Below are 57671 nucleotides of genomic sequence, written 5' to 3' on the forward strand. Positions count from 1 at the left end.
GCCGACGGCACCAGGATCGCGCGCTGGTAACCCGGCTTGCCGTAATCCCCCACCGCCGACTGTGCTTCGTAGCCGCCGGCGCCCCAGCTGTTGCCGGAAGTATCGCGGAAATTGAAGCCGGTCTTCAGGCGCGTCAGGAACGGCACTTCGCCGGGCAGCGAGTACGTCAGGTCCAGCTTCGCGGTGCGTTCGCTGGTGTCGCTGATCTTCGGCGTGAACGTGATCTGCGGTGCCTGCGACTGCAAGGGCTGCTGGTCGATCGTATAGGCCGGCACGCCATTGAAGACATTGCCGGCCGCCTTCACCTCGGTCAGGGGCGCTGCCGCCGGGCGCACGGTGGCATATTGCGCCGGCGTGGCCGCGGACGGGTTGCCTTGCGGGAAAGCGTAGGTCCACAGGCCGTTGGGCAGTACCGACAGCGTCGCGGGCCCGTAGTTGTAGGTGAAGGTGGTGCGCTTGTCGCCCTTGGTGAAATCGGACCTGGCATCGCCCGCCATGAACTCGGCCAGCAGCCCGCCCCGGCGGAAGGTGCCGCCCAGCTGCAGGTAGCGGCTGCTGGTTTCCATGATGTTGTGGATCTGGTCCGTGCTCATGTTGCCGTCGGCGATCGTGAACCCGGTCACATGGTGGTTGGCGTCGACCGTGACGGAGCGGGGATCGACGTTGACCACCGCGTTCGTCCATGGAAAGTTCTCGCGGCGCCAGGTCGGCGTGTCGTAGCTGTGGTAGCCGGAACCGGCCACCGGCAAGAGCGTGCCGGCCGCCTTGTCTTCGGTATAGGCGGCGCCGCTGTAGGTGGGGCTGGCCGTCGATGTGGGATTGACGGACAGGCCGCCCAGGCCGTAGGTCAGGAAATTGTCGTCCACGCGGCGGCGCTGGTAGCTGCCCTTGCCGAACACGGTCAGTTCGTCGGTCAGCTTGAAGTCCAGCCGCAGGTCGAACGAACGGCGCTTGTCGATCTGCCGCTTCTGCACGTAGCGCAGCTGCAGGGGCGTGTAATCGTTCCACTGGTTCAGGCACGTCAGCAGTTCATTGCCGCGCTGGTTGATCGCGCCGGTGCGCGTGTTGCCTTCCTTGATCGAATTGACCTCGGCCGGCGTCAGGTTGGGGAACGCCGCGTAGCAGTCCGCCTTGCTTTGTGCCGCCGCCGAGCGCTGGATCAGTTCGAGCGGCGAGGCGGCGTTGAAGAACCCGCTCCCCGCGGCCAGTTGGCTCTGCAGGAATGGCCGGGTGGCGCTGGCGTTGTCGAGGTCGACGGTAGACGGATTGAATGCGAACGTCTTCTCCGGCGAGTTGTCGAAGTCGATGGCGCGGGCATAGCCGGCGTTGTTGCTGGTCACTTGCGCCGAGTGCCCTTCGTTGCGCAACTGCGAAGCGGAACCGTTGAACACCACGCCGAGGCGGCCGTTCAGGAACTGGTTCGCCAGCACTAGGTTGCCGTCGGGCGTCCAGTCCTTGTTCAGCGAATTCTGCGACCCGGCCAGGCGCAGCGAATAGAACGGCTTCTTGAAGTCCAGGCCGGTGCGGGTCTTGATGATGACGCCGCCGCCCAGCGAGCCTTCCGTCATGTCGGCGGTGGCACCCTTGACGATGTCCACGCTCTTGATCAGGTCGGCCGAGATCTCGCGCAGCTCCACGCCTCGGCCACTGCCGCCGCCATTCAGGTCGGTGCCGCCGCCGGCCTGCACGCCCTGGCCGTCGATCTCCACGCGGGTAACGTCCGGCGAATTGCCGCGCACGGCCACGCTGGTGCCTTCGCCAAAGTCGCCGCGCTCCACGGCGATGCCGGCGATGCGCGAAATCGCTTCGGCCACGTTGCGATCGGGGAAGGCCCCCACGTCTTCCGCGACGATCGAGTCCATCGCGGTGGCGGCGTTCTTCTTGCGCTCGATGCCCGACTGCTGCGATGCGCGGGTGGCCACCACCTGCACTTTCTGGATCGGCTCGGCCGACGCCCCGGCCGCGCCCTGCTGCGCCAGGGCCGGTGCGCTGCCCGCCATCGACGCCAGCGCCAGCGAGACGGCCGCGCTCAGCGTGCTGAGCCGGATTGGCTTGTTGGTGAAACTATGCATTCGCTACTCCACTTTTTTAATTGAATTCTTGCTCTTGATTACGTGGGTATATTTAAGCGGCTTATTGCAGCGTTACATTGGCCGCCCGGCCATCACTCAGCAAGTTGATCAAATTAAAAAGTTGCGAACGCAGCATAAGAATGGCTTCGATTCACTGGCAGGCGGGATAATGGGAAACTGGAATCGTTATCAGTCGGCGAAATGCGCAGTATTGTGCGCTATCGCTCAGCAAGGTGATCGAAGTGACGGTATTTTGCAGTGCACCATTGCGCAATCGACCGCCAGTTGGTCACCGTTGTATAAAACCAAATACGCATATCCAAGTTGGTGGCGTAAAACGGCGGAGGTATTCCAGACCGCCAAAAACCTATAGCGTTTGAATATAGCGAGCCAAAACAAAAAGCCGGCGGTGGTCGACCACGCCGGCTTCATATAACCTCGGAGTATCTTATTTTTCTATCTGGATATTATTTTCCGCGCCCCGCATTGATCAGGTAATTCTGGATCGGCGCCTCGGCCACCGAGGCCCACTGGTTCTGGTCCTGGCGGAATCTTTTCCACGGGTCGTAGATCTTGCGGAACTTGGCGTTCTTCGAGGCTTCCTCTTCCATCACGGCGGTGGAAGTCTTGAAACAGGCATCCATCACATCGCGCGGATAGGTACGCAGCTTGACGCCGTTCTTCAGCAGCCGGGCCAGCGCGGTGGGGTTCTTCACGTCGTATTCGGCCTGCATCGACACATGCGCCTCGTAGCTGGCCACCTCGATGGCGGCCTGGTACTCCTTGGGCAGTTTTTCCCATTCCTTGATGTTCACGTAGAACGTGAACGAGGCCGACGGCTCCCACCAGCCGGGCGCATAGTAGAACGGCGCCACCTTGAAGAAGCCCAGCTTTTCATCGTCGTACGGGCCGACCCATTCGGCCGCATCGATCGTGCCTTTTTCCAGCGCCGGGTAGATGTCGCCGCCGGCCAGCTGCTGCGGCACCACGCCCAGCCGTTCCAGCACCTTGCCGGCAAAGCCGGCCACGCGCATCTTGGTGCCCTTCAGGTCGGCCACCGACTTGATCTCCTTGCGGAACCAGCCGCCCATCTGCGTGCCGGAATTCCCGCCCAGGAAATTGATGATGTTGTAGTCCTTGAAGAACGCGCGCATCAGTTCGCGGCCGCCACCCTGGTCGTACCAGGCGGTGTGCTGGCGCGACGTGAGGCCGAACGGCACCGCGCAATCGAAGGAAAACGTGGAATCCTTGCCGAAGTAGTAGTACGAGGCGCTGTGGCCGCACTCCACGGTGCCGGCCTGTACGGCATCGAGCACCTGCAGGCCCGGCACGATTTCTCCGGCCGCGAACGAGCGGATGGTGAACTTGCCGTTGGTGAGCTGGGAAATGCGCTTGGTAAAGGTATCCGAAGCGCCGAAGATCGTGTCCAGCGACTTGGGGAAGCTGGAGGCGAGGCGCCAGGAAATGGTGGGCTGGGACTGCGCCAGGGCGGGAGCGGCGATGATGCCCGCACCTGCGCCCGCGGCAGCCTTCGCAATGAAGCGTCGACGTTCCATACGGTCTCCTGAGTTTTTTATAGCGTAGGAAAAACGTTACTGCTCAGGACAGTGTAGGGAAACGCCGATGGCGTGGCAACTGTTCAGTTGCCGGCGACGACCATCTTTTCGATCAGGATGGAACCCGTCTGTTTGGTGCCACGGATCAGCACGTCGTTGCCGATGCCGACGATCTGGCGGAACATTTCCTTCATGTTGCCGGCGATGGTGATTTCCTCGACCGGATACTGGATGATGCCGTTCTCGACCCAGAAACCGGAGGCGCCGCGCGAGTAATCGCCCGTCACGTAGTTGGTGCCCTGCCCCATCAGTTCGGTGACCAGCAGGCCGGTGCCCATTTTCTTCAGCATGCCGGCGAAGTCGTCTTCCGGCCGGGTGAGATTCGACGTGAGCGACAGGTTGTGCGAGCCGCCGGCGTTGCCGGTGGTCTGCATGCCCAGCTTGCGGGCCGTGTAGGTGGACAGGAAATAGCCCTGCAGCACGCCATCCTTGACGACATCGCGGTATTGCGTGCGCACGCCTTCCTCATCGAACGGCGCCGAACCGATGCCGCCCGGTACGTGCGGATCTTCGCTGACCTGCACGTGTTCCGGGAATACCTGCTGGCCCAGCGTATCGAGCAGGAAGGTGGACTTGCGGTACAGCGCGCCGCCCGACGTGGCTTGCACGAATGCGCCCAGCAGGCCGGCGGCCAGCGGTGCCTCGAACAGCACCGGGCAGGTGCGCGTGGTGATCTGGCGCGCGTTCAGCCGCGCCAGCGCCCGCTCGGCGGCATAGCGGCCGATGGCTTCCGGCGTGGCCAGCTTCTTCGGATCGCGCACCGAGCTGTACCAGTCGTCGCGCTGCATGTGGGCGCCCTTGCCGGCGATCGGCGTGGCCGAGATGGTGTGCCGCGAATACGGGTAGCCGCCGATGAAGCCGCGCGAGTTGGCCGACACGAAGTGCGACTGCTGCACGTGCACGCCGGCGCCTTCGCTGTTGGTCACGCGGGGATCGACCTGGAATGCGGCGGCCTCGGCGCGCTGCGCCAGCACCACTGCTTCCTCGGTGCTGATGGGCCACGGGTAGAACAGCTGCAGGTCGCGCGGGTCGCGTTCGAGCAGGTGTTCCTCCGCCAGCCCGGCCGCTTCGTCGTCCGCCGTGAAGCGGGCGATGTTGTAGGCCGCTTCCACGGTGGCGCGCAGCGATGCGGTGGAAAAATCCGACGTCGATGCATTGCCGCGCTTCTGGCCGACGAAGACGGTGACACCGAGGCCCTTGTCCTTGTTCTGCTCGATCGTCTCGATCTTGCCCTTGCGAACCGACACCGACAGGCCGCTACCTTCGCTGATCTCGACGGCGGCATCGGTGCCGCCGGTCTCGCGCGCATAACTCAATACGTCTCGCGCGATCTGTTTCAACTGGTCCTGGCTGTGGGTGAAATGCGATTCGCTCATAGGGTGTTTTGGTCGGCTAATCTTTAAAACAGTTATCATAGCAGCCGTTTACCGTTTTTACAGGCGCGCCTGAAGTGGCGCGTTTTTCATCATGCCAAATGCAAACCGCGGGGCCGTCGGCTTCGATTCCTCCGAGTTCCAGGAAAAATACGAGCGTCCCTCCAAGACCGAAATGAAACGCCAGTCCGACGCGCTGCAAGCCCTGGGCCTCGAACTGGTGGAACAGCCGCGCGACCGCGTGAAGCGCGTGCCGATGCCGGAGGACGTGAAGGATGCCATTCTGGAATGCCAGAACATCAAGAATCACGAAGGCCGCCGCCGCCAGCTGCAATTCGTCGGCAAGAAGATGCGCACGCTGACCGAAGAGGAAGTGGCCATCATCCAGCGCACCATCGAAGGCTGGAAAGGCGCGTCGAAGGCCGATACGGCCGCGCTGCATGCGCTGGAGCGCCGCCGCGACAAGCTGCTGGCCGACGACCAGGCACTGACCACCCTGCTGGCCGAGCACCAGGAACTGGATGCCCAGCACCTGCGCGCGCTGATCCGCAATGCGCGCAAGGAACAGGCCGAGAACAAGCCGCCGAAGGCGTACCGCGAAATCTTCCAGCTGCTCAAGGAACTGGACGCCAAGACGCGCGGCGCGGCCAAGGCGGCTGCCGATGCCGACGCCGATGCCGAGGATGAGGACGATGACGAACGGGACGAATGACCAGGTGAGCCGGGAGCCGGCCGAGCTCGTGATCGGACTGGTGTCGGTGTCGGACCGCGCCAGCGGCGGCGTCTACCAGGACGCCGGCATCCCCGCGCTGGAAGAGTGGCTGCGCAGCGCGATCACCACGCCGTTCCGCGTCGAGACGCGCCTGATCCCGGACGAGTGCGCCACCATCGAAGCCACGCTGGTCGAACTGGTCGATACGGTGAAATGCCACCTGGTGCTGACCACCGGCGGCACCGGCCCGGCCCGCCGCGACGTGACGCCCGAAGCCACGCTGGCCATCGGTACCAAGGAAATGCCGGGCTTCGGCGAGCAGATGCGGCAGATCAGCCTGCATTTCGTGCCGACCGCGATCCTGTCGCGGCAGGTCGCCGTGATCCGCGAGATACCCGACGTGTCGCCACCTCATGCCGCGCTGGTGATGAACCTGCCCGGCCAGCCGAAGTCCATCAAGGAAACGCTGGAAGGCTTGAAGGACGACGCCGGCAACCAGGTCGCCGCCGGCATCTTCGCCGCCGTGCCCTACTGCATCGACCTGATCGGCGGCCCGTATATCGAAACCGACGGCGCCGTGTGCAAGGCGTTCCGGCCGAAGTCGGCACTGCGCAATCCACCCGACAACAAGGCGGCGGCCACGCCCCTGCAATGACGAGGACATCCATGATCGACGTACTGCCCAATATCGAAGTTTCCACCAACGACAACCCGCAGGTCGCGATCATCTGGATGCACGGCCTGGGCGCGGACGGCAACGACTTCGTGCCGTTCGTGAAGGAACTGAACCTGTCCGGCCTGCCGGGCATCCGCTTCATCTTCCCGCACGCGAACACCATGCCGGTGACCATCAACGGCGGCTATGTGATGCGCTCGTGGTACGACATCGCCCATACCGACCTGGGCCGCCAGGAAGACGAAAAAGGCCTGCGCGCCTCGCAGGCGCAGGTGGAAGCCCTGATCGCCCGGGAAAAATCGCGCGGCATCCCGGCCAGCCGCATCATCCTGGGCGGCTTCTCGCAAGGCTGCGCGATGACCCTGCAGACCGGGTTGCGCCACCAGGAAAAGCTGGCCGGGCTGCTGTGCCTGTCCGGCTACGTGCCGATGGCCGACAAGGTGGCCGCCGAGCGCAGCCCCGCCAACCAGGACACCCCGATCTTCCTCGTGCACGGCCGGCTCGACCCGGTGATCCCGATCGCCCGCGCCACCGCCTCGCGCGACCTGCTGCAATCGCTGGGCTACCAGGTCGAGTGGCACGACTACTACATGCAGCACTCCGTATGCCCGGAAGAAGTGAACGACATCTCCGGCTGGCTGCACAAGATCCTGAAGTAAGACTGTTGCGGCAAAAACGGTGACAGGCACCGATTAAACCGGAACGACTGTTGCAGCAAAAACGGTGACAGGCACCATTTACATCGCAACGACTGTTGCAAGAAAAATGGTGACTGTCACCGTTTTTAGAAAAATGGTGACTGCCACCGTTTTTCGCCGCCGTATTTCACATCACTCCGGCAGTGGCGCGGCCGGGGATGGTGGCGCCGCCGTTTGCGCGGCGTTCATCACCATCGCCAGGAACGTGTAGTAGCCACACAATCCCATCAGGTCCGTGACGCCGTGCTCGCCGAACCGGCGCAGCGCGGCGCCGTACGTGGCGTCGGACACCCGCCTGTCCCGCTGCAGCTCCATGCAAAAGTCGAACACCGCCTGCTCGTCCGGTGCCAGGCCGGCTGGCGCGCGGCGCTGCGCGATGGCGTCGACGATGCCCGTTGCAATGCCCGCTTCCACCGCGATGGGCGCATGGATCGCCCACTCCACCTGCTGGTTCCAGTGCCGCGCGGCGACCAGGATCGCCAGTTCGGCCAGCCGCGGGCCCAGCGCGCTGCGGTAGCGCAGGTATTCGCCCATCCGCTGCGCATGCTGCATCAGTTCGGGACTGCGCAGCAGCGGCACGAAGGGACCGTACAGCGCGCCGCGCGGACCGTCGATGACGGCCTGGGCGGCGACGTGTTGTTCCGGCGTCATATGTTCCGGCGCAATCGGGGGCAGGCGATCTGTCATGTGGGAAATACTCGCTGAAGGCACGAGATAAATCAATACCACGGTGTTTCCTCAAGGCTACTGTCGCCAGGACAAGCCACCACGACGAGGACACCATGAGCAAGATGATCCACCGGAACCTGCGCCATACGCCACCCACCGCCGTGTGCGCGTTCGGCATGTACCTGCGCGACAGCAAAGGCAATACGTACCTGGATGCGAGCGGCGGCGCGGCCGTGTCGTCGCTGGGCCATGGCCACCCGGACGTGCTGGCCGCGATGGGCGCGCAGATGAAAACGACGGCCTACGCGCACTCGGGCTTCTTTACCACCGACGTGGCCGAGGAACTGGCGCAGCGCCTGGCCACCGATGCACCGGGCGACCTGAACAACGTGTACCTGGTGTCTGGCGGTTCCGAGGCGGTGGAATCGGCGCTGAAGATGGCGCGCCAGTACTTCGTCGAGAATGGCGAACACGAACGCCGCATCTTCATCGCCCGCCAGCAAAGCTACCACGGCAATACGCTGGGCGCGCTGGCCCTGGGCGGCAACGAGGCGCGGCGCAGGCAGTTCGAACCGCTGCTGATGGACGTGGCGCGCGTGTCGCCATGCCATGAATACCGCTATCGCCCGGCCGGGCAGGAAGTCGCCGAATACACCGCCGGCCTGCTCGCCGAACTGGAACAGGCCATCCTCGACGTGGGCCCGCACAGCATCATCGGTTTCTGCGCCGAACCCGTGGTGGGCGCCACGCTGGGCGCCGTGCCGCCCACGCCCGGCTACTTCAAGGGCGTGCGCGCGCTGTGCGACAAGTACGGCATCCTGTTCATCGCCGACGAAGTCATGTGCGGCATGGGCCGTACCGGCACGCTGTACGCCATCGAGCAGGATGGCGTGGTACCGGACCTGGTCGCGCTGGGCAAGGGCCTGGCCGCCGGCTACCAGCCGATCGGCGCCGTGCTGGCGCGCGACCACGTGGTGGAACGGCTGCGCGGCGGCAGCGGCGTCTTCCAGCACGGGCACACGTACAACGCCCACCCGGTGGCGGCGGCCGCCGCGCTGGCCGTGCAGAAGATCATCAAGCGCGACTGCCTGCTGGGCGCGGCCACCGTGCGCGGCACCACGCTGCGGCGCATGCTGCGCGATGCGTTCGGTACGCATCCGCACGTGGGCGACATTCGCGGCCGCGGCTTGCTGGTGGGGCTGGAACTGGTGCAGGACCGCGAAACGAAGCGCCCGTTCGACCCGGACCTGAAGCTGTTCGCGGCGGTGAAGGAGCAGGCGATGGACTGCGGGCTGATGGTGTACCCGATGGGCGGCACGGCCGACGGCAGGCGCGGCGACCATATCCTGCTGGCGCCGCCGTTCATCGCCACCGAGGCGGACCTGGCGCAGATCGTCAGCCGCCTGTCGGATGCGCTGGGGCGGGCCCTGGCGGCGATCCGGCCGGCTTGATCAGAACTGCTGGAACCCGATCACGTCCTGCTGCTGCTCGCCCAGCCCGGCGATGCCGAGCCGCAGCAGGTCGCCCTTCTTCAGGAAGCGCTTGCGCGCCATGCCCACGCCGGGCGGCGTGCCGGTGGCGATGATGTCGCCCGGTTCCAGCGTCATGAATTGCGACAGGTACGCGACGATCTGCGGCACCTTGAAAATCATCGTCGACGTGTTCCCCGTCTGCATGCGCTTGCCGTTCACTTCCAGGTACAGGTCGAGGTCGTTGACGTCCCATACTTCATCGCGCGTGACGAGCCACGGGCCGACCGGGCCGAACGTGTCGCAGCCCTTGCCCTTGTCCCACTGGCCGCCCCGTTCGAGCTGGAACTCGCGCTCGGAGACATCGTTCACCACGCAGTAGCCGGCCACGTATTTCTCGGCATCGGCTTCGCTGACATGGCGCGCGCGGGTGCCGATGACGACGCCCAGTTCCACTTCCCAGTCCGTCTTCTTCGAGCCCTTGGGCAGCATCACCGGATCGTCCGGGCCGGACAGGCTGGTGATCGCCTTCATGAACACGATCGGTTCCTTCGGCACCGGCAAGTTCGATTCGGCCGCGTGGTCCGCGTAATTGAGGCCGATGCCGATGAACTTGCCCACCTTCCCCACCGGCACGCCGAAGCGCGGATTGCCGCGCACCAGCGGCAGCGTGTCGTGCGGGACCTTGGCGATCTTCTTCAATACCTTGTCCGACAGATTGGCGCCGGCGAGGTCGCCGATCACGCCCGACAGGTCGCGCAGCCTGCCTTCATCATCGATCAGGCCCGGCTTTTCCTTGCCGACGCGCCCATAACGAACCAGTTTCATTTTCTCTCCTACTCATGATGCGGCGAAAGCGGGCCAGCAGCCTGCGCTTCCGGTCAAAGCGGAGATTCTACAGGGTTCGCGAGAAGCGGCCTGCGCCGGCGCCGGAAGAAGCGGACGATGCCTGGCAATTGCAGCACTACCAGCAGCAGGAACGCGGCCCGGTAGGCGGCGCCCGGATAGCGCTGCGCGGCGTCCGGCGGCCACAGGTCGACGACCAGGCCGAAGCCCGCCTGCACGAGGAAGGCACCGGTGAAGATCAACAGGTTCAGGCACGTCGCGGCACGTCCCGCGAGTGCCGGCGGCAGCGCCCGCGCGACGATCGTGTACTCGATGCCGGTGACGGTGCCCACCAGTGCGAACAGCACGGACAGCATCGCACAGCAGGAAAATGAAGCAGGCGAAGCCGCGGGCTGCCAGGCCACCACGAAGCCGCACTGCACCGCGACGAACAGCGCGACGCCGATGCCGGCCACCGTGATCGGTTCCGCACCGCGCCGGCCCGCCCATTCGGTCACGGTGCCCACGGCGATCGCGCCGAAGATCACGGCGGCCATGCCGATGGACAGCAGCCATGCCACGTCCTGTTCGGAGCACCGCCCCGCGTCCGTCAGCCAGCGCCCGATCCACAAGCCCTGGATGCCGAAGAACACCGCGTGCGGCACCAGCACCAGCGACGCTGTCTCGCGGAATGCCGGGTGGCGGAACACCTCGGCGAGGTCCGCCATGCCGAAGGGCTGCCGCGGCGCGGCCGGCTGCGCGGGCGCCAGCAGCAGCACCAGCAGCGCCACGCCCACGCAGCACAGCGCCAATATGATGAACAGCGCGCGCCAGTCCGCGTGCTGCAGGAACAGGGTGACCGGCAGCGTGGACGAGGCCGCGCCCAGGCCGCCGGCGGCGATCAGGTAGCCCTGCACCGACGGCATGCGTTCCGGCGCGACCCACATGGCGATCGCCTTCACCGTGGCCATGAAGCAGCCGGCCAGGCCGAGCCCCATCACCGTGCGCGCCGCCAGCAGCTGCGCGAAGCCGGTGCCGGACGCGAAGGCGAACGTGCCCGCGGCGGCCAGCAGCAGCATCGGCACCTGCACCCGGCGCGGCCCGAAGCGGTCCAGCGCGACCCCGACCGGCAACTGGGCCAGCGCGAACGCCAGGAAGTAGGCGCTGGTGAGCAGTCCCATGTCGCCCGGCGTCAGCGCCGCCGTGTCCACCAGCTGCGGCGCCAGCACCGCGTTCACCGTGCGCAACAGGCAGGACAGGTAATGCCCCAGCGCGAAAGGCAGGAGCGCGAGACACAGCATGGCCGGCCCGGACAGCCGCGCGCCAGGCACGCGGGCCATCGGCGCCGTGCAGGCGGGCGCGGGATGGAGATCAGGCGCGGATACGGACGCGGGTGCGGCCATGGTCAGGCGGCGTTGCCCTGCGAGGTGCACGAGCGCGCGCTGGTGATCGGGATCACCTTGCGCTGCGGCGGCACGTGCAGCGCCTGCGGCGCGTCGTCGGTCTCGAAGAAGAATTTCTCCTTGCCGAAGGCGGGCTTCAAGTGATCGAGCCAGGTGGCGTTCTCGTCGTACTTGGCGAAGAAGGGCTTCTTCACCCAGTCCGGATTGCGCGCCTGCAGGAACTGCAGCGCGAACAGCTTTTCGCCGTTGATGGTCACCACGCCATCGATCGCGACCTTGCCGGGGAAGGCGCTCATCGACGGGCCGCGCACCGTGCGCGCCAGGCCGGAGACCATCTGGTAAGCCTGCTGGAAGATCTCGTGCGCGCGTGCCAGCGGCAGCTGGAAGTATTCGCTCGGCCCGGTGTCGCGCTCCACGAACATGTAGTACGGGATCGCGCCCAGGCGCACGCCGGTGCGCCACAGTTCGGCCCAGCTGTGCGGATCTTCGTTGATGTGGCGGATCAGCGGACCCTGCATGCGCAGCGTGGCGCCGGTGCCGACGATGCGCTTGACGGCTTTCTGGGCGATGTCCTGGCGCAGTTCCACGGCGTGGTTGTAGTGCCCCATGATCGCCAGGTTCTTGCCGCTCGCCACCACCTTCTCGAACAGGCGCAGCAGGTCGTCCGCATCCTTGTCGGTGACGAAGCGCTGTGGCCAGTACGCCACGGATTTCGTGCCGATGCGGATGTTCTGGATATGCGCCATGTCCGGCGCCAGCAGCGGCTCGATGAATTCGGCCAGCGAGCGGGTATTCATGACCATCGGGTCGCCGCCGGTGATCAGCACGTCCGTCACTTCCTCGTGCGCCTTCAGGTACGACACCAGTTCCGTGGTTTCCCGGGCATCGAATTTCATGTCGTCCATGCCGACGAACTGCGGCCAGCGGAAGCAGAAGGTGCAGTAGGCATGGCAGGTCTGGCCCGCGCTGGGGAAGAACAGCACGGTTTCCTTGTACTTGTGCTGCAGTCCCTTCAGCACGTGGTCGTTCACGCGCGGCACATTGTGCGTCATCTGGCCGGCCGGGTGCGGGTTCATGCGCATGCGGATCTTGTGGACCAGCGCGGCGATCGCTGCGTCGTCCTGCTTCACCATCACGAGGTCGCGCAGCTGGCGGTACTCGTCCACCGGCAGCATGTCGCGGTGCGGGAACACCAGGCGGTAGATGGGATCGTCCGGGACGTTGGCCCAGTCGATCAGGTTCTCCATCACATATTCGTTGGTGCGGAACGGCAGCACGTGTGAGACCACCTGCACGGCTTCCTGCTGGTCCGGCGGCAGCCATTGCCACTGGCGGGCCTGGCGGATGCTCTGGCGGGTGTAGGGCTTGAATTTTTGCGGGGCGAAATCGGTCGTCATTGTGGGTGCTCCGTTTGATTGCTCCGGGTTAAAGGAAACCACATCGTAGACATGCCCCAACTGATCATGTTGCAGTAAATCAATATCCGCACGGAAAATCTTCGTCGCGTTTTCTGACACCTTGCGCTAGCGCAATTTCTCGCCGGCAGCATCGGCGCACAATGGTTTGACCTTAACCAACCACGGGAGCTCCCCATGAAACAAGTACTGATCCGCAGCATGGCCTACCTCGCATTTGCCAGTGTCAGCGCCTTCGTCTTCGCCGCCCAGCCGACCGAGAAGGATGCGATCGCCATGGCCGAACGCGGCGCCGCATTCATGAAGGCCAGCGGCAAGGAAGCGCTGATGAAGAAGCTGGCCGCCAAGGACCCGGAATTCGTGCAGGGCGAGCTGTATGTGGACATGCGCGACATCAACACGGGCATCGTGATCGCCCATCCGATCAACCCGTCGATCGTCGGCAAGAACCTGACCGACGTGCCGGACGCCAGCGGCAAGGTGTATCGCCGCGAGATCATCCAGCTGGCCGCCAGGGATGGCAAGGGCTGGGTCGACTACATGTACAAGAACCCGGTCAGCGGCAAGATCGAACCGAAGACGACGTACATCCTGCGCGTCGGCGACGTGGTGCTGGAAGCCGGCATCTACAAGAAATAAAGACGCCGCCCACGGGTCGCGCGCCACGCATCCTTTCTTTACCTCATTGATCCAAGCTTCACTCATCCAAGCTTCATTCATCCATCATCCCTGGCGGGAGCAGTCATGTTGAACAAATTACGAATCGGTCCCAAACTGTTGCTGGCGCCCAGCGTCGTGCTGATCTTGCTGGTGGCCATCACGGCCTGCGCCTGGATCGGCATGGTGCGCCAGAACGCATCGCTGGAAAACCTGGTGCAGGTGCGCGCCGCGCGCCTGAAGGCCACGGCGGACATCGCCGGCGAAGCCAAGTTCGCCCATGCCAACATCTACCAGTTGCTGGCATGGGTCAACGGCAGCTTCGCGAAAACGCGGCTGGACGAGCTGACGGACCGCATCCACTCCCGCCACCGCAGCATCGAACAGCAGCTGGTGCAGCTGGCGCGCGTGTCCGACGCCGAAGAGCGCAAGCTGGTCGACGCCTCCAGCCAGGCGCTGATCGCCTATCGCAAGGGTGTGCTGGAAACCATCGAGATGGCCCAGATGGACCAGTCGATCGCCACCAATGCGATGCAGAAGGCGGAGCGCCAGTTCGTGCTGCTCGAAGAAGACCTGCAGCGGCTGGCGGCGCTGGAAAAATCGCTGTCGGAAACGGCGCACGCGGCGGCCAAGGCGGAGTTCCGCCAGCTGGGCATCGCGATGGCGGCCTTGTGCGTGCTGTCGGTAGCGCTGTCATTGCTGGTATCGATGCTGGTGCGCACCGCGCTGCTGCGCGATATCCGCTCGATCGCCGACGTGGTGCGCAGCCTGGCCGCGGGCCGGCTCACCTCCGCCAAGCCGAATGCCGGCCGCGACGAGATCGCGGAAACGGCGCGCGTGCTGGACCAGAGCATCGCCAACCTGAACCAGACCTTGCGCACGATACGCGGCGCGGTGCAGTCGATCGGTACCGCTTCCCATGAAATCGCGGTGGGCAACCTGGACCTGTCCAGCCGAACCGAGCAGCAGGCCGGCTCGCTGGAGGAAACGGCCAGCGCGATGGCCAGCCTGACGACGGCCGTGCGCCAGAACGCCGAGAATGCCCGCGAAGCGTGCCGGCTGGCGGCCACCGCCACCTCGATGGCGGAAAAAGGCGGCGATGCCGTGTCGCAGGCCGTGACGACGATGGAATCGATCCGCTCCAGCTCTCGCAAGATCGTGGAAATCACCGGCGTGATCGACAGCATCTCGTTCCAGACCAATATCCTGGCGCTGAACGCGGCCGTGGAGGCGGCCCGGGCAGGCGAGCAGGGGCGCGGCTTCGCCGTGGTGGCCAGCGAGGTGCGCACGCTGGCGGCCCGCTCGGCGGCGGCGGCCAAGGAAATCAAGGAACTGATCGCCAGGTCGGTGTCCACGATCGACGACGGCGCCGCGTCCGTCAGCCTGGCCGGCCGCAGCATGGGCGATATCGTGTCATCGGTGCAGCAGGTGAACCACATCATCGGCCGCATCAGCGCGGCCAGCGCGGAACAGGCGCAGGGCATCGCCGAGGTCAACCAGGCGGTCGGCCAGATCGACGACGTCACGCAGCAGAACGCGGCCCTGGTCGAACAGGCCGCCGCCGCCGCCGAAAGCCTGCAGGAACAGGCGGTCAGCCTGTCGCGCGCGGTGAACGTGTTCGAGCTGGATGCGGCACGCGACCAGCCGGCCCGGGCGCTCCCCGCGAGCGCCCACGATGACGAACGCCGGGCGGCGGACAGCGCGATGCGCGGGCTGCGGCTGCAGGCGCCGGTGCACGGCAGCGATCGCCACCGGCAGCGCGGCTGACAGGGGCACGGCGAGCGGCTGGGGCGTTACGGGCGGAACGGCTTGCTCAGGTATGGCGAGCGGGCCACGCCGAAGCGCCACGGCGTGTCCATCGCCTTCGAGATGCCGATGCGGGGACCGGCGGCGACCGGCAACGCCATCGCCTCGGCATCGCGCGGCAGCAGGTGGAACGGCGGCAGCGCCAGCGGCTTGCCGTTGTGCTCGCGCGTGATGCCCAGCGCCTGGCAGACCCGGCCGGGACCGGAAGCCAGCAGCCGCGGATCCTGCAAGCCGCGGCGCGCCGCCATCGTCTCGATCCCGTGCAAGGGTTCGATCGCGCGGATCAGCACACCGGCGCCATGGCCCTCTTCCCGGCACACGAAGTTGAGGCACCAGTGGATACCGTACGAGCGGTACACATAGGCATGCGCCGGCGGACCGAACATCGCGGCGTTGCGTTCGGTCGGCCCGTTATAGGTGTGGGAAGCGGGATCTTCGCGGTCGTAGGCTTCGGTTTCGACGATCCGGCCGCCCACGCCATCGACCAGCACGGTCACCCCGATCAGCAGCCGCGCCACCTCGTGCGATGGTGCATTGAAGTCAATTCCAGCAAGAAAAGTCGTCATGCGGAGATTGTAGCGCCGCGCCGCGCAAGCCCGCGCCGGGCTCGGCACTCTTGCCGGATCGGCAAGTGCAATCTGTTCGTTTCGCTATCAATCCGGCGCGGATGGGCAACATTCACGGGAGAACACGATAAAAAATCGGTGCAAAATGATATTGCCGTACCGAAACAAGCGATAATGGCACGTTCGTTGACTTTCGCCGCAGTTCCATTACAACCATGACCGCCACCACCACTCCTGCCAGGGAAGCCGCCGTCGAAGACGCCCTGCTGCGTTCGATCCGCATTCCCCCTCGCCCGAGTCTGCTGGTGGACCTGCAGGCCGAGCTGGCCGATGACGATCCTTCGCCGCGCCGCATCGCCCGCATCATCGGCAACGACGTGGGCATGTCCGGCGCACTGCTGAAGCTGGCCAATTCGCCGTTCTTCGGCGCCGCCCGCAAGGCCAAGTCGGTCGAGCAGGCGATCAATTTCCTGGGCATCAACCAGTGCGCGGCCTTGCTGACGGGCCTGCTGGCACGGCAGGCGATCGATGGCGGCAGCGGCGCCCTGAACCAGTTCTGGGACACCAGCGCGCGGCGCGCCGAGTCGCTGGTGTTCATCGCCCGCCGGTTGCGCATCGCCCCGGCGGACATCGCCCACACGTTCGGCCTGTTCTGCGACATCGGCGTGCCGCTGCTGATGGACCGTTTCGCCGGCTACGCCGACACGCTGGCGATCGCCGGGCGCGACACGCTGCGCCGCTTCACCGACGTGGAAGACGCGCTGCACAGCACCAACCATGCCGCCATCGGCTGCCTGCTGGCACGCAACTGGGGCCTGTCGCCGGACGTTTCCTGGGCCATCCTGCACCACCACGACTACGCGGTGCTGGACGACGACGCCACCGACGACGCGATCCGCTCGCTGGTGGCCGCCTCGGTGCTGGCCGAACGGGGCATTGCGCGCTACCATGGCAACCGCGATTCCCTGGAGTGGGAAAAAGGCGGCGAACCGGCCTGCCGCCACCTGGGCCTGGATGCCGGGGAGGCGGAAGACCTGCTCGAGGAATTGCACGACACTTTCCACATCGATCACTGACGATGCCCGCTCCGGGTATCGGGAAACCCATGCCCAAGAATAAAAAACCCGTTCCCCGCAAGTCCGCCATCCCCGCCGAAGAAAAAGAGGAAGTCCAGGTCGCCGCCCTGTGCGCGCTGGCGCTCGAGCTGGCCGAACAGGAAGACAGCGACACGCAGGCCGACGCGCTGCGCCAGAAGGAAGCGGAGTTCCAGCGCCTGCTGCGGCGCTACCTGAACGGCAACCACGACGACCTGCTGTACGGCGCCATCGACCTGGCCAGCCACGAGGATATCGGCGCCTGGCGGCTGCTGCGCGGCGCCGTCGAGGAAGCGGCGGCGTCCCTGCAGATCCGCCGCATGAATGGACCGGACCCTGCACCGGCACTGGAAATCGATGTCTTCGCGATTCCCGTCTTCGTCGGCAGCACGGGCGGCCTGGTGGAAGCGGAAGGATTCCAGGACGACGAGGCCTACCAGGCGCTGCTCGACAGCATGAAGCAGGCCGGCCTGGAAAGCCCGAAGGCCAAGCTGGTACTGGTCCGCCATGCGTACGACGCGGCCGAGGCCAGCGCCATCACCTACAGCCAGCTGCACGCGATGGCGCGCGAAGCGTCCGCCGTGCTGGGCAACAAGAAGGTGGCCGAGGCGCCGGCGCTGGAACGCAGCATCACCGGCTGGAGCGGCACCGCGTTCGGGCCGGACGATGCGGCGGTGGAACTGCGCTTCCTGGTCGGCTTCTCGCAAAAGCACGCCGACGATCCGTTCTACGCCGTGCCGGCCGACGAGGCGCAGGCCGATGCGTGGTTCGAGGCCCGGATGGAACGCTACCGCCGCTGGACCGAGGAAGCCGCGCCGCTGGTGCGGCGCCTGCTCGCGCCGGCCGGCCGGCCGTTGCAGCTGAACTTCCTGTACCAGGACCTGTTCTTCGGCGCGCGCCAGCAGGGCCTGGCGGAACAGGCGATGCTGGCGCTGATGGCCACGCTGGGCGCCGCGCTCGACGGGCACGGCGGCCCGTTCCGCGCCGTCGTCGGCCCGGCCGATGTGCAGGGCGACATGGTGCTGCGCGTGCAGCTGTTGGGCGGTGACGGCGCCGTGGTGGCCAGCGGCGAACGGCCGCTGGAACTGGGCAGCGACCTGGCCGTGGAAGTCGACGACGTGCGCGATGCGCTGGTCACGCTGGGCGTGGAAGACGTGGCGGTAGCTTCCCGCTTCGATGCGCAGGGCAACGCCATCGACCCGCGCCCGCTCCCATAAGTCCGGCACTACCACCAGGTCCTGCGGCACCATCCGGCACCCGGGACTCGTTTCCACTTCGGCTACACTGCACGCTTCTTGTGTTGACCGAACGAAGGAAACGATGTCCCGTCCCCTGCCCGCGCCGCTCGGCGCCCTTGCCCTCTCCCTCGCTGTTCCCCTCGTCCTTGCCTTCGGCGGCGTCCAGGCTGCCGGGCTGGCCGCCCACGACGACGCACCGGCCAAGGAAGCCAAGAGCGACCTGGCCGAACGCTACACCAAGTACGAATACCGCATTCCCATGCGCGATGGCGTGAAGCTGTTCACCGTGGTCTACGTGCCGAAGGATACCGGCCGCAGCTATCCCTTCCTGATGCAGCGCACGCCGTACAGCGCGGGCGTGTACGCGGGCGAGCAGCTGCGCTACGGCGTGAACTTCATGCCGAAGCAGATCGGTCCGTCGAAGGAATTCGAGGAAAGCGGCTACATCTTCGTCAAGCAGGATGTGCGGGGCCGCTTCATGTCCGAGGGCAGATGGCAGGAAATGACGCCGCACGCCAAGGCGCAGCGCCTGGCGGGCGAAGGCAACGAATCGCAGGACATGCACGACACCGTCGAGTGGCTGCTGAAGAACGTGCCGAACAATAACGGCAAGGTCGGCATCCTCGGCATCAGCTACCCTGGCTTCTATACGTCGGCCAGCATCATCGATTCGCACCCGGCCATCAAGGCCGCGTCGCCGCAGGCGCCGATCACCGACCTGTACATGGGCGACGACGCCTACCACGGCGGCGCCTTCATGCTGGCCGCCAACTTCGACTTCTATGCCGCGTTTACCGAGGAACCGAACCCGACACCGCTGCCGAAAACCTGGAGCGACTTCGACTACGGCGTGCCGGACGGCTACGATTACTTCCTGCAGCGGCTGACGCTGGCGAACATCGCGTCGAGCCTGTCGGACCGGCAGCGCACGCTGTTCGCGCCGATGATCGAGCACACCACCTACGACGACTTCTGGAAGAGCCGCAATATCGCGCCGCACCTGAAGAACGTGAAGGCCGCCGTGCTGACGGTGGGCGGCTGGTACGACGCGGAAGACCTGCAAGGGCCGTTCACGACCTACCACGCCATCAAGAAACATAACCCGTCCACGTTCAACGGCCTGGTGGTGGGCCCGTGGGTGCACGGCGGCTGGGCCGGCGGCGACGGCAAGAGCCTGGGCCGCGTCCAGTTCGATGCCAATACGAGCGACTACTTCCGCAAGCAGATCCAGTATCCGTTCTTCGAGCAGCACCTGAAGGGTGTCAAGCCGGCCAGGGCGATCGCCGAGGTGACCGCCTTTGAAACGGGCACCAACGTGTGGCGCCAGTACACCGCATGGCCGCCGCAGGCGGCGAAACCGCGCATCCTGTACTTCGGCGCGAACGGCGGGCTGGGCTGGCAAAAGCCCGCCACGGCGGCCGACCGCGACAGCGGCTACGACGAATACGTCAGCGACCCGAAGAAGCCGGTGCCGTTCGTCGGCTACCCGGCCACCGGCGTGCCGAAGGAATACATGGTGTCGGACCAGCGCTTCGCCGCCACCCGGCCGGACGTGCTCGTCTACCAGACCGAACCGCTGGAAGACGACGTGACGATCGCCGGCCCCGTCACGCCGAAGCTGTTCGTGTCCACCAGCGGCACGGATGCCGACTGGGTGGTCAAGCTGATCGACGTCTATCCGAACGAGTATCCGGGCGGCGACGAGGAGCGCCAGCGCGGCAAGGATGTCCCGGCGCCGAAGCTGGCCATGGCCGGCTACCAGCAGCTGGTGCGCGGCAATCCGCTGCGCGGCAAGTTCCGCAGCAGCTTCGAGCGGGCCGAGCCATTCGTGCCGGGCAAGGTCGAGGCGGTCAATTTCCACCTGGGCGACGTGCACCACACGTTCCGCCGCGGGCACCGCATCATGGTGCAGGTGCAAAGCTCGTGGTTCCCGCTGGTCGACCTGAATCCGCAGACGTTTACCGATATCCCGACGGCCAAGCCGGAGGATTTCAGGAAGGCCACGCAGCGCGTCTACCATGCGCCGGAAACGCCTTCCGGCCTGCAGTTGCTGGTGATGCCGTCCCGCTGACGGCGCGGCTTTGACAAGCGAAACGGCGGGGAGGATACTGGCCTGATCGGAGGGCCGCCATGTCTACTTGTCCGCTCGTTTCCCTGCCGGCTGATTTGCACGCTGATCTGCACGCTGATCCGCACGCCGATCGGCCGGCATCCCTGCTCCGCATCGCGCTATCGGCGCTGGCCCTGCTGATGGCGTTCCTGCTGTCCGGTTGCGCAACGGCGCCCGCCCCCGAGGAGGCGCCGGGCGAGCTGTTCGCCGATCACCTGTTCGGCCCGTCCACCGCCACGCTGACCGAAGCGGAAATCTTCGGGCTGACGCCGGCCATGAAAGCCTATGTCAAGGAAGTGCAGCGCCACCGCCGGGGCCGCGAAATCCGCCGCGCCCTGTTCGAAGCGCTGTACCAGCGCGACGGGCTGCAGCTCGAATACGATTCGGCGCTGACGCGCACCGCCGCGCAGGCCTTCGCGGCGCGCCAGGGCAATTGCCTGTCGCTGGTCATCATGACAGCGGCGCTGGCCAGCGAGATGAACATTCCCGTCGTGTTCCAGGACATGCCCGTCGACGATGCGTGGAGCCGCAGCGGCGACCTGTACTTCAACAGCGGCCACGTCAACCTGAAACTGGGCCGTATCCTGCGCGAGAGCGTGTCTTCCTACGACAGCGCCACCTACATGGTGGTCGACTTCCAGCCGCCGCCCGATCGCCGGCCCGTGGAAGGCAATCCGATCAGCCGCCAGACGGTGGTGGCGATGTTCATGAACAACCGCGCCGCCGAGGCGCTGGCCCGCGACCGCTTCGACGAAGCCTACTGGTGGTCGCGCCACGCGATCGTGGCCGACCCCTCGCTGCTGTACGCCTACAACACGCTGGCCGTGGTGTACCGCCGCCATGGCAATCCGGCGATGGCCGAACGCACGCTGCGCTGGGCGCTGGATCGGGAGCCGAAGAGCACGATGGTGTTGAACAACCTGGCCCAGCTGCTCGATGCCGAAGGCCGCAAGGCCGAAGCCACCGTGATGCGCGAACGGCTGGCCCGGCTGCAACCGGTCACGCCGTTCTATTACTTCAACCTGGGCCGCACCGCGATGGCGATGGGCGACTGGCAGCGCGCCCGCCAGCTATTCGAACGCGAATTGCAGCGCGACCCGGATTACCACGAGTTCCACGCCTGGCTGGCGGCCGCGCTGCGGCAGCTGGGCGATCACCGCCGTGCCGACCAGCACATCAAGCGGGCCATGGCGACCAGCACGACCCGCACCGACCATGCGCTGTATGCGGCCAAGCTGGACCGCCTGCGCGCCCATGCGGCGCCCACGCCTTCCCACTGAGGGCGGGGCCTAGCTCCAGGCAACACCCCTAGCGAAAACGCAACAACATGCGCGACGCCCAGCCGTGTTTGGCGGTAGACTGGGCTCATGAGTACTTCGCGAAAAGTTGCCGCCGCTGTCGGCGTAGTTGGTTTCCTTTGGGCAGGCATGGTTTCCGCAATCGCGGCCGGCCAGCGCAAGCTGCTGGTTAATCCCACGCTCGTGCGCGAGGTGCAGAGTCCGCGCAGCAGTGCGCACCGCACGCGCGCCGTGGTGCTGCACGCGCACGACGGCACCCGCCTGGCCGGCTGGCTGATGACACCGAACACGCCAGGGCCGCACCCGGCCGTGGTGTACTTCGGCGGCCGCTCGGAAGAGGTGTCGTGGGTAGTGCGCGATGCCGGCAACCTGTTTCCCGGCATGGCCGTGCTGGCGATGAATTACCGCGGCTACGGCGATTCGCGCGGCGAACCGGGCGAAGAGCACATGGTCGAGGACGGCTGCATGCTGTTCGACTGGCTGTGCGGCCGCCGCAACGTGGACAAGGGGCGCGTTGCCGTGATCGGCCGCAGCCTCGGTTCCGGCGTGGCGGTGCAGGTCGCCAAGGAACGGCCGGCGCACTCGGTAGTGCTGATCACGCCCTACGACTCGATCCTGGCGCTGGCCCAGCGCCGCTTCCGTGGCGTGCCCGTCAGCTACCTGCTGCGCCACCGCTTCGAATCGATCAAGTACGCGTCGCTGCTGTCGGCCCCTACCTATGTGCTGCGCGCCGCCAGCGACGACGTGGTGCCGCACATGCACACCGACGTGCTCGTATCGAAACTGCTGCGCGTGCACATGGACGAGACGATTCCCGAATCGGATCACATGAACATTCCCTACCTGCCGGCCACGCAGCAAAAGATCGCCCACTTCCTCACCACGCAGTTCACCCTCACCCAGCCGCTGCAGCCGGTGCCGGACGATACGCCGACGGCGGCCTGATCACTTCGCTGGAAAACCGCGCTCGAAGCCGATAAACCGCACCGGCACAGGGCCGGTCAGCCACACGCCGTTGTCGGACCGGTGGAACACCTGCCCATGCGCATGGAGTTCCCCGGCGCGGACTTCCAGCACGACCGGCACGCCATAGCGCGCGCCCACCCTGAGCGCCGTTTCGCGCTCCGTTGAGAGGTGCACGTGCTGCCGCGAGCCCGGCCGCAGCCCCGACTGGCGGATCGACGCGACGAAGCGGCTGGCCGTGCCGTGGTACAGCACGGCGGGCGGCACCGCCGGGGCCAGTTCCAGGTCCACCGAACGCAAGGAATGGCCCTGGCTGGCCCGGATCCGCGTGCCGTCCTCGCTGAACGCAAAGCGCTGCTTGTCGTTGCTGGCGACCACTTCGCGCAGGGTGTCCAGCGTGAGCGGGGTACCGTGGCGCGTGGCCTTGTCCAGCAGTTCGGCCACGTCGGCCCAGCCGTTCCGGTCCAGGGCCAGGCCGATCGTATCGGGCGCGTGGCGCAGGATCAGGGACAGGAAACGGCTGGTGCGTTCGTGGGCAGGCTTGGCAGGCATCGGTGGCAACTCCGGAGGTCGATGCCCCGATGATAGCCGAGCCCCGATCCTCTAGGGAACCGCGCAGCCGTTGTGCGCCGCCTTGCCGGCAAAGCGGTCGGCAAACCAGCCCGGCAGGCGCGCCGCCGCCTCGGGCACCACGGCCGAATGGTCGAGCCCTTCGAACAGGTGGTAGTCGACCACGTTGCCGGCACTGCACAGCGCGGTGCGCTCGCGCAGCGTGAGGTTTGGCGGCGTGGTCGTGTCCGCGCTGCCCTGGTAGATGGCGAACGGCATGGTGCCTTTCGGCGCGAAGTCGTCCACCGCGGTCATCGCATTCCACCACGGCGAACCCGGCACCATCGCATCGGGCTGGTAGGCATCCTGCACGCCGGCCGCGGCGCTCCACACGTCGAAACAGCCATTGGCCAGCACGGGCAGTTGCTCCATCGCCTCCGGCGCGAGGAAGTCGCGGTAGCGCAGCTCGGGGAAGGAAGCCTGGATGCCGGGCAGCGTGGAGATCACGTAGCCGGCGTTTTCCGCCGTCGTCATCGAGTTCAGCGTCAGCTCGCGGATGCGCACGGCCGGTGCGACCAGCGCGGCGCCCAGGCCGGTGAATTCGGGCGCATAGGCGGCGGCGATGCTTTCCGCCCACATCGTGGTTTGCCCGCCCTGCGACCACCCGTACATCACATAGCGGTTCGACGCCCGCGCGCCGGGGAAATTGCGGGCCACTCGCAGCATGTCCAGCGATGCCCGCGCATTCGGCTGGCCCGCCATGTAGAACGCCTGCCCGGGAAGGCCCAGGCCGGGATAGTCGCTCATCACGACCACATACCCGCGCGCTAGCAGCGCCGCAAGGGCCGGCACGCGATCGTGACCGCCCTCCTTCGTGCTGCGGCGCGACGGCGCGCAGGCATCGGCCAGCCCCGCCGTTTCATGGTTCCACAGCACCACGTCGCGCTGCGCTTCGCCAGCTCCCCGCGGCAGGTAGATTTCGCCGGACACATAGGCCAGCCGCCCCGGCGCGGTTTCGGATACGTAGACGACGTTCCAGCCGGTTGCCCCCTTCGGCGCATCGGTGCGCTTTTGCACCTGGACGATGTCCCCTGCCTGCCGGCCGGACGGCGGCGTTCCATAGACGTTCCAGAAATCGGTGCCGGCTACGACCGGCATGCGGGTATCGGCGCCCGCCGCGCCGGCGGCAAGCGGCACGGACAGCAGCAGCAGGCGCAGGCATCGATGCATCGTCGTGATGAGGTTCATTCGGGTCTCCTGTATGGTATCTTTGAATATCAGGTAGTCTGATATTAGATCCATCTTACGGCGGACCATCCGTGCCGGGACCTCCGCAGATGCGGAGGGCAGCACCAGGCAATCACGCAGAAAAGCGGGGGAAACCATGGAACAGGGCTGGACCACGGGGCTGCGCGCCGGCGGCGACCTGCCGCTGGCGCTGCACGCGTCATTCAGCGGCTGCCTGCTGGAACTGCAGGCGCTGGCAAGGCAGGCCGGCGCGGACGTGCTGGTGCGCGAGGCATTGCTGGCGTGGCGCCGGGTGGTGCCGTTCGATACCGGCTGGTGGGGCGAAGTGGCGAACGATCCTCCCCGTAACATCGTGCACGGCAGTATCGGCTTGGCCGACTCGTTCGCCAGCGAGTGGAACAGCGTGATCGCGGCATCCGACACGTTCGCGCAGGGTTCCATGGCGCAGCCCGGCACGGTATTCCGTGCCAGCGGCGGCTACCGGGGACCACCCGGGGCCATCGCCGATTTCATCGACCGCCACGGGCTGCAGGCGATCATGGCGATCACCGTGGACTTGCCCGGCAGCGGCGTGCAGTTCTTCATCGCGCTGTACCGCGGCGATCCGCACGACGGCTTCGGCGATGTGGAAGGCGCGCTGTTCGCCGAGTTTACCCGGCATCTCGTTCAAGCGTGGAGGTACCGGCTGGCGGACCTGCGCATGGCGGGGCCGCTGGACGCGCTGGCGTTGAGCGATGCCAGCGGCCGCCTGTGCCACGTGGGCCGACAGGTGGCCGAGCTGCTGCGGCGGCATTGCGGGGATTGGTGCGGAACGGTGTTGCCGCCCGCATTGATGGCGGCGCTGGATGGGGCGCCGCGCTGTATTCGGTTTGCCGGAGCGAGGTTATCGGTCGGACCGGCAGGCGATCTGGTCGCCATCAGGATGGTGCACGGGGCCTCGGCACTGAGGCCGCGCGAGCTGAGCGCCGCGCTGCTGTTTGCACAAGGCCTGTCCTACAAGGAAGTTGCACGTGCGCTGGCGTTGTCGCCGGCCACGGTGCGTACGTACCTGAAGTCCGCCTACGCGGGCCTGCAGGTGACGAACAAGATGGAGCTGGTTGCTGCGCTCAGGCTGTATGCCTGAGTAGTACGCGCTGAGGAATACAAGCTAAGTAATACAGGCCGAGTAATACGGCTGAGTAGCACAGGCTGTACTGCGATCAGCGGCGGCGTGCCTGGTGCGTTGGCGCTGGGCCACGCTTTTCGATGTGACGGAACGTGATACGACCCTTGTTCAGGTCATACGGCGACATTTCCAACGTCACACGGTCACCCGCGATGATGCGGATGTGGTTTTTCTTCATTTTGCCGGAGGTGTAAGCGATCAGCTTGTGACCGTTGTCGAGATCGACGCGGAAGCGCATTTCCGGCAGGATTTCCGTGACGAGACCATTCATTTCGATCAGTTCTTCTTTAGCCATATTCCCTTTCGATGATGTCCGCATGGCGCGGACGGATGCTGCGGTAATGGATGAGCAACGGTAAAGTACGCCCTCCGTTGCCAATGCGAGATACGTAGATGAGGGCGCATTGGGGAAAAAAAAGCCCGCTTGCTGCGGGCTTCGTTTCAATGTGCTACCAATGCTTGTATCGCTGTTTCAGCCCATGCTATCTGCGTGGTGCGAAACTCCGGGGCGCCCGGGCTATCTGCCTGGTGCGGCCGGCGTGTAAATCCGACAAAGTCTGGAACGACAACCCTGCAGGCGGCATTTCTTGCCCAGCCGCGTCACAGCTTTACACTTGCCTGTTCGCGTCGCCTGCTTCGATCGATGCATATAAATGCACCGACAAACAAAGTATAGCATAAGTTGGTTTGTGCGGCGCACAAAATTATGCGAAGAAATTTTTGGTCCCCGTCATGCCCGATAGCGGGGCGTTGCGGGGGGCTGCGCCAACGACGGTAGTTATTTGGCGGACAACGCATTTACGCGATTTGATGCCTAAGCTATATCCTGTGCAAACCCGCTTCCTCACCGGAGAATCCCGTGCCCATCAAAGTCATTGACAGTTATGAGGTCGAGTTCACGGGGGAAGCACTGGAAGGCACGGCACAATGGGGCGCGTACGTGTCGATCTCCGTACCTTCGGCCAACCCCATGCACATGACCGCACTCCACCCAAAGCGGCGCGTGTCGGCCGACCTCGCGCTGATGGACCAGCAGGCAGCCGAGGCGGAAGCGGAACGCGTGGCGATGACGATCCTGGAGGGACTACGCGGCTAGATGACATGGCTGCGTCACTTCGTCGCCTGGGTCAACTGCCGCCAGCTGTCCAGCTTTTGCTCGAACGTCATCCCCGCATTGGCCGGCGATGACGATGGCAGCACCACGGTCCGGTACCCGGCGGCGGCGAACTGCGGGGCGAACTTGCCGGAGGCCTGGCCGTTGAAGCCCACGGTTTCCAGCTCCGGGCACAGCTGGTGCAGCCGGTCGAAGTCGTTGGCGGCCGGCTTGCGGATCGCCGAATCGAGGCTGCCTTCCCGCTCGCAGGCGCCGAGCACATCCCACAGGCCGATGCGGTGCGCCAGCAAGCGCGGCAGGCGCTCGCCATACGGCAGGGAAACCAGGTCCTCTTCCACGAGTGCGGACACCAGCCGCCAGAAGTGGTTGCGCGGGTGCGCGTAATACTGCTGCGCCGCCAGCGACGCGGCGCCGGGAAAGCTGCCGAGTACCAGGATGCGGATGCCGGGATCGATCACCGGCGCCAGGCCGGTCAATAGCGGTAGGGAAGCCATGCGCCGGATTGTAACGCCGCTCGCTAGAATAGCCCGACAGGAGGGAGCCCATGAGCGAATCGAAGAGCATCGACGACGGGACGCTGCACAGCGCGACGTTGCATGCCGGGACATTACCTGGCGCGACATTGCATGAGGAGATCGTGCATCACGGACAGGCCACCCCGCGGATGGCCGGCGACACCACGCCGGGTGGCCGGACGATCGACACCTTGCTGGCCCGCTACGCCGAAAGCCACCGCGATCCGACCAATGAGCGGATCCATTTCGTGTGCGTGCCGGTGATCGCGCTTTCGCTGCTGGGTCTGTTGTGGTCGGCGCATCCGCTGGCCGCGGCCGCAGTCGCTACCGCGGCGCTGGCCTATTACTGGAAGCTGTCGCGGCCCTTCGCGGCCGGGATGCTGGTGATGGCACTGGTCATGCTGGGGATCCTGGCGGCGCTGCCGCCGATCGCGGTGCTGCCGCTGTCGATCGTGATGTTCGTGCTGGCGTGGCTGGGGCAATTCATCGGGCACCTGATCGAGGGAAAGAAGCCCTCGTTCCTAGACGATCTCCGCTTCCTGCTGGTCGGGCCGCTGTTCGTGCTGGGATTCCTGTACCGGCGCTTCCGCGTCGCGTATTGAGTCGAGGCGTCACAACGGCGACGCCAGCCGCAGGATGATCACCTGCGACAGCGCCCCCTCGCCGCATGTAATCAGGAGCGCCGCCAGGGCGCCGATGTAACCCAGCAGCGTGATCACTTTCAGCTTCAGTATCCAGTTCATGGCGGGGTCATGGGTGAGTTGGGTGTTCCATCCTAATGGCGTTTTTTTCACTTCCGTTGCCGTCTTTATCTCGGTTGAGACCACTCAAGTGGCGCGGGTGTGACAGCAACACCCGCGCCTTCAAGATGCTCTAGGGCAAGACCTGGCAAACGCCCTATACTGGCGCAATGCCTACTCCCGTTCTTTTCGTTATCGCCTGCCTGATCTGGGGGTCCACGTTCTGGGCCATCACGCTGCAGCTGGGCGACGTGCCGCCATCCGTTTCCGTGGTCTACCGTTTTGCCATCGCCTCGGCTGTGCTGTTCGCCTGGTGCAAGCTGCGCGGCGACAGCCTGCGGCTCTCCTGGCGCGCGCAGCGCTGGACCATCCTGCAAGGCTGCGCCACGTTCGGCCTCAGCTACATCTGCACCTACAGTTCCGAGCAGTACCTCGTATCGGCGCTGGTCGCCGTGCTGTTCGCGCTGATGGTGTTCTGGAACCCGATCCTGAACCGCATGATCCTCGGCACGCCCCTGTCGTGGCGCACGTGGGTGGCGGGAACCATCTCCGTGGTCGGCGTGATCCTGCTGTTCTGGCAATCGATCGGCGGGGCCGTGCGCGATATCCTCGCCGGCGGCCAGGGCCACTTCCTGCTGGGCCTCACGCTGGCGCTGGTCGCGACGCTGGCGAGCACGGTCGGCAACGTGCTCGTGGTGAAGGTCCGCGAACACGATGCGAACGTGCTGCTGACGATGGCCTGGGGCATGCTGTGGGGCACGCTGCTGGTGGCGGGGTGGGTGGTGGCGACCGGCCAGCCCTTCGTGCTGCCGCCAACGGCGCGCTACTGGGGCGGGCTGCTTTACCTGTCGCTGTTCGGTTCCGTGATCGCGTTTGCCTGCTACTTCACGCTGATCGACCGGCTGGGCTCGGGCAAGGCCGTGTATATCGGCGTGGTCACGCCGGTGATTTCGGTGCTGCTGTCGATCCGCCTTGAAAACTTCCGCCCCGGCGTCATCGAATGCCTTGGTATGCTGCTGTGCCTGGCCAGCGTGGCGTGGGCGCTGATCGCGCCCGCCCCGGCACCGGCACCTGCGCTGGCAACGGCTGCAGACATCGAACCCGAACTTGAATTACTGAAGAAAGCCTCATGAGCGCACTGCATATCCGCCCTGCCCGCCCCGACGACGTGGCCCCGATCCTCGCGATGATCCGCGAACTGGCCGTGTTTGAAAAACTGGAACACATGGTGATCGCCGACGAAGCGATGCTGCACGACGCGCTGTTCGGCGCGCGGCCGCCCTGCGAGGCGATCGTGGGCGAGGAAACCGGTGCCGGCGAGACGGGCGAAGTCGTCACGTTCGCGCTGTTCTTCCACAACTTCTCCACCTTCCTCGGCCGCAAGGGCCTGTACCTGGAAGACCTGTACGTCAAGCAGGACCGCCGCGGCCACGGCTACGGCAAGCGCATGCTGTCGGCACTGGCCGCGCTGGCTGTCGAGCGGCAGTGCGGACGCTTCGAATGGTCGGTACTGGACTGGAACGCCAACGCGATCGCGTTCTACGAAAAGATGGGCGCCGCCGTGCTGCCCGACTGGCGCATCTGCCGGGTCACCGGCGATGCGCTGACCGCGCTGGCATCGAACGATTGATCGGAAAGAATGGCCGGGACAAAGGCGCTGTTCGCGTTAAGTAGCCTTGCCGTTAATCACGGAACTTTCTTGCATGCCGAGCGCGACAAAAGAGCTGATCAGCTAGTCTGACGCCACGGCAATGTGCAACCATTGGCGCAGCGCCGTCAGCTCGGCGGCATCGAGCACGCGCTGCCAGCCGGTGTAATTGGCGAGATAGCGGCTGGCCACGCCATTGAATCGCCGCAGCCAGGTCTTGAAGCGGCTATGCCATCCATTGACGCCTTGGATATGGAGTGCACCGCGTGCCCGAATACCGGCACGCACGTTGATCGCTTCGTGCGTGATGCCGGCCTGCTTTGCAAATGCCTGGTAGGCCTTGGCCGAATCGCTGACGAGTAGTACATCGGGCGCCAGCACGGGCTTCAGGTGTTTCATCAGCTGGCCAGCAGTGACCGGGCCGCGGCCCGTCACGAAGTCACACGTTTGCCGGTTGCGGTCACGGGCAACGAGGATGCAGTCCAGCTCGCTGCTGATGCCGCGCCGGCTGGCCTTGCCGCCGCGTTTGCGGGGCGGGCGGTTCAGATGCCGGGAGCCTTTTTGTGATTCCAGCTGATAGGTTTCGTCAGCCTCGACGATGCCGGAAAGCTGCGGACGTGGTGCCCGGAGCACGGCGGCGATGAACCGGTGGCGCCATCGAAAGCTGGTCGACTTGGCCACCGCGACGCGCCTGGCTGCCGAACGCACGGGGATCGACTCGATCAGGCATCGAAAGTATTGCAGCCACTTGTCGCGCAGGCGCAGGCGGGCAAGCGGTGTGCCGGTCAGGGCGTTAAAGCTGCGCCGGCACGCCACGCAGCGATAGCGCTGCAAGCCACTAGCCTGTCCGCAACGGTGAGACTTCTCGCGGCCGCAATGCGGACACGGCGGCTTTCCGGCGGCTTCCTCGATCAGGCGATGACACTGCCCTGGTTGCTCGACGCAGGCAAGAAGGCCCTGCAGCAACGCGACCTGATCTTCTGAAAGCGGTTGCTGCATCAACGCTTCGATCAGTACGCGAATCTCCGCCGTGTCCATGTCGCCTCCTGATATACATGAAGTATCTCAACAGGAAGTCAGACCGTGATTCCGGCGGGAAGTTCCCCCAATTAGCGCGCACAGCGCCGGACAAAAAGAAGCCACGCGGCACTCGGCGGCGTGGCGTAACCCAGTTGTCAGTTGGGAGGGAGGGTGAATCAACGGATTCAATATAGTCCCCCGCTCCCGGCCATTGCCCGGGCTTTTACAAATGCTTACGGGATGCGGGCAAACGCTTACTTCTTGCCTGCAACGACAAGGCGCCGCTCGATCAGCTCGAACAAACCCTGCGTCAGCAGTGCCAGCGCCGCGGCGGGCAGCGCGCCGGCCAGCAGCATCGTGTTGTCGTTCAGCGCCAGCCCCGTGGTGATCCGCTCACCGTAGCCGCCGGCGCCGATGAAGGCGGCGATGGTGGCGGTGCCCACGCTCATCACGGCCGCCGTCTTCACCCCCGCCAGGATGACCGGCAGCGCCAGCGGCAGGTCGACATGCCACAGGCGCTGGCGCGACGTGAGCCCCAGCGCCAGTGCCGCCTGCCGCAAGCCCGGCGCGATGCCGAGGATGCCGGTGCAGGTGTTGCGCACGATGGGCAGCAGCGCATACACGAACAGCGCCACCAGCGCCGGCACGATGCCGATCGTACCCAGCAGCGGAATCAGCATCGCCAGCAGGGCCAGCGACGGCACCGTCTGCAACACCCCCGTCACCGCCAGCACCGGCTGGCGCAGCCGCGGCTGGAAGGCGGCCAGCACGCCCAGCGGAATGCCGGCGATGGCGGCCAGCAGCACGGACAGCGCGACGAGCAGCACATGCTGCCCCGTCAGCCTGGCCAGGTCCGGGCCGAACAGCACGCCCGCCAGGGACCGCCGGGCGGCGGCCGGCTCCGGCGTGCCAACACCCTTGCCGCCGGCCTTGTCACCTCCCTGCCGCGCCAGCCAGCGCCGCGCCACTTCCGCGAACGCCTGCCCTTCCAGCTCGGCGGCGGCATTCATGCCGATCATGTCGCGTTCGGTGATCTTCCCTTCCAGCCCCTGGATGGCTTGCCACGCCTGCGGAAAACGCTGCGCGGCATCGAGGCGATACAGCAGCACGGCATCGTAGCGGGGGAAGTAGGCGCGGTCGTCGCGCAGCACCGTCACGCCGTAGCGGGCGATCTTCGCATCGGTGGAATAGATGTCGATGACATCCACCTGCCGCGCCGCCAATGCCTCGTACGCGATGCCGTGGTCGAGACCGCGGGGCTGCTGTGGCAGGCCGTAGCGGCGCGCCAGGCCCGGCCAGCCATCGCCCCGGCCGATGAATTCATGAGAGAGGCCGAAGCGCAGCGCGGGCTGGCGTGCCAGGTCGGACAGCGTGGCGATGCCGGCGTCGCCCCGCACCGCCAGCGCATAAGTATTGTTGAAGCCCAGCGGCACGGCGATGCCGAAGCCCATTGCCGCCAGCTCGCGGCGCATCTGCTCCAGGCTCGATGGCTGCTTGTCCTGCGTGCCGCGTTTCAGGATTTCCTGGTCGATCGTGCCCACGTATTCGGGGTACAGGTCGATGCTGCCATTCTTCAGCGCCGCCAGCACGATGGCTGTATTGCCGAGTCCCTGGCGGTGTTCGACCTTCGCTTGCGGTGCGGCCGTCTGCGCCACCACCTCGGCCAGGATATAGGATTCCGTGAAGCGCTTGGAGCCGATGCGCAGCGTGCCGTCATCGGCCCGGGCCAGCGAACCGCACAGCAGCGACCAGGCTGCCAGGACAACGACGACAGCGGCCCTCACGCAGCGGCCACCGGTGTCCGCCATACCCCGCCATTGACCACCGCCGCGCAGGGATTGAAGCCGATCGCATAGCACAGGTCCGCCGGACGGGCGATGCGCCACAGCGCGAAGTCGGCGCGCTTGCCCACTTCCAGCGTGCCGATGTCGCCATGCAGGCCTAGCGCGCGGGCGGCGTGGACCGTGGCCCCGGCCAGCGCTTCGCGCGGCGTAAGGCGCCACAGGGTGCAAGCCATGTTCAGTGCCAGCAGCAGGGATGTCATCGGTGAAGTTCCCGGGTTGTTGTCGGTGGCGACCGCCATCGGCACCCCGGCCGCGCGCAAGGCGGCGACCGGCGGTGGCGTATTATCCCGCAGAAAGTAATACGCCCCCGGCAGCAGCACGGCGACCGTGCCGCTGGCCGCCATCGCGGCGATCCCCGCTTCGCCCAGGTGCTCCAGGTGATCGGCGGACAGCCCCCGGTAGCGCGCCACCAGTTCGGCGCCGCCCTGGTCCGACAATTGTTCCGCATGCAGTTTCACCGGCAGCCCCGCCTGGCGGGCGGCCTCGAACACGCGTTCCGTCTGCGCCGCGGTAAAGCCGATGCGCTCGCAGAAGGCATCCACCGCGTCCACCAGCCCTTCGCGGGCGAGTGCGGGAATCATCGCGCACACCGCGTCGATATAGCCGTCGGCCCGGCCGGCATATTCCGGCGGCAGCGCATGGGCGCCAAGGAACGTGGTGGCGACGCGCACCGGCAGCTCGCCGGCCACGCGGCGCGCCACACGCAGCATCTTCGCTTCGTTTTCCAGGTCGAGGCCATAGCCGGACTTGATTTCCAGCGTCGTCACGCCTTCGGCCAGCAGGCTGCGGATGCGCGGCAGGCTTTGCGCCAGCAGGGTCTCCTCGTCCGCCGCGCGCGTGGCGCGCACGGTGGACATGATGCCGCCGCCCGCATGGGCGATGTCTTCATAGGTGGCGCCGTTCAGGCGCGCCTCGAACTCGTCGCTGCGGTTGCCGGCGTGGACGATGTGCGTGTGGCAGTCGATCAATCCCGGCGTGAGCCAGCAGCCATGCCCGTCGCGCACTTGCGCCGCGCTGCCGTGCTCGGCCGCTTCGGTGCGCGGCCCCAGCCAGGCGATGCGGCCATCGCGCACGGCGATCGCGCCATCGGGGACCGTGCCGTATTCGCCGCCCTCTCCCGCTACGCCCGCCGTGCCGGTAAGGGCGGCAAGGGTGGCAAGGTGGACATTCTCGATCAGCAGGTCCCATCCACTCATTGCCAGGTGGTTCCTTCCTCGTCTTCCTCGGGAATGATGTCGACGATGTAGACGGTGGCCTGCGGCGCTTCCAGGACCCAGTTCTCGTCGCGGTCGAGCACCACGGCATCGAAGCGCACCATGGACATGCGTTCGCGCTCGCTGTGCACGGTGAGCGTGTCGCCGTCGGCCAGGAACAGCACGGTCAGGGCGCTGCGCCGCTCCAGCTCGGAGTAATCGCGGAACACGCGGCGCTCCACCTGGTGCGAACAGCGGTCACGCCGCGTCATCACATTGAAGTCCACGGTGGGGATGCCGTCCACGGTGGCGGAAACCGGCATCTCGCCGGGGAACGCCACCACCGGTTCGCGGTCGCTGAGCGCCACCCGGCGTTCGTTGCCCACGTCGAGCACCACGCTGCCGCCATCGACCAGCGACAGCGTGCGGTCGACGCCGGGAAAGGTGGAAAACGGGCCGCTCTGGGCAATCGTCGCCAGGCTGATGCGGAAGTCGAAATCGTCCAGGGTGGCGCCGGGCGGCGACGCCAGGATCTCGGTGGTGCACCCGCCGCCATTCTTCCAGGGCGTGGGATGCAGGCTTGCATACTGTATCAGCGTGGTCATGATCGCAGCTCGCGCAGGTTGGTCAACGTTTCCTTGAAGCGCGCGGCGATGGCCGCCTGCGCCACGTGCTGCCCGCCGCGGACCACCCACTGCCCGCCGGCCAGCACATCCTTCAACAGGTTGTCGTTGCCGCTGAAGATGAAGCCGTTCAGCAGCTCGGGCGGCGCGGACACGTTCGGATGCGCCTCGTCCAGTACCAGCAGGTCGGCGCTGTAGCCGGGCGCCAGCGCGCCCACCCGCCTTCCCGCGGCCTGCGCGCCCCCGGCCAGGGCGGCGCGCCAGAGATGGTCGCCGACACGGCGCTCATCCGTTGCTCTCATTGCGTGCGTTGCAACGGCCACGTTGCGCCGCTGCCCCGCCAGCCGCTGGCCATATTCGAGCCAGCGCAGTTCTTCCACCGTGCCTGTGGACACGTGGCTGTCGCTGCCGATGCCGAACCGGCCGCCCGCCGCGAGGAACGGGGCGAGCGGGAACAGGCCGTCGCCCAGGTTCGCTTCCGTCGTGGGGCACAGCCCGGCGACGGCGCCGCTGGCGGCAATCGCCGCCACTTCATCATCGGCCAGGTGCGTGGCATGCACAAGACACCAGCGCTCATCGACCGCCAGATTATCGTACAGATACTGCACGGGGCGGCGCCCGCCATGGTCGACACATTGCCGCACTTCGGCCACCTGCTCGGCGATATGGATGTGCACCGGCCGCTCCGGCGGCAGCGCCGCCAGCAGTTCGCGGATCTGCGCCATCGAGGCGGCGCGCAGCGAATGCGGGGCCACGCCCACTTCGACCATCGTGTCGCGCAGCGGTTCCAGGGCCGCCACGATCGCCAGCACGTCCGCCGGGCCGGAGCGGAAGCGGCGCTGTTCATCGCGCAGCGCCGCGTCGCCGAAACCGGCGTAGCTGTAGAGCACGGGCAGCATGGTGATGCCGATGCCGGCGTGGCGGGCGGCGGCGATCACGCGCCGCGCGGTCTCGGCCACGTCCGGATACAACGCGCCATCGGGCGCGCGGTGCACATAATGGAATTCGCACACCGACGTGTAGCCATGGCGCAGGCATTCGGCGAACAGCTGGGCGGCGATGGCTTCCATCTGCTCGGGCGTGATGCCCAGCGCGAAGCGGTACATCAGGTCGCGCCAGGTCCAGAAGCTGTCCCCGGTGGATCCCGGGTCGTCCCCGGCGATTTCCGTCAGTCCCGACAGCGCGCGCTGGAAGCTGTGCGAGTGCAGGTTGATCATGCCGGGCAACACATATTCCGCCGTCTCGATAGGGGCGGTGGCGGCCGCGCGACTGGCGGCCAGCGCGCCGGCATCGGCGCTCACCGCCGTAAAGCGGCCATCGCCGTCCCATTCCAGCAGCACGTCGCGCCGCCAGCCGTCCGGCAACAGCGCGTGGCGTGCGAACAGGGCCGTCACGCCGTGCTCCCCTCGCCGGCCCATGCCGCCGCCGCGCCCAGCATCCGCCGCAGCAGCGGCTGCACCTGCCCGGCCAGGTCGGCGCGCCAGGCAAAGGGCGCGGTCTCGTTCATGTAGGTGCTCTGGCACATTTCCAGCTGCAAGGCATGGATGCCCGCCTCGGGCCTGCCATGGATGCGCGTGATGTGGCCACCCTTGAAGCGGCCGTTGACGGCGATCGTGTAGCGGCCATCGGCCCGCGCGGCGCCGGTCACGGCTTCCATCAGCGCGGGGGCGCAGCTGGCGCCATCCGCGCTGCCGAAATTGAGGTCCGGCAGCTTGCCCTCGAAGAAGCGCGGGACCACCGACGCGATCGAGTGCGCTTCCCACAGCACCACCCTGCCATGCAGGCGCAGAAGCCGGTCCAGCTCGGCTTGCAAGGCTTCGTGGTACGGCTGCCAGTACAGCGCGAGGCGGCGCCGCACTTCCGCGTCGTCCGGCGCCCGGCCCGGCTGGTACAGCGGTTCGCGGGCGAAGGTGTCGAGCGGGCACAGGCCGGTGGTGTCCTGGCCCGGATACAGGTTGGCGTTGTCGGCCGGGCGGTTCAGGTCGATCACATAGCGCGACCAGTGCGCCGCCAGCGTCGATGCCCCCAGCTCCCGGGCGAAACCGTACAGCTCGCGCAGGTGCCAGTCGGTGTCCGCCTTCAGCAGGGCCGCCGGCGTCATGGCGGCGGCGATATCGTCCGGGATGGCGGTGCCCACGTGGGGCATCGACACCAGCAGCGGGAGCGTGCCCGCCTCGGCATGGTAGTTGGCGCTGTCGGTCTGCAAGCGGGCCTCCTCAGGGATGCAGCGGGGTAAACAGCTGGCGGCAGTCGGCGGACAGGGCGCCCTCCAGCACCAGCCGTTTCGCCGCCTCGATATCGGGTGCGAAGTAACGGTCCGCATCGTAGAACGGCACCTGCCGGCGCAACTGGGCATGCACGTGTTCCAGGTGCGGCGATGTCTTCAGGGGCCGGTGGAAATCGATGCCCTGGGCGGCCGCCAGCAGCTCGATGCCGACGATGGCCGCCGTATTGTGCGCCATCTCGTCGAGCCGGCGCGCCGCGAACGTGGCCATGCTCACGTGATCTTCCTGGTTGGCGGAGGTGGGCAGGCTGTCCACGCTGGCCGGGTGCGCCAGCGACTTGTTTTCCGAGGCCAGCGCGGCGGCCGTCACGTGCGCGATCATGAAGCCGGAATTGACGCCCGGTTCGCGCACCAGGAACGGCGGCAGGCCGGACAGCGTGGCATCGATCAGCAGCGCGATGCGGCGTTCGGCGATGCTGCCGATTTCCGCGATGGCCAGTGCCAGCGTATCGGCCGCGAACGCCACCGGCTCGGCATGGAAATTGCCGCCGGAAACGATCGTGACGGTATCGCCGGTATCGCCGCTTTCCCGGAACAGCAGCGGATTGTCGGTGACGGCGTTCGCCTCGATCAGCAGGGTGCGGGTGGCATTGCCGATCAGGTCCATGCAGGCGCCCATCACTTGCGGCTGGCAGCGCAGGCAGTAAGGGTCCTGCACCCGTTCGTCGCCCAGCAGGTGCGAGGCGCGGATCGCGCTGCCCGCCACCAGCTGCCGGTAGATCGCCGCGGCCGCGATCTGGCCCGGCTGGCCGCGCACCTCGTGCACGCGGGCGTCGAACGGCGCATCGCTGCCCTTGGCGGCATCGAGGGACAGCGAACCGGTGACGATGCCCGCTTCCAGCAGCCGCTCGGCCATGAACAGGCCGTGCAGCGCCAGCGCGGTGGAGGCCTGGGTGCCGTTGATCAGCGCCAGCCCCTCCTTCGGCGCCAGGACCACGGGCGCGATGCCGGCCGCGGCGAGCGCCTCGTGCGCCTCCATCAGCTCGCCCTTCACGCGCACCGGCCCCACGCCCAGCAGCGCCAGCGTCATGTGCGCCAGCGGCGCCAGGTCGCCGGAGGCGCCGACCGAGCCCTTGACGGGGATGGCCGGCATGATGCCGGCGTTGTACAGGGCCACCAGCGTGTCGATGACGCTGGCGCGGATGCCGGAAAAACCCCGCGCCAGGCTGCCGATCTTCGTCAGCATCAGCAGGCGCACCACATGGTCGGCCATCAGCTCGCCGGTCCCCACGGAATGCGACAGGATCAGGTTGCGCTGCAGCTGCTCCAGCTGGTCGTCCGGAATACGGGTCCTCGCCAGCAGGCCGAAGCCGGTATTGATGCCGTAGGCGGCGTCGCCTTTTTGCACGATCGCCTGCACGGCCCGGGCGGCGGCATCGATCTGCGGATACGCTTCGGGCGCCAGCGCGATCGGGCCATGGGCCATCCACGCCGAACGCAGGTCGGCCAGGGCCAGCCGGCCGGGAATCAGGATCAGGGTCGGTGTCGGGGTCGAGGTCGAGGTCGAGGTCGGGGTCATCTTTTCAACAGTCATGATTGCTTCAGCATGGGCAGGTTGAGGCCATTGCGCTGCGCGCAGGCGATCGCGGAATCGTAGCCGGCATCGGCGTGGCGCATCACGCCGGAGCCGCTGTCGTTGACGAGCACGCGCGCCAGCCGGGCCGCGGCGGCCTCGGTGCCATCGGCCACGATCACGACGCCGGCATGCTGCGAGTATCCCATGCCCACGCCGCCGCCGTGGTGCAGCGAGACCCAGGTGGCGCCGCCGGCCGTGTTCAGCAGCGCATTCAGCAGCGGCCAGTCGGACACCGCGTCGCTGCCATCCTTCATGCTTTCCGTTTCGCGGTTCGGGCTGGCCACGGAGCCCGTATCGAGGTGGTCGCGGCCGATCACGATGGGCGCCTTCAGTTCGCCGTTCTTCACCATCTCGTTGAAGGCCAGGCCGGCGAGGTGCCGCTCGCCCAGGCCCAGCCAGCAGATCCGCGCCGGCAAGCCCTGGAAGGCGATGCGTTCGCGCGCCATGTCCAGCCAGCGGTGCACGTTGGCGTGGTGGGGGAACAGTTCCTTGATCTTGGCATCGGTCTTGTAGATATCTTCCGGATCGCCGGACAGTGCCACCCACCGGAACGGCCCGCGCCCTTCGCAGAATTGCGGCCGGATGTAGGCCGGCACGAAACCGGGGAAGCCGAAGGCATCCTGCACGCCCTCGTCGAGCGCCACCTGGCGGATGTTGTTGCCATAGTCGACCACGCGCGCGCCCAGCGCCTGGAAGTCCAGCATCGCCTTCACGTGCACCGCGCAGGATGCCGCCGCGGCAGCTTTCAGTCCGGCGTGCCGCGCAGGTTCGGCACGCGCCGCCTGCCAGTCCGCCACGCTCCAGCCCTGCGGCAGGTAGCCGTTGATCAGGTCATGCGCGGAAGTCTGGTCGGTCACCAGGTCCGGCACCAGCCCGCCCCCGCGGGCGCGCCGCACCAGTTCCGGCAGCACGTCGGCGGCATTGCCGAGCAGGCCGATCGAGATCGCCTCGCCCCGCTCCTTGTGGGTACGCACCATGTCCAGCGCTTCGTCGATGGTGGCGGCCTGCTTGTCCAGGTAGCGCGTGCGCAGCCGGAAATCGATGCTGCTCTGCTGGCACTCGACGGTCAGCGACACGGCGCCCGCCATGGTGGCGGCCAGCGGCTGCGCGCCGCCCATGCCGCCCAGGCCGGCGGTGAGCAGCCAGCGCCCGCGCAGGTCGCCGCCGAAATGCTGGCGGCTCGCCTCGGCGAACGTTTCGTACGTGCCCTGCACGATGCCCTGCGTGCCGATGTAGATCCAGCTGCCGGCCGTCATCTGGCCATACATGAACAGGCCCTTCCGATCGAGCTCGTTGAAATGTTCCCAGTTGGCCCATTTCGGCACCAGGTTCGAATTGGCGATCAGCACGCGCGGCGCATCGGCATGGGTGCGGAACACGCCGACCGGCTTGCCGGACTGGATCAGCAGCGTTTCTTCCTCGCCCAGTTCCTTCAAGGCGCCCAGGATCGCATCGAAGCATGCCCAGTCGCGCGCGGCGCGGCCGATGCCGCCGTAGACCACCAGCGCCTGCGGGTTCTCGGCCACTTCCCTGTCGAGATTGTTCTGGATCATCCGGTACGCCGCTTCGGCGCCCCAGGTCTTGCATGTCTTGTCCGGGCCGCGCGGGGCGCGGATGTCGCGGGTGGAATCGAAGCGCGGGTCGTTCATGGCGTCTCCAGGAAGTTGGCGGATCAGGGTTGGCGGATCAAGGTTTAAGGATTCCTACAGCATAGGTTGTCTATACAACCTTGGTCAAATGGTTTTTCGACGGCGCCGCTCGCCGGGCAGGCGTTTCGGGACGCCATGTCGCCCGGAACACCGCGATTGGCCGCCAAAGTCAAGTGGTTTCCACGCCGCGCCGTGTGCGTGTGCACGGCGGTGAGAATCAGTTAGAATTTTTACAACTTTCGGCCGCTAGAATGGCGACTCACTTCCAAGGAGCTTCCATGCGTTTGCCGCTATGCCGCACCCTGACCGCCGCCGTTTGCCTGGCATTTGGATCCACAGCGCTCGCCCTGCCGGGTACCATCAAGACGGAACGTCCGCGCCTGTATGCAACCAAGGGCGATCTCGAACTGCTCGCCAGCCGCTTGCCGGCCGGACCGCTGCCGCCGAAGAAAGGCACCCTTCGGTTCAAGATCAAGCCAGCGCTGAAAGCCGCCGGCGACCCGGTCGACGGTGTGCTGTTCGGTTCGGGCGGCCCGGGCGACACGCTCCGCGTGCGCCACCTCGATTCCAGCGACGCCGCGGCCGGCCAGCGCGAAGTCGTCCTGCAGGTGAGTTTCTCGAAGGCTGGCTCGACGAGCTATTACGCGCACACGGCTATCCGGCTGCAGCCCGATGTCGAAGCCACGGTGGCCATCAGCTACGACACCGTGCTGAAGAAGGTGACCATCACCTCCAGTGGCACGGTCAATCCCATCGGGTATAACCATGGGGCGTTCAACTGGATTCCCGGCAACCAGGACTTCCACGCCACGGCCCGCAAGGGCGATGTCGTGACCGGGATGACGATGACCGACGATGCCACTGGCCAGGTCGCTTGGAGCCGGCCGGTCGTCGACTATGAACTGGGCCGGGGCCGTACCGCCCTGCTGGAGCACGCCACCGGCATGGCGACGACCATCGCCAACTGCGCCGTGACGCCGAACCCGCCGGTGAATGCCGAATCGATCTGCGACGTGGCGACCGCCGGCCGCAACAAGATCCTCGACACGGCGAGGACGCTGGCCCTGGCTTCCCGCCTGAAGACCGACCCGGCCTACGCCACCGCGGCAAACCGCTATGTCGACATGATCCTCGCGATCAAGGACCACCAGCCGTGGGGCCTGGCGGCGGGTACCGAATGGTCGATGAACGCGCGCATCGGCGCACTCGGTGTGCTGTACGACTGGTTCTACAATGAATTGAGCGAGGCAAAACGCACCGCCATGCGCGCGGCGATCGTGCAGACGATCCGCACCGATATTCCGCCCTATCCGGGCCCCGGGCCGGCGCCATCCGGTTATCCGAACGCGTCGTTCGACCTGATCGGAATGATCTGCGGAACGGCCGTGGGCGTGACCGCGGCAGGCACGGCACTCGACTGCAAGGGCGCGCCCGACGTGGCGCGCTTTTATATCACCGGCCACCATTTCAGTGCGCAGACCGGTACCGCGCTGGGCCTGCTCGCCATCGCCCAGGACAGCGCCACCAAGGACAACCTGAACGTGCTGCCGATGATCGACCGCATCTATACGCACCTGACGGCAGGCGTCATTCCCGCGCGGGAGTATATTTCCGGCGACGGCGGCCACCACGCCCTGTTTGCGTACGGCGGCGCCGGCGAGATGATCGAACGCATGGTCATGTGGCAGCGCGCCATCGCCCCCGCGTCGGGCCAGCAGATCGCCCAGGCGCAATTCACGGACAAGGTGATCCGGCCGTACATCTACGGGCTGCGCAAGGACGGCGCGTTCCCGGCCAGCGGCGATAATTATGAATTCGGTCCCGGCGAAAGAGCCCTTGGCTACATGGCGGTTGCCGCGGCCACGCGCGGCGATGCGGTCGCTTCCGCGTTCTATCGGCAGCAGGTAAAACCGCGGCGCTGGGGCCCCGACCTGGTCTGGGATGCCCTGATGTTCCCCGGCAAGCATGCCACGCCGGCGGCCACCAACACCTGGCCGCTGTCGGCACGCTACCAGGTCGCCGGCAATGTCCTCATGCGCGACAGCTGGGACTACGCCAATGCGACGCTGCTCGACTTCAAGTCCACTTCGTTCATCAGCGAGAACCACCATCACCTGGACCAGAACGGCTTCTCGGTGTTCCGCCATGCTCCGCTGCTGCTCGATACCGGCGCCTACGATGCCTACAATTCGACGCACTGGGAAAACTACTATCGCCGCACCATCGCCCACAACACGGTCGTCGTCTTCGATCCCAAGGAAACCTTCTACCGGGGCCCGAGGCTGCTGAGCAATGACGGCGGCCAGTGGATCAAGCCAGGCGTGCAGCACTATCCCACCCTGCCCGAAATCAGGAAAGGCGGCACAAACCACCTCGATGGCATCACCCACTACCACGAGGACAAGGATGGGCGCTATGCCTTCGTGACCGGCAATGCCAGCAAGGCCTACTCCGCGAAGCTGGACCAGAATGAAGGCTTCCTGCGCAGCATCGTCTACCTTCGACCGGAGAATCCCGGCGACAGGACATCGATCGTCGTGTTCGACCGCATCCGCACTGCCGGCACGCTGGCCGCAACTTCGCTGCTGCATACGGCCGCCATGCCGGAAACGGCGGCCATCAAGGGAATTGGCAGGGCCGACCCCGGCAGGATCGCGCTCGCCCCCACGGCCGACAACCAGCCTTTGTTGGTGCGCAACGGGCAAGGCATGATGACGGTGGAGCCATTGTTGCCGAGGAACGCGCGGATCACGCTGGCGGGCGGGCTGGATGGCGACGAATGCCCGCAAGTCATGCAGGACGAGGCGCAGACGGAAGTGCCCAAGGATTGCCGGTTCACGGCGCGCTACGGCACGGAAAACGATGGTTATACCTGGACCAACTTCGGGCCCAACACGAAGATCGACAAGAAGAACCGGAGCGACTTCGGCGAATGGCGCATCGAGATCGCGGCGGTGCCGGCCGGGCAGCCCGCGCCATCCAGTCACCAGTATTTCCTCAACGTGCTGCATGTCGAGGACAACGACCCGTTCGCGGACCCTGCCGCGAATACGTCGAAACTCCTCGACAGCAGCGACAACAGCGCCGCCGCGGCCGAAGTCTCGCCGGGTACCGTGGTCGTGTTCGCGAAAAGCGCCCTGCCGCCGGACTCCCTGCGCTGGAAGGCGCCGCAGGGCTGGAAGGGCTCGGTGCTGGTCGCCGGCCTGAAGGCGAATCATGCCTACCTGCGGAAGTACGACACCAGCAAGCAGGAATTCGTCCTGACCGTTCTCGGTGCCGGCACCATGCCGGGCAGCACCAACAGCCAGGGCCTGCTGGAGTTCACCCTGCCCTGACGCGCGCCAGGCCTAATGCCGCTTGGATAAGCCACCCCAAGTGCAAATTCCGGGGTCAGACCCGTCGGGTCTCGTATCTTGAGCGTACCGACAATTCAGTGGATACTTCCGCTGCAGTTCCGGCCAGGCAAGGTCACACCGCTCGGGATTAAGGCTTCGAGCCTGTGGGTCAGATAGGTGGCCTTGCCTGTTTTTTCATTGAAGTCCGTACGGTATCTTGGGACGGCGTTCTTACGCTAAGCCCGCATACGAGAGAGGAAATGATGGAAATGGCAGTAACCCCGGTAGTTGGCGTTGATGTGAGTAAGAAGAAGCTCGATATTGTTCTGCTGGTCAGTGGCAAAGCGAAATCGAAGACGCTCAGCAATACGCCGGAGGGTTACCAGGAACTGGTTCAATGGTTGGTCAAGCAGAAGGTCTCTCCAGACAGCGCTCACGTGTGTCTGGAAGCGACCGGTGTCTATAGCGAGCCGCTTGCTCTGTGGTTGCACGATGCGGGCATTATGGTGAGCGTCATCAATCCAGGCTGCATCAAAGGTTTTGGGCAGTCCGAAAACATCCGCAACAAAAACGATCAAATTGACGCCGGGCTGATCGCCCGATTCTGTGCTGCGAAGAGGCCGCCAGTTTGGGTGCCACCTCCAAAGGAACAGCGTGAACTCAAGGGTTTGAGCGATCGGCTGCTTGCGCTCAAGGACATCAGGCAACAGGAAAAGAACCGGATGGAAGCTCATGATTTTGCCGGTCAGGCCGACTTGGTGAAAAACGTCGATGAGCACGTGCAATGGCTCGATCAAAAGATCACCGAGCTGGAAAAGGAGATCGACGATCACATCGACAGGCATCCTGGCCTGAAACATGACGCCGATCTGATGCGCAGTATTCCGGGCATTGGCAGCACTACGATAGCTAAGGTCCTGGGCCACATTGGTGACATTAGGCGCTTCGGATCGGCCAAGGCACTTGCGGCATTTATTGGAGTCAGTCCAAAGCAAAAAAGCTCTGGAACATCAGTGCGCGGTCGGACAAGCATGAGCAAGATCGGCAACAATGATCTGCGTAGTGCACTGTACATGCCTGGCATGGTCGCCAAGCGGTACAACACCTTGCTGAAGACCTTTGCCGAGCGCCTGAGCGCCAATGGCATGGCTCCCAAGGCCGTCACCGGCGCCGTCATGCGCAAGCTGGTTCATCTGATTTACGGCGTGGTTTGCTCTGGCAAGCCATTCGACCCGAATTTTTTGAATTCGGGCCTTGCAAAACAAGACGGTATCTGACCCCAGTCCTTCGCTGTTGGGGTAAATGCATGCGCTCCCAACGGGTCGGGTAACGCTTAATTTAGCGGCATTGGCGCCCGGTCCCGGATCCTCACCCGGCGCGGATGAAATCGATGAAAGCCCGCAGCGGCGCCGGCACGAGGCGCCGGCCGGGGTAGTACAGGAACGGGCCGGAAAAGCCCGGCCACCACGGTTCCAGCACGGGTTCCAGGTCGCCACGGGCGAGGTAGGGCCGCAGCCAGTCCTCGAACAGGTACACGATGCCGGTACCGGCCACCGCCGCGGCCACCGCCAGGTCGGCCCCGGCGCCCAGCCGCACGCGCAGCGGCCCCCTGCGGATCGATGCGCACGGTTTCGCCGTCGCGCGCGAATTCCCACTCATTGACTACACCACTGCCCGCACCACTGGCAAAGTAGCCCGCCAGGCAGGCGTGCCCCAGCAGCTCGCGGGGATGCGCGGGGCGCCCCGCGCGGTCCAGGTAGGCCGGCGACGCGGCGGCGGCGAAACGCTGCACGCGCGGGCCGATGGGCACGGCGATCATGTCCTGTTCGAGCCGCTCCTCGTAGCGGATGCCGGCATCGAAGCCGGCCGCCAGCATGTCGACGAAGCTGTCCTCGACGGCGACGTCGACCACGATGTCCGGATACGCGGCCGCGAAGCGCGGCAGGATCGACGGCAGGACCAGCCGCGCCGCGGCCAGCGGCACGTTCAGGCGCAGGGTGCCGGTGGGCCGGTCGCGAAAGGCGTTGACCACGTCGAGCGCCACCTGCACTTCGTTCAATGCCGGCGCCAGGCGCTCCAGCAGGCTGCGGCCCGCCTCGGTGGGTACCACGCTGCGCGTGCTGCGGTTCAGCAGGCGCACGCCCAGGCGCGCTTCGAGCCGCCGCACCGCCTCGCTGAGGCCGGACGCGCTGACGCCGGCCAGGCGCGCGGCATCGCGGAATCCACCGGCGCGCGCCACGGTGACGAACGCGTTCAGGTCCCCCAGGTCGACTTTCATGTGCCGCCACCTCCTGTTTGTGTGCGCTTTATTGTCAATTCATTGTGCGATTTTTCGTACAACCCATCCACACTTTACCGGATTGTCGCGCAGGCGGCACGGCCCTATCCTTCGTTCATACCTACCCACCAAGGAGAACGGCATGTCGAACACCCCTCACACGACCTGGCAACTGGGCGACCGCACGGTCAAGCGCCTCGGCTACGGCGCCATGCAGCTGGCCGGCCCGGGCGTCTTCGGCCCGCCGAAGGATCTTGAGGCGGCCCGCACGGTGCTGCGCGCCGCGGTGGCGGGCGGTGTCGATCACATCGACACGTCCGATTTCTACGGACCGCACATCACCAACCAGCTGATCCGCGAAGCGCTGCATCCCTACCCGGCCAACGTGACCATCGTGACGAAGATCGGCGCGCGCCGCGACAGCCAGGGCAACTGGCTGCCGGCCTTCTCGCGCGAGGAACTGACGCAGGCGGTGCACGACAACCTGCGCAACCTGGGCCTGGAAGCGCTGGAAGTGGTGAACCTGCGGGCGATGTTCAGCGTCCACGGCCCGGCCGAAGGCTCGCTGGAAGAGCCGCTGGCCGTGCTGGCCGGGCTGCGCGAACAGGGGCTGGTGCGCCATATCGGCTTGTCCAACGTGACGGCCACGCAGGTGCGCGAGGCACGCCGCATGGTGCCGGTGGCCTGCGTGCAGAACCATTACAACCTGGTCCACCGGGGCGACGACGCGCTGATCGAGGAATTGGCCGCCGATGGCATCGCCTACGTGCCGTTCTTCCCGCTCGGCGGCTTTTCGCCGCTGCAGTCGGACACGCTGTCGGCCGTGGCGGCACGGCTCGATGCGACGCCGATGGCGGTGGCCATCGCCTGGCTGCTGCAGCGGTCGCCGAACATCCTGGTGATCCCGGGCACGTCATCGGTCACCCACCTGCGGCAGAACCTGGCCGCCGCATCGCTGGCGCTGCCGGCCGACGCGGTGGCGGAGCTGGACCGTATAGCCGCTATCGCTTGAAGACCTGCCGCCCGCCCAGCCACGTTTCCAGCACGCCGATGCGGCCGATCCGCGCCGGCGGCACCGTGAACAGGTCGCCGTCGGTCACGATGAAATCGGCCCACTTGCCCGGTTCCAGCGAACCGATCACGTTTTCCTGCCGGGCCGCGTAGGCCGCATCGAGCGTGAAGCAGCGCAGCGCCTCCTTGACGCTCATGGCCTGCTCGGGATACCAGCCTTGCGGCGGCCGGTCCTGCATGTCCTGCCGCGTGACGGCGGCGTGCATGCCCTGGAACGGATTGGGCGACTCGATCGGGAAATCGGACCCGCAGGCGATGCGCGAGCCCTGCTTCAGGAAAGTACGCCACGCGTAGGCGCCACGGATGCGCTCCTTGCCCACGCGCTGCTCGGCCATGTTCTGGTCCGACGTGGCGTGCGTGGGCTGCATCGAAGGAATGATGCCCAGTTCGGCGAAGCGGGGGATGTCGGCCGGCGATACCACCTGGGCGTGCTCGATCCGGTGGCGCAGGCCGGCGGCCGGGTACTGCTTCAACAGCGCCGCGTAGCCGTCCAGGATCTGCCGGTTGCCGGCATCGCCGATCGCATGCACGTTGACCTGGTAGCCGGCCTTCATGGCCTTGGCCATCCTGGCCCGCATCGCGGCATCGTCATGGAACAGCAGGCCGTGCGTGTGCGGGGCGTCGCTGTAGGGCGCCATCAGCGCGGCGCCGCGGCTGCCCAGCGCGCCGTCGGCGAACAGTTTCACGGACGACAGCGCATACAGGTCGCCGGCATGGCTCTTCAGCGGGCCGGCGGCGGCCAGCCGGTCGAAGTCCTCCCCGGTATCGCCGATCATCGCGTACACGCGGGTGGTCAGCTTGCCGGCATCGGCATAGGCGCGGTACAGCCGGTCCTCGGCCACGCCGATGCCCGCGTCGTGCACGCTCGTCAGGCCGGCGCCCCGCAGCACCGCCAGCGCGCCATCGAGCGCGGCGCGCGACTCGGCCTCGGTGGGCCGCGGCAGCACGCGGTTCGCCAGGTCCATCGCCGCATCGACCAGGATGCCCGTGGCATTGCCCTCCGCATCGCGTTCGATCTTGCCGCCGGCCGGGTCCTTCGTGTCTTTCGTGATGCCGGCCAGCGCCAGCGCGCGGCTGTTGACCCATACCGCATGGCCGTCGACGCGGCGCATCAGTGCGGGACGGTCCGCCACCGCCGCGTCGAGCTCCGCGGCGGTGGGAAAGCGGCCCAGCTTCCACGTCTCCTGGTTCCAGCCATTGCCGACCACCCAGCCGCGCCGCGGGTTGGCTTTGGCGAAGGCGGCGATCGTTTTCACCGCGCCATCCAGGCTGGTGGAACTGTACAGCTCCGCGCCGGTGGCGATCTCCCCAAGGCCGAACACGTGGCCGTGCGCATCGATCAGCCCCGGCAACACCGTCCGGCCCTTCATGTCGACATGGGTGAAGCCTTGGGCCTTGGCCGCGACCTCGCGCGCCGTGCCAACGGCCACGATGCGGCCATTCGCATCGAATGCCATCGACTGGAAGCGCAGCAGCCGGTCTTTCGCATCGAGTGTGTAGCCGTTGGCGTTGTCGATCACGGTGCCGGGCGCGGCATGGGCCTGCAGGGCGAGAGCGAGGGCGGGAAGAAGGAGCAGTCGCATGGCGATCCTTTGGGGTGCGAAAGCCCGGAGTGTAGCGAAGATTTCCTATGTTGCGTCGTGAAAGATGATGCCCAGCGTATGGCGGCTGCCACTGCGCAGCCGCGACACGCCGTGCCGCATGTTGACGCGGTAGACGCCGCGCGTGCCATGCACCGGACGGTGATGCACAGGGAAGATCACGCAGTCGCCCTGCTCCAGCGGCACGACCTCGGCGCGCGACTGCATGCGCGGGCGCTGTTCGGTCAGCACGAATTCGCCGCCGGTGAAGTCGGTGCCGGGCCGCGACAGCAGCAGCGCGGCCTGCAGCGGAAACACATGTTCGCCATACAGGTCCTGGTGCAGGCAGTTGTAGTCGCCTTCGCCGTAGCGCAGCAGCAGCGGCGTGGGCCGGAGCTGCCCGGCGGCGTGGCAGCGCGCCAGGTACTCCGCATGGCGGGAAGGATAGCGCTCGTCGATGCCGAGCGCCGCATGCCAGCGGTTCGCGATCGCCGCCAGCGGCCCATACAGCGCGGTGCGCAGCGCCTGCACGGGATCCGGCAACGGGTAGCGGAAATACTGGTACTCGCCGCGGCCGAAGCCGTGCCGCGCCATCACGATGCGGCTGCGGAACTGGCCGGCGTCGTCGTAGGCGGCCGCCAGGGATGCGCAATCGTCCGGCGCCAGCAGCCCGGCCACCCGCGCGCAGCCGAAGGCGTCCAGTTCCTCCTCGACGCGTTGCCAGTCGGGGGTCATTCGCGCCCCTCGCGCACGGTTTCCCGGTCCAGCAGGGCCTGCTTGCGTTCGACACCCCAGCGGTAGCCGGAAATCGTGCCATCGTTGCGCACCACGCGGTGGCAGGGAATCGCCACCGCGATCGCGTTGGCGGCGCAGGCCCCGGCCACGGCACGCACGCTCTTCGGCGCGCCGACCAGCGCCGCCAGCTCCGTGTAGCTGACCTTGCGGCCCGCCGGGATGGTGCGCAGCGCCTGCCACACGCGCTGCTGGAAGGCGGTGCCCCGCACGTCCAGCGGCAGGTCGAGGCCCGTTTCCGGCGCCTCGACCAGGCCGATCACCTGTGCCACCACGGCTTCATAGTCGGCTTCGGCGCCCACCAGGTCGGCGTTCGGGAAACGGTCCTGCAGGTCGCGCGCGAGCGCCGCGGGATCGTCGCCCATCAGGATCGCGCAGATGCCGACATCGGTGCTGGCGACGAGGATCGCGCCCAGCGAGCATTGCGCGATGGCGAAGCGGATGGTGGCGCCGCTGCCGCCGCGGCGGAAGGCGGTGGGGGTCATGCCCAGCGATTCGCGCGAGGTGGCGTAGAAGCGGCCGCTCGAGTTGTAGCCGGCCGCGTAGATCGCCTCCGTTACCGACGGCTGTTGCGCCGCGCCGGCCAGGTGCTCGCGCACGCGCTGCTTGCGCCGCGCCGTGGCATAGGCCTTCGGCGTGATGCCCGTCTGCGCCTTGAAGATGCGGTGCAGGTGGAAGCGGCTGATGCCGCTGGCGGCGGCCAGCGTAGCCAGGTCGGGTTCCTCGTCCGCCGCGTCGATCAGCCGGCAGACCTCGGCCACCAGGGCGGCGTGGCGTTCGGCCAGCGCCGGGCCGTCGGGCTTGCAGCGAAGGCAAGGCCGGAAGCCGGCGCGCTCGGCGTCGGCGGGCCCGGCGTGGAAGGCAACGTTGGCGCGCAGCGCCGGCCGGGCCCCGCACGAGGGCCGGCAGTACACGCCGGTGGTGCGCACGGAATACACGAAGAGGCCATCGGCGGCCGCTGCGCGCTCCCGCACGGCGGCCCAGCGGGCGTCGTCGGTAGCGAAGTCGGGTGCCGGGTCGGCGGTGGCGGCGGATGCGGAAGTAAGATTGTCCATGGCGGCTCCAGGCAAACATTGTATGCCGCCATGGTAGGCGGCGCTCGTGCGGCAGGCACCCCGCCGCTTGCTTTTGAATTCGGTAAGGCCCTAGAATGCCGCGACCATGGCAGCAGAGGAGCAGGACTTGGAAGCACGGCACGATGCAGCAGGCACCCCCATCTTCCAGCGGATCAAGGATTTCCTGGTGGCGCAGATCGCCGCCGGGCACTGGAAGGAAGGCGACGTGATCCCCTCCGAGCAGGCGCTGGTGAAGCAGTTCGGCGTCTCGCGGATGACCGTCAACCGCGCCGTGCGCGAGCTGACGGCGGAAGCCGTGCTGACCCGCCGCCAGGGCTCCGGCACCTTCGTGGCGCCGCAGAAGGTGCAGGCCACGCTGCTGGAGATCCGCAGCATCGCCGACGAGATCCGCGCCCGCGGCCACACGCACCGCAGCACGCTGCAGCGGCTCGAGCAGGGCCCCGCCCAGGAATTGCTGGCCAAGGGCTTCGAGCTGCCGGCCGCGCACCTGCTGTTTCATTCGATCATCGTTCATTACGAGAACGGCGTGCCGATCCAGGTGGAAGACCGCTGGGTCAACCCGCTGGTGGCGCCCGACTACATGGCCCAGGATTTCACCCGCGTGACGCCCAGCGAATACCTGCTGGCGACCGCGCCGCTGCAGGCCGCCACGTACAGCCTGGAAGCGCTGGCGGCGCCGCGCGACATCGCCGACATGCTGGCGATGGAAGCGCGCCAGCCCTGCCTCGTGCTGCGCCGGCGCACGCGCTCGGCCGGCAAGGTGGCCTCGCTCGTGACGATGTGGCATCCGGGCCACCGTTACCAGTTCGCCGGCAGCGTCGCGACGGGTGCACACGCCTGAGTTTGCCGCTCGGTGTTGTATATTCCCTCTTCATTCCCTGTTCGCCCGTCCCTGTCCGGCCATCCAGGCCGACTTCACGAAAGGAAGCCGTTGCCGCTCCACGCCACCCGTTCCGCACGCCGCCGCCTGTTGCGCCTGGCAGCAGCCCTGCTGCTGTGCGCATGCGGTCCGGCATGGGGGCTGGATCGGGTCAATGTCCAGCTGAAGTGGCGCCACCAGTTCCAGTTCGCCGGCTATTACGCCGCGCAGTACAAGGGTTTCTACCGGGATGAAGGGCTGGCGGTATCGCTGCTCGAGGCACAGCCGGGGAGCGACCCGGTACAGGCCGTGCTGTCCGGCCGCGCCCAGTATGGCGTGGGCAACAGCAGCCTGCTGCTGCACCGCGCGGCGGGCCGGCCGGTGGTGGTGCTGGCCTCGATCTTCCAGCATTCGGCCGCCGCGCTGGTGGTGCGCCGCACGCCGGACGGCAGCCCGCTGCACTGGACCGGCGCCCGCGTGATGCTGGCACCCGGCAACGACGACGAATTGCAGGCCTACCTGCTGCGGCAGGGTGTCAAGCTGGCCGACCTGAAACTGCTGCCGCACAGCCAGCGGCTCGAGGATCTGCTGGAAGGCAAGGTCGACGCGATGTCGGGCTACATCACGGACGTGCCGTACACGCTGGACCGCCTGGGCGCGCCGTACGAGATGCTGGTGCCGCGCGCGGCCGGGATCGACTTCTATGGCGACAACCTGTTCACCACCGAGCAGGAATTGCGCGAACACCCGGAACGGGCCCGCGCGATGCGCGCCGCCACGCTGCGCGGCTGGCGCTATGCGATGGCGCATCCCGAGGAAATCGTCGACCTGATCCGCGCCCGCTATCCGCAGGGCCACTCGCGCGAACACCTGATGCACGAGGCACGCCAGACCGCCAGGCTGCTGGAGCAGCCGCTGGTCGAACCCGGCTACAGCAATCCGGTGCGCTGGCAAGCGATCGTGAATACCTACATCACCCTGGGCATGCTGCCGCGCAGCGTGCCGCTCGATGGTTTCCTGTACCGCGAACCGCCGCCGCGGCCGCGCTGGCCGTGGATTGCCGGCGGCGCGCTGGCGGCACTGCTGGCCGCCGCGGCCATCTGGCGGCTGCGCGGCGCGCGCGTGCAGCCCCTGCCGGAGCCTGCCGGGACGGTGTCCGGGCTGGCCGCCGAAGATGCGCTGGAGGCGGCCTGCGAAGCGGCCTGGGAGTGGCATCCGCAAAGCAATGAGGTGCGCCTGTCGCCGCGCGCCGGCGAACTGCTCGGCCATGGCGTGGACGGCTTCGCGCCGCGCGACCGCGATGCCTGGCTGCAGCACGTGCACCCGGACGACCGCCTGCAGCTGATGCACGAACTGTCGCGCATCGCCCTCGATCCCGTCGACCAGACGCTGCTGGTGCACGAATGCCGGATGCGCTGCCGCGACGGCAGTTTCCGCTGGATCGTGGTGCGCGGCCGCGTGACCGAGCACGCCGGTGCGCTGGCCATGCTGGCGCGCGGCACGCTGGGGCCCGTGTGCGACCGCGCGGTGGCCGAGCGGGAGCGCCTGTCCGCCGTGCTGGAGGCCATGCCGGGCGGGATTTTGGTGGCGGACCGCACCGGCCGCGTGAAGCAGGTCAACCGCGCCGCCGCCGCCTGCTTCGGCTACCAGCCGGGCGACATGGCCGGGCTGTCGATGGAACTGCTGGTGCCGGAAGTGATGCGCAGCGCACCCGGGCTGCCGCGCGAACTGTTCTCGCGCCCGAACCTGCCGGGCCGCGTGCTGACGGCACGGCGCGGCGATGGCGCCCACTTCCCCGCCATGGTGCACCTGGCGCCGATCGAGATGGCCGGCCAGGGCCTGTCGGTGGTCTCGGTGCGCGACATGACGCGCCGCCAGCGCACCGAACAGGCGCTGCATGCCAGTTCCGAGCGCTACCGGCTGATCGTGCAGACCGCCACCGAAGGCATCTGGATGCTCGATGCCGGCAACCGCACCTCGTTCGTCAATCCCACCATGGCGCGCATGCTGGGCTATGAGCCCGACGAGATGCTGGGCCGCCCGATGAGCGCCTTCCTCGACGACGAAAGCGTGGCCCAGCAGGCGCGGCAGAACCAGCGCCGCCGCCCCGGCGAGGCCGAACAGGGCGATGCGCGCTTCTACCGCAAGGATGGCTCGTCGATGTGGGGGCTGGTGTCGACCACGCAGATCCATGCCGACGATGGCGTGTACACGGGCACGCTGGCGATGATCACCGACATCACGGACCGGCGCCTGGCCGAGGTGGCGCTGCGCAATTCGAGCCAGCGCATGGCTTCCGTGTTCAATGCCGTCACCAATGGCCTGGTGGTGCTGAACGGCGAAGGCGTGATCCTCGAATGCAATGCGGCGGCGGCCCGCATGCTGGGGCCGGCGGCGGCCAGCGGCGCACGGCTGTGGCCCGGCACGCACGAGGATGGCCAGCCGTTCGTGGCCGACCAGCACCCCGTGCTGCGGGCGCTGGCCACCGGCCGCTCGGTGCGCGACGTGGTGATGGGGGTCACGGGCGACAACGGCGGTACCTGCTGGCTGTCGGTGAACGCCGAACCGATGCGCGACGAACTGGGTGCCGCGACGATGGCCGTGGCCAGCCTGACCGACATCACCGAGCGCAAGAACAGCGCCGACGCGCTGCGCCAGGGCGAGCAGCGGCTGCAGGAAATCATCCAGATGATGCCGATCGGGCTGTTCCTGAAAGGCCCCGACCGCCGCATGCTGCTGATGAATCCCGCCTGCGAGCGCCAGTTCGGCTACACCATGGCCGACCTGCACAACGGCACGTACGCGCACCTGCACACGCCGAAGGAAGTGGCGGAATTCGCCCGGCGCGACCGCGAGGCCTTTGCGCGCGGCGAGCAGATCGACTACGAGGAAACGCTGTTCAACCCGGCGCTGCGCCAGCACCTGACGCTGCGCACGTTCAAGAAGCCCGTGTTCGACGAGCATGGCGAGCCGGTGTACCTGATCTGCATGTCGATCGACATCACCGAGGGCAAGCGCCAGGAACAGGCGCTGCGCGAACTGAACGAGCACCTCGAGGAACGCGTGGCGCAGCGTACCGAGCAGCTGGACCAGGCCAAGCAGGTTGCCGAGGAAGCCAGCCAGGCCAAGGGCCAGTTCCTGGCCAACATGAGCCACGAGATCCGCACGCCGATGAATGGCGTGATCGGCATGGCGCACCTGGCGCTGAAGACCGATCTCGACCCGCGGCAGCGCGATTACCTGGAAAAGATCCGCTTTGCCGGCGAACACCTGCTGGGCATCATCGACGATATCCTCGACATCTCGAAGATCGAGGCCGGCAAGCTGGAGATCGAGCAGGCCGAGTTCCCGCTGGACCAGGTGATCGAGACGCTGACCACCGTGGTGGCGCCGAAGGCGGCCGCCAAGGACCTGCGCCTGGACATCGACGTCGATCCGGACGTGCCGCCCGTGCTGCGCGGCGATTCGCTGCGGCTGGGCCAGGTACTGATCAACTACGCCAACAACGCGATCAAGTTCAGCGAGCGCGGCACGATCGGCCTGCGCGTGCGCCGCCTGGGCGGCAGCGACACCCACTGCCTGCTGCGCTTCGAGGTCAGCGACGAAGGCATCGGCATGACGGAACAGGAAATGGGCAAGCTGTTCCAGTCGTTCCAGCAGGCCGACACGTCCACCACGCGCGCCTATGGCGGCACCGGCCTCGGCCTGGCCATCTGCAAGGAGCTGGCGCAACTGATGGGAGGCGAGGTCGGTGTCACGAGCGTGCCCGACGCCGGCAGCACGTTCTGGCTCACCGCGCAGCTGGGCGTCGGCAGCGCGCGGACCGATGCGCTGCCGCCGGTGCCGGCCGCCGAAGCGGCGTCGCTGAAAGGCGCCCATATCCTCCTGGTGGAAGACAATACGTTCAACCAGCAGATCGGCCTGGAGATGCTGGAAGAAGCGGGCGCGGCGGTCAGGCTGGCCGGCAATGGCGCCGAAGCGCTGGCGGAACTGGCAGAATCGCGCTTCGACTGCGTGCTGATGGATGTGCAGATGCCGGTGATGGATGGCTTGGAGGCGACCCGCCGGATCCGCGCCGACGCGCGCCTGGCCGGCCTGCGCGTGCTGGCGATGACGGCCACCGCCACCAGCGACGAGCGCGAACGCTGCCTGGCGGCCGGCATGGACGACTTCATCGCCAAGCCGATCCAGCCGGCGCTGCTGGTGCGCACGGTGGCGGCGTGGCTGCCGGCGCGGCGCGCGCTGGATGCCGGCAACGATGGCGATGGCGATGGCGATGGCGATGGCAACGGTGCCGGCGATGGCGATGGCGCGGGCGCCGCGCCGCGCCGCCCGCATGGCACGCTGGTGGGCGACCCGGCCGTCGTCGACCTGTCGGTGCTGGCCCAGGTGCTGGGCTACCAGCCCGACAAGATCCGCAATTTCGCCGTCAAGTTCCTGCAAGCGGCCGAGGCGGGACTGGCGGAACTGGATGAGGCGCTGGCCGCCGGCGACATCGGCCGCGTACGTGAACTGGGCCATCGGCTGAAGGCGGCCGCGCGCACCGTGGGTGCGTTCGGCATGGGCGAACTGTGCGAGCGCATGGAGACGCTGCCAGCGGCCGGCCCGGCGGCGGAGCGGGGTGCCTGGGCGCTGATCGGGCAATACCGCCCGCTGCTGGGGCAGATCAGGGAACACATCTTGAACCATACGACGATTGGCGACCATTGACATGAACCACCCGCTGCGCATCCTGCTGCTGGACGATGACGTCTTCATGCTGGAACTGCTGACGGAAATGATCGGTAGCCTGGGTTATCCCCACGTGCACGCCGATACCGACGCCCGGAGCGCGCTGAAGGCGCTGCCGACATTCCGGCCGGACCTGCTGATCTGCGACCTGTCGCTGCCGGAAATGGATGGCATCGAGTTCCTGCGCACCGTGGCCGAGAAGGGTTTCACGGGCAGCGTGGTGCTGCTTTCCGGCATGGACAGCGGCATCCTGCGCGCGGCGCGCACGCTGGCGGCGGCCCAGGGACTGACGATCCTGGGCGCCTTCAGCAAGCCGCTGGCGCGCACCGCGCTGGCCGAGCTGCTGGCGGCGGCCGGCGCCAGGTCCGCACCGCTACACGGCGACAGAAAATAGGTTATTATTTGATCCATCCCCGCTTGATTCCCTCTTGCAAGTCTCGTTATCCGACTTGGCTGAAGCGCAGTTGATACCTTGGTTGATACTTTAGTTGATACGCTAGTTGATGTTTTTCATTGATACTTTCGTTGATACGCGGTTGATACGCGGTTGATACTGAGCAGATATTCGATCGATGTTTTTGATCGATGCCTCGATCGATGCTGTGATTGATAATGTGACTTGACATTGAATTGTTGCGCGACGGCTCCATCTCCCTGTCAATGGGCTGGTGGGTCTCAAGGCTGAGGCACCGGGCGCGCCAGGCGAACTTAATCTGATCCCGAAAGGGGAAAACAACATGAGCGAAAACATCAAACACATTACCGACGCGTCGTTCGAAGCCGACGTGCTGAAATCCGACCGCCCCGTGCTGGTGGACTTCTGGGCCGAGTGGTGCGGTCCGTGCAAGAGCATTGCACCGATCCTGGAAGAAGTGGCCAAGGAATATGACGGCAAGCTGACCATCGCCAAGCTGGACGTGGACGCGAACCAGACCGTGCCGGGCAAGTTCGGCATCCGCGGCATTCCCACGCTGATCCTGTTCAAGAACGGCGTGCCGGCTGCCCAGAAAGTAGGCGCGATGGCAAAAGGCCAGCTGACCTCTTTCATCGACAGCAATATTTGAGTAATATAGGTGGTGCTGCGCCCGCAGCACCACCTGCCTGGCCGGGTCCGAGGCATCCGCCCCCCGAGAATATAGAGTCCACGCAGTTCCCTCCCCTACCTTACTTTCCCGTCACGGGACACTCAAACACCTATGCATCTATCTGAATTAAAGGCCTTGCACGTTTCGGCGCTGCTGGAAATGGCCATCAGTCTGGATATCGACAATGCGGCCCGCCTGCGCAAGCAGGAGCTGATGTTCGCGATCCTGAAGAAGCGCGCCAAGTCCGGCGAGCAGATCTTCGGCGATGGCGCCCTGGAAGTGCTGCCGGACGGTTTCGGCTTCCTGCGTTCGCCAGACGCCAGCTACATGGCGTCCACCGACGACATCTATATCTCGCCGTCGCAGATCCGGCGCTTCAACCTGCATACCGGTGACTCGATCGAGGGCGAAGTGCGCACGCCGAAGGATGGCGAACGCTATTTCGCGCTGGTCAAGGTGGACAAGGTCAACGGCGAATCGCCGGAAGCCTCGAAGCACCGCATCCTGTTTGAGAACCTGACGCCGCTGCACCCGAACGAGCCGCTGCGCCTGGAGCGCGAGATGAACGGCGCCGAGAACATCACCGGCCGCATCGTCGACCTGATCGCGCCGATCGGCAAGGGCCAGCGCGGCCTGCTGGTGGCGTCGCCGAAGTCCGGCAAGTCCGTGATGCTGCAGCACATCGCGCACGCCATCACGGCCAACCACCCGGACGTGACGCTGATCGTGCTGCTGATCGACGAACGCCCGGAAGAAGTGACGGAAATGCAGCGCTCGGTGCGCGGCGAAGTCGTCGCCTCCACCTTCGACGAACCGGCCACCCGCCACGTGCAGGTTGCCGAGATGGTCATGGAAAAGGCCAAGCGCCTGGTCGAGATGAAGAAGGACGTGGTCATCCTGCTGGACTCGATCACCCGCCTGGCCCGCGCCTACAACACCGTGATCCCGGCTTCGGGCAAGGTGCTGACCGGCGGCGTGGACGCCAACGCGCTGCAGCGCCCGAAACGCTTCTTCGGCGCCGCCCGCAATATCGAGG

The 57671-nt window shown here is 66.6% G+C and carries 48 protein-coding genes and 1 pseudogene (2 of these 49 running past the window's edge); 24 read left to right on the plus strand and 25 right to left on the minus strand.

Features of this window, described 5'->3' with window-relative positions; translation table 11 throughout:
* From OU994_RS29410 to pmbA, 3 genes are all read right to left on the minus strand, one after another.
* On the minus strand, window positions 1-2072 hold the 5' portion of the coding sequence (locus OU994_RS29410) for a TonB-dependent receptor (RefSeq protein ID WP_281608777.1). 1627 nt of this gene lie to the left of the window's left edge; only the first 2072 of its 3699 coding nucleotides appear in the window; its start codon is at window positions 2070-2072; its stop codon lies off the left edge, out of view.
* A 467-nt stretch (window positions 2073-2539) separates the two neighbouring features.
* On the minus strand, window positions 2540-3628 hold the full coding sequence (locus tag OU994_RS29415) for a TRAP transporter substrate-binding protein (protein WP_131143845.1): 1089 nt from the start codon (window positions 3626-3628) through the stop codon (window positions 2540-2542).
* A gap of 83 nt (window positions 3629-3711) precedes the next feature.
* Window positions 3712-5064 carry a metalloprotease PmbA gene (gene pmbA / locus OU994_RS29420; protein WP_131143844.1) on the minus strand — a complete coding sequence of 451 codons (1353 nt, stop codon included), beginning with the start codon at window positions 5062-5064 and terminating at the stop codon, window positions 3712-3714.
* 91 nt (window positions 5065-5155) lie between these two features.
* Here pmbA and yjgA point away from each other — a divergent pair, with 91 nt between their 5' ends.
* The 3 genes from yjgA to OU994_RS29435 are packed head-to-tail and all read left to right on the plus strand — an operon-like array spanning window position 5156 to window position 7108.
* The gene (gene yjgA / locus OU994_RS29425) at window positions 5156-5773 is read left to right on the plus strand and encodes a ribosome biogenesis factor YjgA (RefSeq protein WP_131143843.1); all 618 of its coding nucleotides are present in this window, start codon (window positions 5156-5158) and stop codon (window positions 5771-5773) included.
* Window positions 5754-6428, plus strand: a complete 675-nt coding sequence (gene mog, locus OU994_RS29430) for a molybdopterin adenylyltransferase (protein WP_281608778.1) — start codon at window positions 5754-5756, stop codon at window positions 6426-6428. The genes yjgA and mog overlap by 20 nt, the downstream gene beginning before the upstream one ends.
* 11 nt (window positions 6429-6439) lie before the next feature.
* On the plus strand, window positions 6440-7108 hold the full coding sequence (locus OU994_RS29435; protein WP_281608779.1) for an alpha/beta hydrolase: 669 nt from the start codon (window positions 6440-6442) through the stop codon (window positions 7106-7108).
* Window positions 7109-7279: 171 nt separating this feature from the next.
* Here OU994_RS29435 and OU994_RS29440 read toward each other — a convergent pair whose 3' ends face one another.
* Window positions 7280-7834, minus strand: coding sequence for a carboxymuconolactone decarboxylase family protein (locus OU994_RS29440; protein WP_281608780.1), 555 nt, complete (start codon window positions 7832-7834; stop codon window positions 7280-7282).
* A gap of 95 nt (window positions 7835-7929) precedes the next feature.
* On the opposite strand from OU994_RS29440, the gene OU994_RS29445 reads away from it, so the two are divergent.
* The gene (locus tag OU994_RS29445) at window positions 7930-9267 is read left to right on the plus strand and encodes an aspartate aminotransferase family protein (RefSeq protein WP_281608781.1); all 1338 of its coding nucleotides are present in this window, start codon (window positions 7930-7932) and stop codon (window positions 9265-9267) included.
* Here OU994_RS29445 and OU994_RS29450 read toward each other — a convergent pair whose 3' ends face one another.
* From OU994_RS29450 to OU994_RS29460, 3 genes are read right to left on the minus strand one after another with little or no spacing between them, the layout of a single operon-like run.
* The gene (locus OU994_RS29450; RefSeq protein ID WP_281608782.1) at window positions 9268-10113 is read right to left on the minus strand and encodes a fumarylacetoacetate hydrolase family protein; all 846 of its coding nucleotides are present in this window, start codon (window positions 10111-10113) and stop codon (window positions 9268-9270) included.
* Between the two features lie 53 nt (window positions 10114-10166).
* Window positions 10167-11513: an MFS transporter gene (locus tag OU994_RS29455; RefSeq protein ID WP_281608783.1), complete on the minus strand. Its 1347-nt coding sequence runs from the start codon at window positions 11511-11513 to the stop codon at window positions 10167-10169.
* 2 nt (window positions 11514-11515) lie between these two features.
* Window positions 11516-12910 (minus strand): KamA family radical SAM protein, encoded by a 1395-nt coding sequence (locus OU994_RS29460; protein ID WP_281608784.1) that lies wholly within the window; start codon window positions 12908-12910, stop codon window positions 11516-11518.
* 195 nt (window positions 12911-13105) lie between these two features.
* Here OU994_RS29460 and OU994_RS29465 point away from each other — a divergent pair, with 195 nt between their 5' ends.
* Together OU994_RS29465 and OU994_RS29470 are read left to right on the plus strand one after the other, a co-directional pair.
* Window positions 13106-13567 carry a cache domain-containing protein gene (locus OU994_RS29465; protein ID WP_281608785.1) on the plus strand — a complete coding sequence of 154 codons (462 nt, stop codon included), beginning with the start codon at window positions 13106-13108 and terminating at the stop codon, window positions 13565-13567.
* A gap of 105 nt (window positions 13568-13672) precedes the next feature.
* On the plus strand, window positions 13673-15352 hold the full coding sequence (locus OU994_RS29470) for a methyl-accepting chemotaxis protein (RefSeq protein WP_281608786.1): 1680 nt from the start codon (window positions 13673-13675) through the stop codon (window positions 15350-15352).
* A gap of 26 nt (window positions 15353-15378) precedes the next feature.
* Here the strand turns inward: OU994_RS29470 and OU994_RS29475 are convergent, their stop codons facing one another.
* The gene (locus OU994_RS29475; RefSeq protein ID WP_131143834.1) at window positions 15379-15957 is read right to left on the minus strand and encodes a DNA-3-methyladenine glycosylase; all 579 of its coding nucleotides are present in this window, start codon (window positions 15955-15957) and stop codon (window positions 15379-15381) included.
* A 215-nt stretch (window positions 15958-16172) separates the two neighbouring features.
* Between OU994_RS29475 and OU994_RS29480 the strand changes: the two genes are divergently transcribed.
* The 5 genes from OU994_RS29480 to OU994_RS29500 all read left to right on the plus strand — a co-directional run bounded on the left by OU994_RS29480 (window position 16173) and on the right by OU994_RS29500 (window position 22642).
* A complete protein-coding gene (locus OU994_RS29480) occupies window positions 16173-17033 on the plus strand; it encodes an HDOD domain-containing protein (RefSeq protein WP_131143833.1) in 861 nt (286 codons plus the stop codon).
* 29 nt (window positions 17034-17062) lie between these two features.
* A complete protein-coding gene (locus OU994_RS29485) occupies window positions 17063-18268 on the plus strand; it encodes a hypothetical protein (RefSeq protein ID WP_281608787.1) in 1206 nt (401 codons plus the stop codon).
* A gap of 103 nt (window positions 18269-18371) precedes the next feature.
* A complete protein-coding gene (locus tag OU994_RS29490) occupies window positions 18372-20360 on the plus strand; it encodes a CocE/NonD family hydrolase (protein WP_281608788.1) in 1989 nt (662 codons plus the stop codon).
* 59 nt (window positions 20361-20419) lie between these two features.
* Window positions 20420-21679, plus strand: a complete 1260-nt coding sequence (locus tag OU994_RS29495) for a tetratricopeptide repeat protein (protein WP_281608789.1) — start codon at window positions 20420-20422, stop codon at window positions 21677-21679.
* Between the two features lie 147 nt (window positions 21680-21826).
* Complete coding sequence (locus OU994_RS29500; protein WP_281608790.1) at window positions 21827-22642, plus strand: alpha/beta hydrolase; 816 nt, start codon at window positions 21827-21829, stop codon at window positions 22640-22642.
* On the opposite strand, the gene OU994_RS29505 is transcribed toward OU994_RS29500, so the two are convergent.
* Window positions 22643-23212 (minus strand): RNA 2'-phosphotransferase, encoded by a 570-nt coding sequence (locus OU994_RS29505; RefSeq protein WP_281608791.1) that lies wholly within the window; start codon window positions 23210-23212, stop codon window positions 22643-22645. It lies immediately after the preceding gene.
* Between the two features lie 51 nt (window positions 23213-23263).
* Window positions 23264-24457: a lipase family protein gene (locus OU994_RS29510; RefSeq protein WP_281608792.1), complete on the minus strand. Its 1194-nt coding sequence runs from the start codon at window positions 24455-24457 to the stop codon at window positions 23264-23266.
* A gap of 136 nt (window positions 24458-24593) precedes the next feature.
* On the opposite strand from OU994_RS29510, the gene OU994_RS29515 reads away from it, so the two are divergent.
* Window positions 24594-25580 (plus strand): helix-turn-helix transcriptional regulator, encoded by a 987-nt coding sequence (locus tag OU994_RS29515; protein ID WP_281608793.1) that lies wholly within the window; start codon window positions 24594-24596, stop codon window positions 25578-25580.
* A 76-nt stretch (window positions 25581-25656) separates the two neighbouring features.
* On the opposite strand, the gene infA is transcribed toward OU994_RS29515, so the two are convergent.
* Complete coding sequence (gene infA, locus OU994_RS29520; protein ID WP_131143826.1) at window positions 25657-25917, minus strand: translation initiation factor IF-1; 261 nt, start codon at window positions 25915-25917, stop codon at window positions 25657-25659.
* A gap of 564 nt (window positions 25918-26481) precedes the next feature.
* Here infA and OU994_RS29525 point away from each other — a divergent pair.
* Window positions 26482-26718, plus strand: a complete 237-nt coding sequence (locus tag OU994_RS29525; protein WP_281608794.1) for a hypothetical protein — start codon at window positions 26482-26484, stop codon at window positions 26716-26718.
* Window positions 26719-26732: 14 nt separating this feature from the next.
* On the opposite strand, the gene OU994_RS29530 is transcribed toward OU994_RS29525, so the two are convergent.
* The gene (locus OU994_RS29530) at window positions 26733-27230 is read right to left on the minus strand and encodes a DNA-deoxyinosine glycosylase (protein ID WP_281608795.1); all 498 of its coding nucleotides are present in this window, start codon (window positions 27228-27230) and stop codon (window positions 26733-26735) included.
* A 170-nt stretch (window positions 27231-27400) separates the two neighbouring features.
* Here OU994_RS29530 and OU994_RS29535 point away from each other — a divergent pair, with 170 nt between their 5' ends.
* Window positions 27401-27853 carry a DUF962 domain-containing protein gene (locus tag OU994_RS29535; protein WP_281611753.1) on the plus strand — a complete coding sequence of 151 codons (453 nt, stop codon included), beginning with the start codon at window positions 27401-27403 and terminating at the stop codon, window positions 27851-27853.
* Window positions 27854-27862: 9 nt separating this feature from the next.
* On the opposite strand, the gene OU994_RS29540 is transcribed toward OU994_RS29535, so the two are convergent.
* Entirely contained in the window at window positions 27863-27994 is a 132-nt protein-coding gene (locus tag OU994_RS29540) for a hypothetical protein (protein ID WP_281608796.1), read from the minus strand.
* Window positions 27995-28161: 167 nt separating this feature from the next.
* Here OU994_RS29540 and OU994_RS29545 point away from each other — a divergent pair, with 167 nt between their 5' ends.
* Both OU994_RS29545 and OU994_RS29550 read left to right on the plus strand, forming a co-directional pair.
* The gene (locus OU994_RS29545; protein WP_281608797.1) at window positions 28162-29124 is read left to right on the plus strand and encodes a DMT family transporter; all 963 of its coding nucleotides are present in this window, start codon (window positions 28162-28164) and stop codon (window positions 29122-29124) included.
* Entirely contained in the window at window positions 29121-29621 is a 501-nt protein-coding gene (locus OU994_RS29550; protein ID WP_281608798.1) for a GNAT family N-acetyltransferase, read from the plus strand. Before OU994_RS29545 ends, OU994_RS29550 begins: the two co-directional genes overlap by 4 nt.
* Window positions 29622-29723: 102 nt before the next feature.
* Here OU994_RS29550 and OU994_RS29555 read toward each other — a convergent pair whose 3' ends face one another.
* The 8 genes from OU994_RS29555 to hutU form a co-directional block, all read right to left on the minus strand.
* Window positions 29724-30473 carry an IS1595 family transposase gene (locus OU994_RS29555; RefSeq protein ID WP_373922504.1) on the minus strand — a complete coding sequence of 250 codons (750 nt, stop codon included), beginning with the start codon at window positions 30471-30473 and terminating at the stop codon, window positions 29724-29726.
* A gap of 440 nt (window positions 30474-30913) precedes the next feature.
* Entirely contained in the window at window positions 30914-32467 is a 1554-nt protein-coding gene (locus OU994_RS29560) for a glycine betaine ABC transporter substrate-binding protein (protein WP_281608799.1), read from the minus strand.
* Window positions 32440-33699 (minus strand): imidazolonepropionase, encoded by a 1260-nt coding sequence (hutI, locus tag OU994_RS29565; RefSeq protein WP_281608800.1) that lies wholly within the window; start codon window positions 33697-33699, stop codon window positions 32440-32442. The genes OU994_RS29560 and hutI overlap by 28 nt, the downstream gene beginning before the upstream one ends.
* On the minus strand, window positions 33696-34301 hold the full coding sequence (locus OU994_RS29570; RefSeq protein ID WP_281608801.1) for a HutD family protein: 606 nt from the start codon (window positions 34299-34301) through the stop codon (window positions 33696-33698). Before OU994_RS29570 ends, hutI begins: the two co-directional genes overlap by 4 nt.
* Window positions 34298-35713 carry a formimidoylglutamate deiminase gene (locus tag OU994_RS29575; RefSeq protein WP_281608802.1) on the minus strand — a complete coding sequence of 472 codons (1416 nt, stop codon included), beginning with the start codon at window positions 35711-35713 and terminating at the stop codon, window positions 34298-34300. Before OU994_RS29575 ends, OU994_RS29570 begins: the two co-directional genes overlap by 4 nt.
* Complete coding sequence (gene hutG / locus OU994_RS29580; protein ID WP_281608803.1) at window positions 35710-36525, minus strand: N-formylglutamate deformylase; 816 nt, start codon at window positions 36523-36525, stop codon at window positions 35710-35712. Before hutG ends, OU994_RS29575 begins: the two co-directional genes overlap by 4 nt.
* Before the next feature lie 10 nt (window positions 36526-36535).
* A complete protein-coding gene (gene hutH, locus OU994_RS29585; protein WP_373922638.1) occupies window positions 36536-38122 on the minus strand; it encodes a histidine ammonia-lyase in 1587 nt (528 codons plus the stop codon).
* 11 nt (window positions 38123-38133) lie between these two features.
* Window positions 38134-39828, minus strand: a complete 1695-nt coding sequence (gene hutU, locus OU994_RS29590) for a urocanate hydratase (RefSeq protein ID WP_281608805.1) — start codon at window positions 39826-39828, stop codon at window positions 38134-38136.
* Between the two features lie 278 nt (window positions 39829-40106).
* Here hutU and OU994_RS29595 point away from each other — a divergent pair, with 278 nt between their 5' ends.
* Both OU994_RS29595 and OU994_RS29600 read left to right on the plus strand, forming a co-directional pair.
* Entirely contained in the window at window positions 40107-43163 is a 3057-nt protein-coding gene (locus tag OU994_RS29595) for a heparinase II/III family protein (RefSeq protein WP_281608806.1), read from the plus strand.
* Between the two features lie 260 nt (window positions 43164-43423).
* Window positions 43424-44440 (plus strand): IS110 family transposase, encoded by a 1017-nt coding sequence (locus tag OU994_RS29600; protein WP_281608807.1) that lies wholly within the window; start codon window positions 43424-43426, stop codon window positions 44438-44440.
* 91 nt (window positions 44441-44531) lie between these two features.
* On the opposite strand, the pseudogene OU994_RS29605 reads toward OU994_RS29600, so the two are convergent.
* Window positions 44532-45441, minus strand: a pseudogene (locus tag OU994_RS29605) (LysR family transcriptional regulator).
* Between the two features lie 142 nt (window positions 45442-45583).
* Here OU994_RS29605 and OU994_RS29610 point away from each other — a divergent pair.
* Window positions 45584-46453: an aldo/keto reductase family oxidoreductase gene (locus OU994_RS29610; RefSeq protein WP_281608808.1), complete on the plus strand. Its 870-nt coding sequence runs from the start codon at window positions 45584-45586 to the stop codon at window positions 46451-46453.
* On the opposite strand, the gene OU994_RS29615 is transcribed toward OU994_RS29610, so the two are convergent.
* Genes OU994_RS29615 through ada form a run of 3 tightly spaced genes read right to left on the minus strand, consistent with a single transcriptional unit; the run spans window position 46443 to window position 49939 of the window.
* Complete coding sequence (locus OU994_RS29615) at window positions 46443-48095, minus strand: amidohydrolase (RefSeq protein ID WP_281608809.1); 1653 nt, start codon at window positions 48093-48095, stop codon at window positions 46443-46445. The two genes, OU994_RS29610 and OU994_RS29615, sit on opposite strands and share 11 nt — an antisense overlap.
* 45 nt (window positions 48096-48140) lie before the next feature.
* Window positions 48141-48827, minus strand: coding sequence for a 2OG-Fe(II) oxygenase (locus tag OU994_RS29620; RefSeq protein ID WP_281608810.1), 687 nt, complete (start codon window positions 48825-48827; stop codon window positions 48141-48143).
* Window positions 48824-49939, minus strand: a complete 1116-nt coding sequence (gene ada / locus OU994_RS29625) for a bifunctional DNA-binding transcriptional regulator/O6-methylguanine-DNA methyltransferase Ada (RefSeq protein ID WP_281608811.1) — start codon at window positions 49937-49939, stop codon at window positions 48824-48826. The genes OU994_RS29620 and ada overlap by 4 nt, the downstream gene beginning before the upstream one ends.
* Window positions 49940-50066: 127 nt before the next feature.
* On the opposite strand from ada, the gene hutC reads away from it, so the two are divergent.
* From hutC to rho, 5 genes are all read left to right on the plus strand, one after another.
* Window positions 50067-50801: a histidine utilization repressor gene (gene hutC / locus OU994_RS29630; RefSeq protein WP_281608812.1), complete on the plus strand. Its 735-nt coding sequence runs from the start codon at window positions 50067-50069 to the stop codon at window positions 50799-50801.
* Window positions 50802-50891: 90 nt separating this feature from the next.
* Window positions 50892-55529: a PAS domain S-box protein gene (locus OU994_RS29635; RefSeq protein WP_281608813.1), complete on the plus strand. Its 4638-nt coding sequence runs from the start codon at window positions 50892-50894 to the stop codon at window positions 55527-55529.
* Between the two features lies 1 nt (window position 55530).
* Window positions 55531-55944, plus strand: a complete 414-nt coding sequence (locus OU994_RS29640) for a response regulator (protein WP_281608814.1) — start codon at window positions 55531-55533, stop codon at window positions 55942-55944.
* 343 nt (window positions 55945-56287) lie between these two features.
* Window positions 56288-56614 (plus strand): thioredoxin TrxA, encoded by a 327-nt coding sequence (gene trxA / locus OU994_RS29645; RefSeq protein ID WP_107140476.1) that lies wholly within the window; start codon window positions 56288-56290, stop codon window positions 56612-56614.
* 132 nt (window positions 56615-56746) lie between these two features.
* Window positions 56747-57671, plus strand: partial view of a transcription termination factor Rho gene (gene rho, locus OU994_RS29650; protein ID WP_130187463.1) — the 5' portion only. Its footprint extends 338 nt past the window's final position; 925 of the gene's 1263 nt are visible here — the first part of the coding sequence; its start codon is at window positions 56747-56749; its stop codon lies off the right edge, out of view.

The sequence above is a fragment of the Pseudoduganella sp. SL102 genome (assembly GCF_027856995.1).
In the GTDB taxonomy this organism is placed as follows: Bacteria; Pseudomonadota; Gammaproteobacteria; order Burkholderiales; family Burkholderiaceae_D; genus Rugamonas; species Rugamonas albidiflava.

Coding starts and splice junctions, on each gene's coding strand:
- OU994_RS29550 (WP_281608798.1), top strand. CDS start 29,121: ATGAGCGCACTGCATATCCGCCCTGCCCGCCCCGACGACGTGGCCCCG.
- OU994_RS29505 (WP_281608791.1), bottom strand. CDS start 23,212: ATGCCTGCCAAGCCTGCCCACGAACGCACCAGCCGTTTCCTGTCCCTG.
- OU994_RS29460 (WP_281608784.1), bottom strand. CDS start 12,910: ATGACGACCGATTTCGCCCCGCAAAAATTCAAGCCCTACACCCGCCAG.
- hutI (WP_281608800.1), bottom strand. CDS start 33,699: ATGAGTGGATGGGACCTGCTGATCGAGAATGTCCACCTTGCCACCCTT.
- OU994_RS29445 (WP_281608781.1), top strand. CDS start 7,930: ATGAGCAAGATGATCCACCGGAACCTGCGCCATACGCCACCCACCGCC.
- OU994_RS29540 (WP_281608796.1), bottom strand. CDS start 27,994: ATGAACTGGATACTGAAGCTGAAAGTGATCACGCTGCTGGGTTACATC.
- OU994_RS29510 (WP_281608792.1), bottom strand. CDS start 24,457: ATGAACCTCATCACGACGATGCATCGATGCCTGCGCCTGCTGCTGCTG.
- OU994_RS29530 (WP_281608795.1), bottom strand. CDS start 27,230: ATGGCTTCCCTACCGCTATTGACCGGCCTGGCGCCGGTGATCGATCCC.
- hutU (WP_281608805.1), bottom strand. CDS start 39,828: ATGAACGACCCGCGCTTCGATTCCACCCGCGACATCCGCGCCCCGCGC.
- OU994_RS29560 (WP_281608799.1), bottom strand. CDS start 32,467: ATGGCGGACACCGGTGGCCGCTGCGTGAGGGCCGCTGTCGTCGTTGTC.
- OU994_RS29455 (WP_281608783.1), bottom strand. CDS start 11,513: ATGGCCGCACCCGCGTCCGTATCCGCGCCTGATCTCCATCCCGCGCCC.
- OU994_RS29500 (WP_281608790.1), top strand. CDS start 21,827: ATGGTTTCCGCAATCGCGGCCGGCCAGCGCAAGCTGCTGGTTAATCCC.
- OU994_RS29595 (WP_281608806.1), top strand. CDS start 40,107: ATGCGTTTGCCGCTATGCCGCACCCTGACCGCCGCCGTTTGCCTGGCA.
- OU994_RS29475 (WP_131143834.1), bottom strand. CDS start 15,957: ATGACGACTTTTCTTGCTGGAATTGACTTCAATGCACCATCGCACGAG.
- OU994_RS29535 (WP_281611753.1), top strand. CDS start 27,401: ATGGCCGGCGACACCACGCCGGGTGGCCGGACGATCGACACCTTGCTG.
- infA (WP_131143826.1), bottom strand. CDS start 25,917: ATGGCTAAAGAAGAACTGATCGAAATGAATGGTCTCGTCACGGAAATC.
- OU994_RS29495 (WP_281608789.1), top strand. CDS start 20,420: ATGTCTACTTGTCCGCTCGTTTCCCTGCCGGCTGATTTGCACGCTGAT.
- OU994_RS29640 (WP_281608814.1), top strand. CDS start 55,531: ATGAACCACCCGCTGCGCATCCTGCTGCTGGACGATGACGTCTTCATG.
- OU994_RS29615 (WP_281608809.1), bottom strand. CDS start 48,095: ATGCGACTGCTCCTTCTTCCCGCCCTCGCTCTCGCCCTGCAGGCCCAT.
- OU994_RS29490 (WP_281608788.1), top strand. CDS start 18,372: ATGTCCCGTCCCCTGCCCGCGCCGCTCGGCGCCCTTGCCCTCTCCCTC.
- trxA (WP_107140476.1), top strand. CDS start 56,288: ATGAGCGAAAACATCAAACACATTACCGACGCGTCGTTCGAAGCCGAC.
- ada (WP_281608811.1), bottom strand. CDS start 49,939: ATGGACAATCTTACTTCCGCATCCGCCGCCACCGCCGACCCGGCACCC.
- hutH (WP_373922638.1), bottom strand. CDS start 38,122: ATGACCCCGACCTCGACCTCGACCTCGACCCCGACACCGACCCTGATC.
- OU994_RS29480 (WP_131143833.1), top strand. CDS start 16,173: ATGACCGCCACCACCACTCCTGCCAGGGAAGCCGCCGTCGAAGACGCC.
- OU994_RS29450 (WP_281608782.1), bottom strand. CDS start 10,113: ATGAAACTGGTTCGTTATGGGCGCGTCGGCAAGGAAAAGCCGGGCCTG.
- OU994_RS29435 (WP_281608779.1), top strand. CDS start 6,440: ATGATCGACGTACTGCCCAATATCGAAGTTTCCACCAACGACAACCCG.
- OU994_RS29465 (WP_281608785.1), top strand. CDS start 13,106: ATGAAACAAGTACTGATCCGCAGCATGGCCTACCTCGCATTTGCCAGT.
- yjgA (WP_131143843.1), top strand. CDS start 5,156: ATGCCAAATGCAAACCGCGGGGCCGTCGGCTTCGATTCCTCCGAGTTC.
- OU994_RS29415 (WP_131143845.1), bottom strand. CDS start 3,628: ATGGAACGTCGACGCTTCATTGCGAAGGCTGCCGCGGGCGCAGGTGCG.
- pmbA (WP_131143844.1), bottom strand. CDS start 5,064: ATGAGCGAATCGCATTTCACCCACAGCCAGGACCAGTTGAAACAGATC.
- OU994_RS29620 (WP_281608810.1), bottom strand. CDS start 48,827: ATGACCCCCGACTGGCAACGCGTCGAGGAGGAACTGGACGCCTTCGGC.
- OU994_RS29485 (WP_281608787.1), top strand. CDS start 17,063: ATGCCCAAGAATAAAAAACCCGTTCCCCGCAAGTCCGCCATCCCCGCC.
- mog (WP_281608778.1), top strand. CDS start 5,754: ATGACGAACGGGACGAATGACCAGGTGAGCCGGGAGCCGGCCGAGCTC.
- OU994_RS29600 (WP_281608807.1), top strand. CDS start 43,424: ATGATGGAAATGGCAGTAACCCCGGTAGTTGGCGTTGATGTGAGTAAG.
- OU994_RS29515 (WP_281608793.1), top strand. CDS start 24,594: ATGGAACAGGGCTGGACCACGGGGCTGCGCGCCGGCGGCGACCTGCCG.
- OU994_RS29440 (WP_281608780.1), bottom strand. CDS start 7,834: ATGACAGATCGCCTGCCCCCGATTGCGCCGGAACATATGACGCCGGAA.
- OU994_RS29610 (WP_281608808.1), top strand. CDS start 45,584: ATGTCGAACACCCCTCACACGACCTGGCAACTGGGCGACCGCACGGTC.
- OU994_RS29545 (WP_281608797.1), top strand. CDS start 28,162: ATGCCTACTCCCGTTCTTTTCGTTATCGCCTGCCTGATCTGGGGGTCC.
- OU994_RS29470 (WP_281608786.1), top strand. CDS start 13,673: ATGTTGAACAAATTACGAATCGGTCCCAAACTGTTGCTGGCGCCCAGC.
- OU994_RS29570 (WP_281608801.1), bottom strand. CDS start 34,301: ATGACCACGCTGATACAGTATGCAAGCCTGCATCCCACGCCCTGGAAG.